The 57,671-nt window shown below is 54.4% G+C and carries 54 protein-coding genes and 1 pseudogene (1 of these 55 cut by a window edge); 26 read left to right on the plus strand and 29 right to left on the minus strand.

Annotated features, from left to right (window positions below):
- Positions 1 to 37: 37 nt before the first annotated feature.
- Together AMM48_RS06220 and AMM48_RS06225 are read right to left on the minus strand one after the other, a co-directional pair.
- Entirely contained in the window at positions 38 to 1,204 is a 1,167-nt protein-coding gene (locus tag AMM48_RS06220; protein ID WP_102783353.1) for an adenosylhomocysteinase, read from the minus strand.
- 132 nt (positions 1,205 to 1,336) lie between these two features.
- Positions 1,337 to 2,041: a glutathione S-transferase N-terminal domain-containing protein gene (locus AMM48_RS06225; protein ID WP_102783354.1), complete on the minus strand. Its 705-nt coding sequence runs from the start codon at positions 2,039 to 2,041 to the stop codon at positions 1,337 to 1,339.
- Positions 2,042 to 2,351: 310 nt separating this feature from the next.
- On the opposite strand from AMM48_RS06225, the gene AMM48_RS06230 reads away from it, so the two are divergent.
- The 7 genes from AMM48_RS06230 (at position 2,352) to rbsK (ending at position 8,774) form a co-directional block, all read left to right on the plus strand.
- On the plus strand, positions 2,352 to 2,546 hold the full coding sequence (locus AMM48_RS06230) for a twin transmembrane helix small protein (protein ID WP_102783355.1): 195 nt from the start codon (positions 2,352 to 2,354) through the stop codon (positions 2,544 to 2,546).
- Between the two features lie 53 nt (positions 2,547 to 2,599).
- Complete coding sequence (locus AMM48_RS06235; protein WP_102783356.1) at positions 2,600 to 3,178, plus strand: cob(I)yrinic acid a,c-diamide adenosyltransferase; 579 nt, start codon at positions 2,600 to 2,602, stop codon at positions 3,176 to 3,178.
- A 240-nt stretch (positions 3,179 to 3,418) separates the two neighbouring features.
- On the plus strand, positions 3,419 to 4,168 hold the full coding sequence (locus tag AMM48_RS06245; protein WP_028791341.1) for an electron transfer flavoprotein subunit beta/FixA family protein: 750 nt from the start codon (positions 3,419 to 3,421) through the stop codon (positions 4,166 to 4,168).
- A 15-nt stretch (positions 4,169 to 4,183) separates the two neighbouring features.
- Positions 4,184 to 5,119, plus strand: coding sequence for an FAD-binding protein (locus AMM48_RS06250; RefSeq protein ID WP_102783357.1), 936 nt, complete (start codon positions 4,184 to 4,186; stop codon positions 5,117 to 5,119).
- Positions 5,120 to 5,188: 69 nt separating this feature from the next.
- Entirely contained in the window at positions 5,189 to 6,076 is an 888-nt protein-coding gene (locus AMM48_RS06255) for a 3-hydroxybutyryl-CoA dehydrogenase (RefSeq protein WP_101298960.1), read from the plus strand.
- Positions 6,077 to 6,230: 154 nt separating this feature from the next.
- Positions 6,231 to 7,697, plus strand: a complete 1,467-nt coding sequence (gene xylB, locus AMM48_RS06260; RefSeq protein ID WP_102783358.1) for a xylulokinase — start codon at positions 6,231 to 6,233, stop codon at positions 7,695 to 7,697.
- Between the two features lie 153 nt (positions 7,698 to 7,850).
- The gene (gene rbsK / locus AMM48_RS06265; RefSeq protein ID WP_102783359.1) at positions 7,851 to 8,774 is read left to right on the plus strand and encodes a ribokinase; all 924 of its coding nucleotides are present in this window, start codon (positions 7,851 to 7,853) and stop codon (positions 8,772 to 8,774) included.
- A gap of 139 nt (positions 8,775 to 8,913) precedes the next feature.
- Here the strand turns inward: rbsK and AMM48_RS06270 are convergent, their stop codons facing one another.
- The gene (locus tag AMM48_RS06270; protein ID WP_102783360.1) at positions 8,914 to 9,474 is read right to left on the minus strand and encodes a TlpA disulfide reductase family protein; all 561 of its coding nucleotides are present in this window, start codon (positions 9,472 to 9,474) and stop codon (positions 8,914 to 8,916) included.
- Between the two features lie 33 nt (positions 9,475 to 9,507).
- Here AMM48_RS06270 and argH point away from each other — a divergent pair, with 33 nt between their 5' ends.
- The 4 genes from argH to AMM48_RS06285 all read left to right on the plus strand — a co-directional run bounded on the left by argH (position 9,508) and on the right by AMM48_RS06285 (position 15,225).
- A complete protein-coding gene (gene argH / locus AMM48_RS06275) occupies positions 9,508 to 10,923 on the plus strand; it encodes an argininosuccinate lyase (RefSeq protein WP_102783361.1) in 1,416 nt (471 codons plus the stop codon).
- Entirely contained in the window at positions 10,920 to 11,066 is a 147-nt protein-coding gene (locus AMM48_RS22280) for a lipoprotein (protein ID WP_022730965.1), read from the plus strand. The genes argH and AMM48_RS22280 overlap by 4 nt, the downstream gene beginning before the upstream one ends.
- The gene (gene lysA, locus AMM48_RS06280; protein WP_022730964.1) at positions 11,063 to 12,328 is read left to right on the plus strand and encodes a diaminopimelate decarboxylase; all 1,266 of its coding nucleotides are present in this window, start codon (positions 11,063 to 11,065) and stop codon (positions 12,326 to 12,328) included. The genes AMM48_RS22280 and lysA overlap by 4 nt, the downstream gene beginning before the upstream one ends.
- Positions 12,329 to 12,771: 443 nt before the next feature.
- Positions 12,772 to 15,225, plus strand: coding sequence for a DUF4175 family protein (locus AMM48_RS06285; RefSeq protein WP_102783362.1), 2,454 nt, complete (start codon positions 12,772 to 12,774; stop codon positions 15,223 to 15,225).
- 233 nt (positions 15,226 to 15,458) lie between these two features.
- On the opposite strand, the gene AMM48_RS06290 is transcribed toward AMM48_RS06285, so the two are convergent.
- Positions 15,459 to 16,295, minus strand: a complete 837-nt coding sequence (locus AMM48_RS06290; RefSeq protein WP_102783363.1) for a DUF3426 domain-containing protein — start codon at positions 16,293 to 16,295, stop codon at positions 15,459 to 15,461.
- 361 nt (positions 16,296 to 16,656) lie between these two features.
- Here AMM48_RS06290 and ftsE point away from each other — a divergent pair, with 361 nt between their 5' ends.
- The 4 genes from ftsE to AMM48_RS06310 all read left to right on the plus strand — a co-directional run bounded on the left by ftsE (position 16,657) and on the right by AMM48_RS06310 (position 20,044).
- On the plus strand, positions 16,657 to 17,334 hold the full coding sequence (ftsE, locus tag AMM48_RS06295; protein ID WP_101299962.1) for a cell division ATP-binding protein FtsE: 678 nt from the start codon (positions 16,657 to 16,659) through the stop codon (positions 17,332 to 17,334).
- A 90-nt stretch (positions 17,335 to 17,424) separates the two neighbouring features.
- Positions 17,425 to 18,327: a cell division protein gene (locus AMM48_RS06300; protein ID WP_102783364.1), complete on the plus strand. Its 903-nt coding sequence runs from the start codon at positions 17,425 to 17,427 to the stop codon at positions 18,325 to 18,327.
- Between the two features lie 184 nt (positions 18,328 to 18,511).
- Positions 18,512 to 19,168, plus strand: a complete 657-nt coding sequence (locus AMM48_RS06305) for a YdcF family protein (RefSeq protein WP_244271133.1) — start codon at positions 18,512 to 18,514, stop codon at positions 19,166 to 19,168.
- A gap of 84 nt (positions 19,169 to 19,252) precedes the next feature.
- Positions 19,253 to 20,044, plus strand: a complete 792-nt coding sequence (locus AMM48_RS06310; protein WP_102783366.1) for a 1-acyl-sn-glycerol-3-phosphate acyltransferase — start codon at positions 19,253 to 19,255, stop codon at positions 20,042 to 20,044.
- A gap of 84 nt (positions 20,045 to 20,128) precedes the next feature.
- On the opposite strand, the gene AMM48_RS06315 is transcribed toward AMM48_RS06310, so the two are convergent.
- The 6 genes from AMM48_RS06315 to AMM48_RS06340 form a co-directional block, all read right to left on the minus strand.
- Positions 20,129 to 21,097 (minus strand): DMT family transporter, encoded by a 969-nt coding sequence (locus AMM48_RS06315; protein ID WP_102783367.1) that lies wholly within the window; start codon positions 21,095 to 21,097, stop codon positions 20,129 to 20,131.
- Positions 21,097 to 21,657, minus strand: a complete 561-nt coding sequence (locus AMM48_RS06320) for a gamma-glutamylcyclotransferase (protein ID WP_022730956.1) — start codon at positions 21,655 to 21,657, stop codon at positions 21,097 to 21,099. The genes AMM48_RS06315 and AMM48_RS06320 overlap by 1 nt, the downstream gene beginning before the upstream one ends.
- 62 nt (positions 21,658 to 21,719) lie before the next feature.
- Complete coding sequence (locus AMM48_RS06325) at positions 21,720 to 22,601, minus strand: DMT family transporter (protein ID WP_101298936.1); 882 nt, start codon at positions 22,599 to 22,601, stop codon at positions 21,720 to 21,722.
- Positions 22,602 to 22,688: 87 nt separating this feature from the next.
- Positions 22,689 to 23,654 (minus strand): prephenate/arogenate dehydrogenase family protein, encoded by a 966-nt coding sequence (locus AMM48_RS06330; RefSeq protein ID WP_102783368.1) that lies wholly within the window; start codon positions 23,652 to 23,654, stop codon positions 22,689 to 22,691.
- 1 nt (position 23,655) lies between these two features.
- Positions 23,656 to 24,753, minus strand: coding sequence for a histidinol-phosphate transaminase (hisC, locus tag AMM48_RS06335; RefSeq protein ID WP_102783369.1), 1,098 nt, complete (start codon positions 24,751 to 24,753; stop codon positions 23,656 to 23,658).
- A gap of 52 nt (positions 24,754 to 24,805) precedes the next feature.
- Complete coding sequence (locus tag AMM48_RS06340; protein ID WP_022730952.1) at positions 24,806 to 25,699, minus strand: chorismate mutase; 894 nt, start codon at positions 25,697 to 25,699, stop codon at positions 24,806 to 24,808.
- 177 nt (positions 25,700 to 25,876) lie between these two features.
- Here AMM48_RS06340 and AMM48_RS06345 point away from each other — a divergent pair, with 177 nt between their 5' ends.
- From AMM48_RS06345 to AMM48_RS06360, 4 genes are all read left to right on the plus strand, one after another.
- A complete protein-coding gene (locus AMM48_RS06345) occupies positions 25,877 to 27,037 on the plus strand; it encodes a homoserine O-acetyltransferase (protein WP_102783370.1) in 1,161 nt (386 codons plus the stop codon).
- A 4-nt stretch (positions 27,038 to 27,041) separates the two neighbouring features.
- The gene (gene metW, locus AMM48_RS06350; protein WP_101298926.1) at positions 27,042 to 27,695 is read left to right on the plus strand and encodes a methionine biosynthesis protein MetW; all 654 of its coding nucleotides are present in this window, start codon (positions 27,042 to 27,044) and stop codon (positions 27,693 to 27,695) included.
- 119 nt (positions 27,696 to 27,814) lie between these two features.
- Positions 27,815 to 28,660, plus strand: coding sequence for a hypothetical protein (locus AMM48_RS06355; RefSeq protein ID WP_102783371.1), 846 nt, complete (start codon positions 27,815 to 27,817; stop codon positions 28,658 to 28,660).
- 13 nt (positions 28,661 to 28,673) lie between these two features.
- Positions 28,674 to 28,961 carry a hypothetical protein gene (locus AMM48_RS06360; protein ID WP_102783372.1) on the plus strand — a complete coding sequence of 96 codons (288 nt, stop codon included), beginning with the start codon at positions 28,674 to 28,676 and terminating at the stop codon, positions 28,959 to 28,961.
- Between the two features lie 9 nt (positions 28,962 to 28,970).
- On the opposite strand, the gene AMM48_RS06365 is transcribed toward AMM48_RS06360, so the two are convergent.
- Positions 28,971 to 29,426 carry a molybdenum cofactor biosynthesis protein MoaE gene (locus AMM48_RS06365; RefSeq protein WP_102783373.1) on the minus strand — a complete coding sequence of 152 codons (456 nt, stop codon included), beginning with the start codon at positions 29,424 to 29,426 and terminating at the stop codon, positions 28,971 to 28,973.
- A 28-nt stretch (positions 29,427 to 29,454) separates the two neighbouring features.
- Positions 29,455 to 30,006, minus strand: a complete 552-nt coding sequence (gene pgsA / locus AMM48_RS06370) for a CDP-diacylglycerol--glycerol-3-phosphate 3-phosphatidyltransferase (RefSeq protein ID WP_022730946.1) — start codon at positions 30,004 to 30,006, stop codon at positions 29,455 to 29,457.
- 242 nt (positions 30,007 to 30,248) lie between these two features.
- Here pgsA and AMM48_RS06375 point away from each other — a divergent pair, with 242 nt between their 5' ends.
- Genes AMM48_RS06375 through AMM48_RS06385 form a run of 3 tightly spaced genes read left to right on the plus strand, consistent with a single transcriptional unit; the run spans position 30,249 to position 32,087 of the window.
- Entirely contained in the window at positions 30,249 to 30,482 is a 234-nt protein-coding gene (locus tag AMM48_RS06375; RefSeq protein ID WP_102783374.1) for a type II toxin-antitoxin system ParD family antitoxin, read from the plus strand.
- Positions 30,475 to 30,783 carry a type II toxin-antitoxin system RelE/ParE family toxin gene (locus AMM48_RS06380; protein ID WP_102783375.1) on the plus strand — a complete coding sequence of 103 codons (309 nt, stop codon included), beginning with the start codon at positions 30,475 to 30,477 and terminating at the stop codon, positions 30,781 to 30,783. Before AMM48_RS06375 ends, AMM48_RS06380 begins: the two co-directional genes overlap by 8 nt.
- A gap of 59 nt (positions 30,784 to 30,842) precedes the next feature.
- On the plus strand, positions 30,843 to 32,087 hold the full coding sequence (locus tag AMM48_RS06385; protein WP_102783376.1) for a hypothetical protein: 1,245 nt from the start codon (positions 30,843 to 30,845) through the stop codon (positions 32,085 to 32,087).
- Between the two features lie 40 nt (positions 32,088 to 32,127).
- Here the strand turns inward: AMM48_RS06385 and uvrC are convergent.
- The 4 genes and pseudogenes from uvrC to AMM48_RS06405 all read right to left on the minus strand — a co-directional run.
- Positions 32,128 to 33,963, minus strand: a pseudogene (gene uvrC / locus AMM48_RS06390) (excinuclease ABC subunit UvrC); the annotation flags it as partial.
- Positions 33,964 to 34,504: 541 nt separating this feature from the next.
- On the minus strand, positions 34,505 to 34,990 hold the full coding sequence (folB, locus tag AMM48_RS06395; RefSeq protein ID WP_102783378.1) for a dihydroneopterin aldolase: 486 nt from the start codon (positions 34,988 to 34,990) through the stop codon (positions 34,505 to 34,507).
- Positions 34,991 to 35,047: 57 nt separating this feature from the next.
- Positions 35,048 to 35,818, minus strand: coding sequence for an SDR family oxidoreductase (locus tag AMM48_RS06400; RefSeq protein WP_102783379.1), 771 nt, complete (start codon positions 35,816 to 35,818; stop codon positions 35,048 to 35,050).
- A 94-nt stretch (positions 35,819 to 35,912) separates the two neighbouring features.
- Positions 35,913 to 36,875: a calcium/sodium antiporter gene (locus tag AMM48_RS06405; RefSeq protein WP_102783380.1), complete on the minus strand. Its 963-nt coding sequence runs from the start codon at positions 36,873 to 36,875 to the stop codon at positions 35,913 to 35,915.
- Positions 36,876 to 37,184: 309 nt separating this feature from the next.
- Here AMM48_RS06405 and AMM48_RS06410 point away from each other — a divergent pair, with 309 nt between their 5' ends.
- Entirely contained in the window at positions 37,185 to 38,966 is a 1,782-nt protein-coding gene (locus AMM48_RS06410) for a cation:proton antiporter (RefSeq protein ID WP_102783381.1), read from the plus strand.
- A 68-nt stretch (positions 38,967 to 39,034) separates the two neighbouring features.
- On the opposite strand, the gene phoB is transcribed toward AMM48_RS06410, so the two are convergent.
- The 6 genes from phoB to AMM48_RS06440 form a co-directional block, all read right to left on the minus strand.
- Positions 39,035 to 39,733 (minus strand): phosphate regulon transcriptional regulator PhoB, encoded by a 699-nt coding sequence (gene phoB, locus AMM48_RS06415; RefSeq protein WP_022730938.1) that lies wholly within the window; start codon positions 39,731 to 39,733, stop codon positions 39,035 to 39,037.
- Between the two features lie 17 nt (positions 39,734 to 39,750).
- Complete coding sequence (gene phoU / locus AMM48_RS06420) at positions 39,751 to 40,473, minus strand: phosphate signaling complex protein PhoU (RefSeq protein ID WP_102783382.1); 723 nt, start codon at positions 40,471 to 40,473, stop codon at positions 39,751 to 39,753.
- A gap of 23 nt (positions 40,474 to 40,496) precedes the next feature.
- Positions 40,497 to 41,300 (minus strand): phosphate ABC transporter ATP-binding protein PstB, encoded by an 804-nt coding sequence (gene pstB / locus AMM48_RS06425; RefSeq protein ID WP_028791331.1) that lies wholly within the window; start codon positions 41,298 to 41,300, stop codon positions 40,497 to 40,499.
- Between the two features lies 1 nt (position 41,301).
- Positions 41,302 to 42,651, minus strand: a complete 1,350-nt coding sequence (pstA, locus tag AMM48_RS06430) for a phosphate ABC transporter permease PstA (protein ID WP_102783383.1) — start codon at positions 42,649 to 42,651, stop codon at positions 41,302 to 41,304.
- The gene (pstC, locus tag AMM48_RS06435; protein WP_022730934.1) at positions 42,644 to 44,023 is read right to left on the minus strand and encodes a phosphate ABC transporter permease subunit PstC; all 1,380 of its coding nucleotides are present in this window, start codon (positions 44,021 to 44,023) and stop codon (positions 42,644 to 42,646) included. The genes pstA and pstC overlap by 8 nt, the downstream gene beginning before the upstream one ends.
- A gap of 135 nt (positions 44,024 to 44,158) precedes the next feature.
- Positions 44,159 to 45,190: a PstS family phosphate ABC transporter substrate-binding protein gene (locus AMM48_RS06440; RefSeq protein ID WP_022730933.1), complete on the minus strand. Its 1,032-nt coding sequence runs from the start codon at positions 45,188 to 45,190 to the stop codon at positions 44,159 to 44,161.
- A gap of 419 nt (positions 45,191 to 45,609) precedes the next feature.
- Here AMM48_RS06440 and AMM48_RS06445 point away from each other — a divergent pair, with 419 nt between their 5' ends.
- Positions 45,610 to 45,909 carry a hypothetical protein gene (locus tag AMM48_RS06445; RefSeq protein WP_102783384.1) on the plus strand — a complete coding sequence of 100 codons (300 nt, stop codon included), beginning with the start codon at positions 45,610 to 45,612 and terminating at the stop codon, positions 45,907 to 45,909.
- Between the two features lie 120 nt (positions 45,910 to 46,029).
- On the opposite strand, the gene glcF is transcribed toward AMM48_RS06445, so the two are convergent.
- The 4 genes from glcF to pyc form a co-directional block, all read right to left on the minus strand.
- On the minus strand, positions 46,030 to 47,349 hold the full coding sequence (gene glcF, locus AMM48_RS06450; RefSeq protein ID WP_102783385.1) for a glycolate oxidase subunit GlcF: 1,320 nt from the start codon (positions 47,347 to 47,349) through the stop codon (positions 46,030 to 46,032).
- A complete protein-coding gene (gene glcE, locus AMM48_RS06455) occupies positions 47,349 to 48,590 on the minus strand; it encodes a glycolate oxidase subunit GlcE (protein WP_102783386.1) in 1,242 nt (413 codons plus the stop codon). The genes glcF and glcE overlap by 1 nt, the downstream gene beginning before the upstream one ends.
- Before the next feature lie 94 nt (positions 48,591 to 48,684).
- Complete coding sequence (locus tag AMM48_RS06460; RefSeq protein WP_102783387.1) at positions 48,685 to 50,169, minus strand: FAD-linked oxidase C-terminal domain-containing protein; 1,485 nt, start codon at positions 50,167 to 50,169, stop codon at positions 48,685 to 48,687.
- 16 nt (positions 50,170 to 50,185) lie between these two features.
- Positions 50,186 to 53,653, minus strand: a complete 3,468-nt coding sequence (gene pyc, locus AMM48_RS06465; protein ID WP_102783388.1) for a pyruvate carboxylase — start codon at positions 53,651 to 53,653, stop codon at positions 50,186 to 50,188.
- Between the two features lie 432 nt (positions 53,654 to 54,085).
- Between pyc and AMM48_RS06475 the strand changes: the two genes are divergently transcribed.
- Together AMM48_RS06475 and AMM48_RS06480 are read left to right on the plus strand one after the other, a co-directional pair.
- On the plus strand, positions 54,086 to 55,489 hold the full coding sequence (locus tag AMM48_RS06475; protein WP_102783390.1) for a cache domain-containing protein: 1,404 nt from the start codon (positions 54,086 to 54,088) through the stop codon (positions 55,487 to 55,489).
- 53 nt (positions 55,490 to 55,542) lie between these two features.
- Complete coding sequence (locus tag AMM48_RS06480) at positions 55,543 to 56,208, plus strand: response regulator transcription factor (protein ID WP_102783391.1); 666 nt, start codon at positions 55,543 to 55,545, stop codon at positions 56,206 to 56,208.
- A gap of 34 nt (positions 56,209 to 56,242) precedes the next feature.
- Here AMM48_RS06480 and AMM48_RS06485 read toward each other — a convergent pair whose 3' ends face one another.
- The 3 genes from AMM48_RS06485 to AMM48_RS06495 all read right to left on the minus strand — a co-directional run.
- On the minus strand, positions 56,243 to 56,977 hold the full coding sequence (locus AMM48_RS06485) for a hypothetical protein (protein ID WP_181951552.1): 735 nt from the start codon (positions 56,975 to 56,977) through the stop codon (positions 56,243 to 56,245).
- A 62-nt stretch (positions 56,978 to 57,039) separates the two neighbouring features.
- The gene (locus AMM48_RS06490) at positions 57,040 to 57,399 is read right to left on the minus strand and encodes a TraR/DksA C4-type zinc finger protein (RefSeq protein ID WP_022730923.1); all 360 of its coding nucleotides are present in this window, start codon (positions 57,397 to 57,399) and stop codon (positions 57,040 to 57,042) included.
- Positions 57,400 to 57,510: 111 nt separating this feature from the next.
- Positions 57,511 to 57,671, minus strand: the 3' portion of a protein-coding gene (locus AMM48_RS06495) for a hypothetical protein (RefSeq protein ID WP_102783392.1). The gene runs 1,054 nt beyond the window's last position; 161 of the gene's 1,215 nt are visible here — the last part of the coding sequence; its start codon lies off the right edge, out of view; it ends in the stop codon at positions 57,511 to 57,513.

Below are 57,671 nucleotides of genomic sequence, written 5' to 3' on the forward strand. Positions count from 1 at the left end.
TCGCCGGGGTGTTTTGCGTTCTGCTGGTCATCAGAAATTAGCTGTGTGAATGCAGGATCGCTTCGGCAATTTCACGTTCGATTTCGCCCGGATACGCATAGAACCCCGGCTTGAATGATGCCGCCCCACCCGATGCAAGCCAGTCAATGCCGCGAATAAGGATGGCGGAAAACGGATCAAACAGATCCTTGCCCGATCCGCCCATGCCCGGTGCCAGGTTCAACAAACTACCGCGATTAAGAAGATACACCTCGCGGTTGTTATCAAGCTCGAACCGTTCGATATAGCGACGCATTTTGGTCTGTTTCTGGGTATCGAGCCACGCGACATCAATCTCGGTATTGGAATGCCCGACATTGACCAGAACCGCCCCACGGCGGGCCATTTTGATCTGTTTTTCGCCCAGAATGCCCGAAAGCCCCGTCGCGGTAACAATGATCGCACTTTCTTTTAAGCCATCTTCAAGCGCCACGACCCGGCATCCGTGATGCTGGGCTTCAAGGGCGCGCACCGGATCACGTTCGGCAACTGATACCACCGCGCCAAGATTACGCGCACGTTCGGCAACACCGCGCCCAACCGGACCAAACCCGATCACCAGAACCGACCGGCCATATAGGGCCAAGCCCGTCACATTGGAAAACACCGGCCACATTTCCTGTGCCACATGATGGCGGTTATGCAGGCGGTCCTTGATCGCTATATCGTTCCAGTTAAACACCGGGAAGGCATACCGAAGCTTCTCCACCCGGTGAACGCCGGTGGTCGTCGCCTCAAGCGCGCCGTCGACCTTCTGGCCCTTTTGAACAAACGCCTCGATCAACTCCCCGCCCATATCCGCAACAATGTCGGCGGGCTCGGACGACAGGATATCGATGCTTTTGGCATATTCATCCGGGGTCATGCCTGAAAACGCATGGACCTCAACCCCGTTGGCGGCCAGATAGGCCGCGGCAACATCATCGGTGCTATCGGGATTGCACGCCCCGACCTTGACCTTGGCCCCGGCTTTGACAAACGGCAAAAGTGTCGGGATGGTATCTTCCAGAACATGCTGGAAACTGACGATGGTTTTGTCGCGCAAATCACGTTTGGCGACATAATTTCCGTATTTTGCCGTTACTGGGCAGATAACTTCCCGCCAGGCAAGGGTTTCGTCGGTGATCTGCGTGGCAAGGGAAGGGTCTTTAATGCGACTGGTCATATGGGCTGGTCTCTTAACGTCGTGGGGGCGAATCATCTGGCCGGACGTTAATGCCAGCCTGACCGAATGGAAAGCATTTCTGACCATTCGGTCAAACTTCAATTTAAACCACGATTGGCATAGGCTGCTGATCTATGGACGTGGCGGGATATCAAGCCCGCGCTGAACCGCAGGCCGTGCCAATCCGCGTTCGAGCCAGATCGGAACATTGACCAATTTGTCAAATTCCACAAGCTCACCGGCGCCATAAAACCCGATCAGGTTCCGCACCCAGCCAAGTGTTGCGATGTCGGCAATGGTATAATCATCGCCCATGATCCAGTCACGCCCGGCAAGGCGGGTTTCAAGCACACCCAGCAACCGTTTTGACTCATTCACATAGCGATCGCGCGGACGTTTATCCTCAAAATCCTTACCGGCAAATTTGTGGAAGAACCCAAGCTGCCCAAAGATCGGGCCAAGCCCGGCCATCTGGAAATAAACCCATTGCAGGGTTTCGATGCGCCTTGCCGGATCAGCAGGCAAAAACTTGCCGGTTTTCTCGGCCAGATATTGCAAAATCGCCCCGGACTCAAACAAGCCAAGCGGCTTGCCGCCCGGACCATCGGGATCAACAATTGCCGGAATTTTGCCGTTCGGGTTCAAGGACAGAAATTCCGGCGTCCAGGTTTCATCCTCACCGATCTTGATGGTATGGGCTTCATAGGCAAGGCCCGTTTCCTCAAGCATGATCGAAACCTTGACCCCATTCGGGGTCGGAAACGAGTAAAGCTGCAAGATATCGGGATTTTTGGCGGGCCAGCGTTTGGTAATATCGAATGCGGAAAGGTCGGACATTGGAACGTCATCCTTTTCATAGCGGTGTGATCTAACAAAAAAATTCGGCTTTCAGGCTCCTTCTGCAAGCAAGGCCGAACATCATATCCCTGTGATTTAGGCAGAATGTTTCCAAATGCCAGACGTTTTGCCAGAACCTTTTGGTCCACTTTCGTGTTTCTGGCTCTTGCCCCGGCGGGCGGTTTGGCGCAGCATGTCGCCGCCTGTAAGATAACTGTGATGATTTAACGTCGGGTCACGCCGCCGCCAAGATCATTGCACAACAAGGTTTTCGACACACATCACAGGTGGAAACGAGGGAAAAACATCAATGGCTGCATTTCTTCAGATTGGCGCGTTGCTCGCGATGGCGGCTGTGGCGGTCGTGCTGGTTTTGGGCATCATTTCCATGGCACGCGGCAACGATGCGCGAAAATCCAATAAATTGATGCAGCTGCGCGTCCTGCTTCAGGCGGGTGCCCTTTTGCTTCTGTTTCTTCTGTCCTTCATGGCGCTTGGAAAATAGCGCAGCCTCGCGCCTTATTCCTTCTTCCATCCCCTGCATAAAATGGACGGCACATGGTTCAACTGACACGCATCTACACGAAATCCGGTGACAAGGGCAAAACCGCACTTGGCAACGGGTCGCGCGTTGCCAAAAACGATATTCGCGTCACCGCCTATGGCACGGTGGATGAAACCAATGCCGTGATCGGGGTTGCCCGTCTGCATTCCGCTGATAACGCCGATGTGGATGCCATGCTGGCCCGCATTCAGAACGATCTTTTTGATCTGGGGGCGGATCTGTGCACGCCGGACGACGGCAGCAACGACAACCCTGATCAGCCAGCCCTTCGCATCACCGCCAAACAGACCGAACGCCTGGAAGCCGAGATTGATCAGATCAATGAAAACCTTGATCCGTTAAAATCGTTTGTGTTGCCCGGCGGATCGGCACTTTCCGCACAGCTTCATGTGGCGCGCACGGTATCGCGCCGCGCCGAACGGCTGATTGTTGAACTGGCGGGAATCGAGTCTATCAATCCCGAAGCCGTGCGCTATATCAACCGCCTGTCGGACCATATGTTTGTTCTGGCCCGCCACGCCAACAATGGTGGCAAGGATGATATTCTGTGGCAGCCCGGCCTGACGCGGTAACAAAAAGCAAACACCCCCTGTTCAAGCCGGGCTCAGTCCCGTATCAAGACAGTCAAGGGCGAGAAAAATTCAGTAAAGAAGTTGTCGTTAACGTTAACCTCTTTACGTAAATTGACAACCCGTAATGCACTGCCTATTGTGCATCGCGGGGAAAACATTACCATGCGGGGTTCGCCGCAATCTGCCATGGCAGAGCGCAGCAAACCCATAGTTTTGACAACAAAAACGAACAGGTCTGTCATGAAGGTTCTTGTCGCCGTTAAGCGCGTTGTGGATTACAACGTCAAGATCCGTGTCAAACAGGACCAGTCTGGCGTTGAATTGAACAACGTCAAAATGTCCATGAACCCGTTTGACGAAATCGCCGTTGAAGAGGCTGTCCGCCTCAAGGAAGCTGGCACTGCCACCGAAGTGGTTGCGGTGTCGCTTGGCGTAAAACAGTGTCAGGAAACAATCCGCACTGCTCTTGCCATGGGTGCCGATCGCGGCATTCTGGTCGAAACCGATGATGAGCTGCAGCCGCTTGCCGTTGCCAAACTGCTCAAGGAAGTCGTCGCCAAAGAAAGCCCGGATCTGGTAATCTTGGGCAAACAGGCGATTGACGATGACGCCAACCAGACAGGTCAGATGCTGGCCGCTCTTCTGGATTGGTCGCAGGGCACGTTTGCATCCAAGGTTGTCGTTGCCGATGGCAAACTTGATGTCACGCGTGAGATTGATGGTGGTCTTGAGACCATCAAAATTGATCTTCCGGCAATTGTTACCACCGACTTGCGCCTCAATGAGCCGCGCTACGCGTCGCTGCCAAACATCATGAAAGCCAAGAAAAAGCCGCTTGATACCCTCACCCCGGCCGATCTTGGTGTGGATACGGCACCCCGCCTGAAAACCCTGAAAGTGTCGGAACCGCCGTCACGTCAGGCAGGCGTCAAAGTTGCTGACGTTGCAGAGCTTGTCGACAAGCTGCGCAACGAAGCAAAAGTCATATAAGCGGGGGTCATCCAAATGAGCATTCTTGTTATTGCCGAACACGACAATACCGAACTGAAGGGTGGCACGCTGAATGCGGTTGCCGCCGCACAGAAAATCGGTGGCGACATCACCATTCTTGTTGCTGGCGAAAACTGCCGTTCTGTTGCCGATGCGAGCGCCAAGGTTGACGGTGTCGCCAAGGTTCTGGTGGCCGATAATGCCGCCTATGGCCACTTCCTGGCAGAAAACATTGCCGGTCTTGTCAATGGACTGGCGGGCGATTACGGCCACATTCTGGTGTCGTCCTCGACCTCGGGCAAAAACTTCATGCCCCGCGTTGCGGCCCTGCAGGACGTGGCACAGATTTCTGACATCACCGATGTCGAAAGTGCCGATACCTTTGTCCGTCCGATTTATGCCGGTAATGCCATGGCAACCGTGCAGTCATCAGACGCGCTGAAACTGATCACGGTTCGTACCACGGGCTTTGATCCGGTTGCTGCCGAAGGCGGTTCTGCCACCATCGAAGACGTCACAACGGTTGTCGATGCCGGTAAATCAAGCTTCGTCGGTCAGGAACTGACCGAGTCGGAACGTCCCGAACTGTCGGCTGCCAGTGTGGTTATTTCCGGTGGTCGCGGTATGGGGTCAGGTGAAAACTTCCACCTGATCGAACCGATTGCCGACAAACTGGGCGCTGCCATTGGCGCATCACGCGCTGCAGTTGATGCCGGATACGCGCCCAATGACTGGCAGGTTGGCCAAACCGGCAAAGTTGTTGCACCGCAGCTATACATTGCTGTAGGCATTTCTGGTGCTATTCAGCACCTTGCCGGCATGAAGGACAGTAAGGTCATTGTAGCGATCAATAAGGACGAAGAAGCACCGATCTTCTCGGTTGCCGATTACGGCCTTGTCGCTGACCTGTTCGAGGCCCTTCCCGCTCTGGCGAGTGAACTCGACAAATAAACTGATCCCATTTAGGGTCAAAACAGTCGATTGTATTGTTTTGACCCTAAGGGGACGAGTGGGGAACAAATGGCTTCGTTGGAAGATATTAAAACCATTGGCGTAATCGGTGCCGGACAAATGGGCAATGGCATTGCCCATGTTGTCGCACTTGCCGGTTACGACGTCCGACTTCTCGACATCTCGCAAGACGCCCTCGAAAAGGCGTTTGTCGCGATGGGCAAGAACATGGATCGTCAGGTCAAGAAAGAGCTGATTACCGCAGCGCAAAAAGATGACGCGCTCAAGCGCGTCTCAACCGGAACGGAATATACGTTCCTGTCTGACTGCGATCTGGTAATCGAAGCCGCAACCGAAAATGAAGAAATCAAGAAACAGATCTTCAAGGCACTTTGCCCGGTTCTTGGCCCCGAAGCGATCATCGCAACAAACACATCTTCGATCTCTGTAACGCGTCTGGCGTCCTACACAGACCGCCCGTCGAAGTTCATGGGCATGCATTTCATGAACCCGGTGCCGCTGATGAAGCTGGTCGAACTGATCCGTGGCATTGCCACCGATGAGGTCACCTATCGCACCATTCATGAACTGACCAAAAAACTGGGCAAAGACACGGCAAGTGCCGAAGATTTCCCGGCGTTCATCGTCAACCGCATCCTGCTGCCGATGATCAACGAAGCAATCTACACCCTCTATGAAGGTGTCGGGAACGTTCAATCGATCGATACCGCTTTGCGCCTTGGTGCAAACCATCCGATGGGCCCGCTGCAACTGGCCGATTTCATCGGTCTGGATACCTGTCTTTCGATCATGCATGTCCTGCATGATGGCTTGGCCGATACCAAGTATCGCCCCTGCCCGCTTCTGGTTAAATATGTCGAAGCTGGCTGGCTTGGCCGCAAGGCTGGACGTGGTTTCTACGATTACAGCGGTGACGAACCCGTCCCAACCCGATAAGGGTCTTAATCGTCACAAGATTAAAGCCGCTGCACATTTGCAGCGGCTTTTTTGTTGCATTACAACTGGCAAACGTCTCGAATGCAGTCAAAGCATACCCGCGCTGGTAAAAGAGTCGGGCAAAGAGAAAAAGACGTCTGGAGGCAGTCCGAAAATGTTTCTCGGTATTGATGTCGGTACATCTGCGGTCAAGGCACTGCTGATTGATGACAACTCGGTCACGATTGCCGAGGCTGATGTCCCATTGTCGGTGTCCAACCCGCACCCGTTCTGGAGCGAGCAAAACCCGACCGACTGGTGGGATGCCACATGCCAGTCGATTGATAAGCTCAAATCCGAAAATCCGGTCGCCCTTGCCGCGACCCGTGCCATTGGCCTTTCCGGTCAGATGCATGGTGCGACCCTGCTTGATGCCAATGACGCCCCGTTGCGCCCGGCCATCCTGTGGAACGACGGACGGGCAAAGCGTGAATGTGACGAGCTTGATGCTGCCCTGCCCGACCTTGGCCAAACTGCCGGGGTTGCGACCATGCCGGGCATGACCGCCCCCAAACTGATCTGGCTGCAAAAGCACGAACCGGATGTCTTTGCCAAAATCAAAACCGTTCTTCTGCCCAAGGATTTCATCCGCCTGTGCCTGACCGGTGAAAAAGTCACCGAAATGTCAGATGCCGCAGGCACCTTGTGGCTCGACGAAGAAAGTCGCTGCTGGAACCCCGCTGCGGTTGCCGCAAGCGGCCTTTCAATGGATCAACTGCCCAAACTGGTCGAAGGCAGTGACGTCACAGGAACAATCCGCGGTGAACTCGCGGCACGCTGGAACATGAAACCCGGTGTGATTGTTGCTGGTGGGGGTGGCGATGCCGCAACCGGGGGCATCGGTGTCGGGGCCGTGCGCCATGGGGACGGCTTTATCTCCCTGGGCACATCGTCACAGATTTTCGTCGCTTCGGACAAATACCGCCCGCGCCCTGAAGAACTGCTGCACAGCTTTGCCCATGCCATCCCCGCCCAGTGGTTTCAGATGGCGGTCCTTCTCAATGGGGCAAGTTGCCTGTCGTGGGCGGCCAACCTTCTGGGTGAAAAGGATATCTCGGCCCTTTTGGCGCGCACGGAACATCAGCACCGCGCACCCTCAGATGTGATTTTCCTGCCCTATCTCAACGGCGAACGCACCCCGCATAATGATCCCTATGCGCGCGGCGTGTTCTTTGGCCTTGGCAGTGACACCACCCGTGAAATGATGGTTCAGTCCGTTCTCGAAGGTGTCGCCTTCGCGCTGAGCGATGCGCAATCACGTCTGCATGCCGCGGGCACTCATTGTGACCTGCCCGGTGTGATTGGCGGCGGCGCACGCAGCCGATACTGGATACAGTTGATCGCCAATATCATGGGAACGCCGCTTGCCCGTTACGAAGGTGCCACCAAGGGACCGGCATTTGGCGCGGCACGTCTGGGGCGACTGGCCCTGACCAAGGAGGCGGTCGAAGACGTCTGCCAGAAACCGGCAATCGACGAAGTGATCGAACCTGATATGGCCCACTACAGCACCTATCAGCCCCGATTTGCCAAATTCAAACGCATTTATTCCGCCCTGCGTGAGGAATTCACCCCTACGTAAACGCCCGCCACCAAAATCAAACCATTCCCGCACACTATTTGGCGCATGCCCCATCGCCTGCAAAAACAGAGAATTCATTAGCAGGTTCTTTAAAGCACTGAAATGCGCCCAATATTAAACGGATGGATTGATATTTTTCTATTTGGATAAAACATGACCATTGCAGTTGTTGGAAGTTCCAATGTCGATTTTTCCGCCCGTGTAACCACCCTGCCCGTGCCCGGCCAAACCGTCCTTGCCAAGGCATACACAACCGGCCCCGGTGGCAAAGGCTGTAATCAGGCGATGGCCGTCTCACGCCTTGGGGTTCCGCCGATCTTCATTTCCAAAATTGGCGATGACCTTCTGGGACGTGACCTTTTGGCAACGCTCAAGGCCGAAGGTCTTGATACCAACAATCTGATCGTCGCCTCAGACGCACAAACCGGAACGGCGCTGATTTCAATCGAAGACAGCGGTGAAAACATGATCACGGTCGCAGGCGGTGCGAACATGATGATGACCCGTGCTGACCTTCACGACAAACGCCATGTCTTGCGTGACTGCAAATATTTGCTGTTGCAGCTTGAATGTCCGGTGGTCGCGGTTGATTGCGCCATGAAATACGCCCGCGAAGGCAGTGCCAAAATCATGCTTGATCCGGCCCCCGTACCTGATCGCGTGGTGTTGCGCGATCTGATGGTGCTAACCGATATCGTCACGCCGAACACCACTGAATGCCATGCCATGACCGGAATTATGCCCGACGACATGGCAACCGCACGTCACGCGGCCAAAATCCTGCACGACATGGGTCCGGAAACCGTGATCATTAAAATGGGCGGCAAGGGTGCATTTTATTCTGCCAACGGTCAAACCGGACTGGTGCCGCCATTTGACGTGTCACCGGTTGATACGGTGGCGGCCGGGGATTGCTTTAACGCGGGTCTGGCCGTTGCGCTTCACGGTGGACAAAGCCTGCCTGATGCGGTTCGGTTTGCCTGTGCGACCGGGGCTCTGGCAACAACCCGCCCCGGTGCCGCCGATGCCGCCCCGACACTTAGCCAAGTCATGTCAATGCTTGAAGAAAACAGTTAGCAGCACGGCCTTATGGGTTTTGCGTTCGTGATGATCTGAACCTGACCCGGCGATACCGGCGTTATGATACGTTTGTTTTTTCGTATCATAACGCTCTTCCAGATGTTGGGAATACTGGTTGTGCGGGATTGATCAAACCTTACGACGCCTGATCGATCAGGCGGTTGAAATACGCGACAACCTCTGGCGCGTCCCATTTGGCGATGCCTTCTAATTTGCCAATCAGTTCACCATTCGCATCGATCACAAAGCTGGTTGGTAACCCGCGTGCGCCCATGGCGCGTGCGGTCGCCCCTTTGGGGTCCAAAAGCACGTCCAAATGTTCGATTCTATTGTTTTCAAAAAATTTGGAAACGTCGTCCGCCCCGCCACGGTCCTGACTAAGCGCCAAAATCCGCATTGGCTTATCCGCCATTTCCGCAGCCAGACCATCGAGTTCCGGCATTTCCTTGACACACGGCACGCACCAAGTCGCCCACAAATTAACCAAAACAACCTTTCCTTTCAGGCTGTTAAGGGTCGCGACCTCGCCATTTTCATCGACAAATGTCGCGTTTTCAAGCAACGCACTGCCATTTTCCGGAACGGTCATTTTTGAAAGTTCTTGCGGGAATTGCGGTTCTGCAAAGGCAGGGGTTGCATAAATGCCCGATATGGCGACAATCACGCCAAGTTTTACGAATTGAAGCAAAGCCTTCACAATTCCCACCTTTTCCAAATACTGCGGATCACGATGACCGACCAAAACGCCACCGACCAGAAAAACGCCAATTCCCTATGGGGCGGCCGCTTCGAAGCAGGCCCGTCTGCCATCATGGAAGAAATCAATGCCTCCATCGGCTTTGACAAACGTCTTTATGCCCAGGATATCCAGGGTTCAAAGGCCCATTGTGCGATGCTGGTCAAGCAGAACATCATCCCTGCCGAAGATGGCGACAAAATCACCAATGGTCTAGACCAGATTCTTCAAGAAATCGAGAGCGGGAATTTCAAATTCTCAGCCGCCCTTGAAGATATCCATATGAATGTCGAAAGCCGCCTGCGTGAATTGATCGGCCCGGCGGCCGGTCGCCTGCATACTGCGCGCTCGCGCAATGATCAGGTCGCAACCGATTTCAAACTGTGGGTCCGCGATGTTGCCTTGGCCGATCTTGAAGTCGGCCTTAAGGGCCTTCAGGAAGCCTTGATCATGCAGGCTGGCACGCACGCCGAAACCATCATGCCGGGCTTCACCCACCTTCAGGCGGCCCAGCCGGTGACCTTTGGCCACCATCTTCTGGCCTATGTCGAAATGTTTGGTCGTGACCGTGGGCGCGTTGCCGATTGCCGTGTACGGGTCAATGAAAACCCGCTGGGCTCAGCCGCCCTTGCCGGTACGCCCTACCCGATTGACCGCCACATGACCGCAAGTACGCTTGGCTTTGACCGCCCGACGGCAAACTCGCTCGATGCGGTATCGGATCGTGATTTCGCGCTGGAATATCTCAATGCCGCGTCAATCACCGCCATGCATCTGTCGCGTCTGGCCGAGGAAATGGTCATCTGGTGTTCGGCACAGTTCAAATTTATCGGTATGTCCGACAAGTTTTCGACCGGCTCCTCGATCATGCCGCAAAAACGCAACCCGGATGCCGCCGAACTGATCCGATCCAAAATCGGGCGTATTGTTGGCTGCTATAATTCCCTGATGCTGTCGATGAAGGGATTGCCGCTGGCTTATTCCAAGGACATGCAGGAAGACAAGGAACCGGTGTTTGAGGCCCACGACCATCTTGGTCTGTGTGTGGCCGCCATGACCGGTATGATTGCCGACATGAAAGTCTTCACCGACAACATGCGTGCGGCCGCCGGGGCGGGCTATACCACCGCAACCGATCTTGCCGACTGGCTGGTTGCTGAACTTGGCATGCCGTTCCGCGATGCCCACCATGTGGTCGGGGCCACCGTCAAACTGGCCGAAACCAAGGGCTGTGACCTTGATCAGTTGTCGCTTGACGAATTGCAGGGGATCGAGCCGAAAATCACCAATGCGGTGTATGATGTGCTGACCGTCGAAGCATCGGTCGCTGCGCGTCAAAGCTTTGGCGGCACGGCCCCGGTTCGTGTGACCGAATCCGTTGCTGCGGCAAAGGAAAGGTTCCTCAAATGAACAACGCCTTGCTTAAACGCGGCACCATTGTCGCACTTGCTGTAATGCTCGGACTGTCGGTTGCGGCCTGTGGTAAAAAAGGCCCGCTTGAACCGCCAACCGACAAAGGTCAAGAATATCCAAGGGACTATCCGGCCAAATGAACCATTTTGAATATATCGACGGCGTCCTTCACGCAGAAGGCGTCGCCCTCCCGGAGCTGGCTGAAAAAGTCGGTACCCCGTTCTTTTGCTATTCCACAGCAACGCTTGAACGCCACTACAAGGTTTATGCTGACGCATTTTCCGGTCTGGATGCGACCGTTTGCTATGCGATCAAGGCAAACTCCAATCAGGCTGTCTTAAAAACGCTGGGCAAGCTGGGTGCGGGTGCCGACGTTGTATCTGTTGGTGAAATGCGCCGCGCCCTGCGGGCCGGTATCGCACCGGGCAAAGTTATCTTTTCGGGTGTCGGCAAGGCCGAAGACGAAATGCGCGAAGCCCTTGAGGCCGACATTGCCCAGATCAATGTCGAAAGCATTCCCGAACTGATCGAACTGAACCGGGTTGCCCTTGATATGGGTAAAAAGGCCCGCATTGCATTGCGCATCAATCCGCATGTCGATGCCAAAACCCATGAAAAGATCGCCACCGGAAAAGCCGAAAACAAATTTGGCATCGACTGGACCCGCGCGATTGAGGTTTACCGCGATGCGGCCGCCATGGACGGCATTGAGGTAACCGGCATTGCCATGCATATCGGATCGCAACTGACCGACCTGACCCCCTTCCGCGAGGCCTTTACCCGCCTTGCCAGTCTGGTCGAACAACTGCGTGCTGAGGGCATCGAAATCCGCAATCTGGATCTTGGTGGCGGTCTTGGCATTGCCTATCAGGGCGAAACACCGCCCCTGCCCGATGCTTATGGCCAGATGGTGCGTGAAACCGTCTCGCACCTTGGTTGTCACATCACGCTTGAGCCGGGCCGTCTGATTGCCGGCAATGCAGGCATCATGGTGTCGCGCGTCATGTACATCAAAGACGGCGAAGCAAAACGTTTTGTCATCCTTGATGCCGCGATGAACGATTTGATCCGCCCGACGCTGTATAACGCCTATCACGAAATCATCCCGGTCGATGAACAGGGTGAAAACGACAAACAGGCAACGGTTGATATTGTCGGCCCGATTTGTGAAACCGGCGATACCTTTGGCAAGGATCGCAAACTGCCCGATAACCTCAAGGCCGGTGATCTTGTCGCCGTGATGTCGGCGGGTGCCTATGGTGCAGTGATGTCATCGACGTACAACACCCGTGCGCTGACCCCCGAAGTGCTGGTCAAGGGCGACGAATTTGCCATTGTCCGCCCGCGTCAGGAAATCGACGAACTGATCAATATGGACCGCATTCCGGGCTGGCTTGATTAGGGTCTGAACCGAATTGAATGCTTGAAATGGTCGCGAGGAATTTGTGCGGATATCAGGAGCATTACCGCAGCAAGGCTCGCTGCCTTGCAAGGTGATGCGACGTAATAGCCCGTGCAAATTCCTCCGATCCGAAGGACAATCAGGACACTCTGCGACCTGCTGCGTCAATCCCCTTGCCCGGGGCACCACCCCGCGCGGCGGAGATTTCCTTGCATATCTTGCTTGTTCTGATGCCATTTTAAACATTAAATTGGGTTCAGACCCTAAAGTAAACGCGACCATCCAATGTTATTTTAAAGGCGGCCCTCATCTCAGGGTCGCCTTTTTATTTGCCGCCACACCCGCGCAATAACTTGACCAAAGTCCGCAAAGCCCCAAACTCTAGAAGGAGTGAACTCGCGGTACACCATAGCCACTGACTGGCACAAAGGACCCTTCATCGCATGTCGCTGATACCGCCGCATCCTGCAATGGAAAATCATGTGCGCCGAACGCGCATGGTTTTGTTGTGGGAAAAGGTATGGCCCTGCGTGATCCCGGCCTTTGGCCTGATCGTCCTTGTCGTTGGCCTGACCTTAACCGGCACGTTTGAATTTTTGCCCCCGACGGGGCACATCATTTTGCTGTCGATATTGTCTGTTGCCATGATGGTCGCCGTCACTGTGCCGTGGCGGAATTTTCGCTGGCCAACCCGACGCGATATCCTGCACCGGCTGGAGCGCGAAAACGGGCTTGAAAACAATCCGCTGCAAAGTCTTGACGACCACATATCCGAGACCGAAGATCCGCTCACAAGCTATCTCTGGCAAAAGCAACTCGGCCTGCATGAAGCCGCCATCGTAAAATTGCGTCTGCCGCGCCCGATCCCCGCGATCAGCCGGATTGACCGTTACGGCATCGTCGCCATTCCGGTTTTGCTGCTGTTTGTTGGCATCATGGCTGGTCACAACTCCGTTTCTGAACGGTTTTCCAAGGCCTTTAGTCCCCTGCAACGCTTGGGTGCGGCTGATTTCACGGCAACTTTGTGGGTCACCCCGCCCCCCTATACCGGGCAAGTCCCCCGGGTCTTGCAGATTTCCGAAACCGGGGCAAACGCCGCCAATCAATCCGCAACAGGAACCGGAACAGATGACCCACAAGACCAGACCACTGGGGGGCCCTCCAACGGGGAGGTGATTAATTTTCAGGTCCCCGCCGGATCGACCCTTGATGGCACGATCTCAAGCATCTGGGAACCAACCCTGACTGCGCCTGATGGGGAACGGCCGATCGCCGAAAGCAACGACAACAGCTATGTCCTGTCGACCGCAATCAATCAGTCTGGCACATGGCGGATTTCGGTCTGGGGCAATGACCGCATGACACTGAACATCAATCTGGTGGCCGACACCGCCCCGACACTTGGCTTTGTCAGCCCGCCATCGGTCACCCGGCGCGATCATCTGCGCCTTGATTACGTTGCCAATGATGATTACGGCATGGCGGAACTTGATCTTGTCATCACCCCTGCCCCCACCGACGGTATGGATGATCAATTCGGTCCGATTGATGCCATCACACGCGATCTCAAGGGCGAAGAACCCACCCATAGCAGCACACCAACTCGCATCGAAGGCCCGCGCTTCATTGATCTGGTTGCCCACCCGTGGGCAGGATTGCCGGTCAATATTCAAATGCACGCGCGCGACAATTCCGGACAAACCGCCCAAAGCGACATGCGATCAATTGTGCTGCCCGAACGCGAATTTACCCATCCGGTTGCGCAAAAGCTGATTGCGATCCGGCGCACACTGTTGCGCCATCCCGACCGCGCACTTGAAATGCAGCAGGCCCTCTTGCCTGTCCTCTATGCGCCGCAGGCCTTTAATGGTCAGATCGGCGTCTTTTTGGCCCTGTCGGTGGCTGAAAATCGGTTATCGGCCAACCTTGACGACCGCACCGTGCATCAGAATGTCGCCGGGCTTTTGTGGCACATCGCCGAGGAAATCGAACGCGGCAGCTATGGCATTGCCGAACGCAACCTGATGGAAGCCGAAGAACGTCTGTTGCAGGCCCTTGCTGATCCCGACGTGACCGAAACCGAAATCGCCCGTCTGATCGAAGAATACCGCAATGCCTTAAATGAATATCTTGCCGCACTGACCCGCGAAGCAACACCCGCCTCGGACGATCAATCCCAGGCAAGTGCCACCCTCGAACAGCAAGACTTATCGCGGATCATTGATCAGATTGATGCCCTGATGCGCGCAGGCGCACGTGATGACGCCCGCCAGTTGATTGACCGGCTGCGCGAACTTGTCGAAAACATGCAAGTCACCACCGGCGAAGGCGGCATGGACATCACCTCGTCTTTGCGCGAAATGCTTGATGGCATGCGCGATCTGTCCCGCCGCCAGCAAGACATCATGAACGAGGGGGACAACCCGGCCAACGCCAACGGCCCCGGCCCGCGCGCCAATGAACAACAAGGCCTTGCCGATGACGCCGGTGATATCATGAACAGTCCGGGCATTGGGCAGTTTGGCGACATCAGCGGCATGAATTCGGTGATTGAGGCCATGCGCCGGGCTGCCGAGGCCCTTGGCCGCAACCGGTCGCACGAAGCCCTGAAATACCAGCGCGAAGCCATGGAAAACTTGCAACAGGGCATTGGCGAAATCAGCCGCGCGCTCGAAGGGCTCAGCCAAATTGCCCCGATGCTCGAAGACCTGCAAGGGAATGGCCGTCGCGATCCCCTGGGGCGCCCGGTTGGTGGGGATGGCACAACCACCATTCCCAATGTCGATACCCTCGAACGTGCATGGCGCATCATGCAGGAACTGCGCCGGCGGTCGGGCGACCCTGACCGTCCGCAGATCGAACAGGAATACATCGACCGCCTGCTCAAACGGTTCTAGGAAGCGTTAGTCCCGTCACGCGCACCTGACGCACCTGACGCACCTCATGGAACGCCTTTAAACGGCCCTGACGGCATTTTAACAACATCTATGCCGTCGCACATCCTGCGAAACCCAAACCACCCCTGCGTGCCGATATGGCGCAATGACGCGCCGTCGCGTTTCCCACAAAAACAAAAGGCAGCGACTGAACGCTGCCTTTTGCATCAACTGGTTTTACCACCCCGAAAGGTTTAAGGTTCGGCGGCCTCACGCGGGTCAAGGAACGTGACCTGCAAACGGGTTGCCGTCGGGTTCGGACGCCGGATCTTGGTTTCAACCGTAATGCTTTCACCCGCAGGCAGCATTTGCTGCTCCATCGGCATTTCCGCACCGGCCTGAGCCTTGGTCTCATCATAGATCAGCGGCATCTTCTTGCGCTGAACCACACGATCAAGCGGATCAAGAAGCTCAATCAGAAGATACGGCAACACAACCGGCTCTTCGACGATGTTCACGATCTCGGCGCGCACGACCAAAACATCGACGCCGTCTTCGTCTTCGCGGGTCGGTGGCAATTCACGAATATCAAGACCGTCGCCAACATGGGGCACATCAAGGCCAACCATGTCATAGACCTTGGCAATCGGCGGCCAAAGGTTGATCAGGATGTCCTTGGCAAAGTAACCACCCGCACCAATCCCACCAATCAGCAGCAAAAACACGATCCAGCCAACAATCCCTTTTTTCTTTTTGGGGGCCGGTTTCGGATTGTTGCGAATCAGCTGTTCGGGGATAGGGGGCGGATCGGGAATTTTGTCCGCATCTTCAAATCCGGGGTCAACACCCCCGCCGCCCATTCGATCAGCATTGAAATCAGCGCCCAGCGCCCCTTCCTGATTAAATGGTGCAGGCAAATCGCTGTCCGATTGTGCTGCTGGTGCAGGTGCGGGTTCCGGCTTCTTGGCCCCCGGAGGGTCCTGATGCCAGCTATTGCCGCAGCTCTTACAGCGCACAGTTCGGCCCTTTGGGCCGATGGCCTCCGTTTTAACGGAGTATTTCTTGGAACAATCTGGGCAAGTTATGATCATTGCAAACCTGGCATCTCGATGTCAGCGGAACCAAACACGGGGATGGCCTTTAACATACTCATGGCCAACGGTCCCCCGATATCGTCGGCAGAGAATAACACTATATGTAAATAGCGGCGATTTAACAGACTGTTAAGCAGAGATAACAGAAGCTGCCTCAATTTGGGTGTCTAAACATTGCGTAAAGCCACTGATCGTGGCATCCGAAACAGATAGAAAATTGTGCGTCGCGGGTAGGTATGGTGTCGATATTGGAATGCCAAGGCATTTCGCCAACCCCAACGACGTTAAGAGAAATTCTTGTGATTTGCCATGGCAATCGCCTGTGCAAACCGTCATTCGATCAAGTGGAGCGCCGATTTTGACCGAAGTTGTCAGTTTCAGGAACGTCGGAGTCCGGTACGAATCCGGACCGGAAATTTTGCGCGACCTGAACTTTAGCCTCCAACGCGGCAGCTTTCATTTTTTGACCGGCGCGTCGGGTGCCGGCAAATCGACCTTGATGCGTCTTTTGTATCTGGCACTGCGTCAGACTCGGGGCGAAATAAATATTTTTGGCCGCGACAATATCCGCATTCCGCGCGATGAACTGCCCGCGATCCGGCGAAGAATCGGCGTGGTGTTTCAGGATTTCCGCCTGATCAATCACCTCAGCACATTTGAAAATGTGGCCCTGCCCTTGCGCGTTGCTGGTGTCGAAGACCTGCAAATTCGCAAAAATGTCACCGAACTTCTCGAATGGGTCGGTCTGGGCGATCATATCAATGCGCAGCCATCGCGCCTGTCGGGTGGGCAGCAACAGCGCGTGGCAATTGCGCGCGCCGTCATCGGGCGCCCGGCCCTTCTTCTGGCCGATGAGCCGACCGGCAACGTCGATGACCGCATTGCCATGCGGTTGCTCTATTTGTTTGAAGAACTCAACAAACTGGGCACCACTGTGCTGATTGCCACCCATAACCGGCAACTCGTGCGGCGCTTTGGCCATACCCAATGGCTGCTCGAAGGTGCGACACTGCATGACGTGACCCAATCGGGTTAAGCTAATTCTAAAATACGGGCTAAAATACTGGGTTAAAATACCGGGCTAAGATATCGACGCCACCTCGATCAACAGGACCAACAGACGATTATGGCTTTTCGCTCACATCCGTCACATCTGCCGCTCGAAGCCGATTCTTCATCGCGCTTCCTGCCCTGCATCGTCGCCCTGATGGTGGCCCTGCTGACCTTTTCGATGGTCGGCCTTGGTGCTCTGCACGATAGCGTTGGCCAATGGTCCGGGCAGATCGAAGGCAGCCTGTCGATACAGGTCCCGCCAACCGAACTGGCAAAACGCAGCCCTGAACAACGCGAAGCCGCCCTGCAAAAAACCGTCGACACCATCATTGATGAATTGGCAAGCCTGCCCGGCATCGCCAGGATCGAAGAACTCAGCCCCGAAACCATGGCCGCCCTGCTTGAACCCTGGCTTGGCCCTGATGAGGTCGTGAGCGAACTTCCCATTCCGCGCATCATCGAAATCACCCCGGAAACCGGCTTTAATTTTGATGCCCTCGAACGCCAGCTTGGTGAAATTGCGCCTGAGGCCGTGCTGGATGATCACCGCATCTGGATCGAACGCATTGCCGATGTCGCCTTTTCGGTCGAACTTGCCTTGACCGTTCTGATCGTTGTTCTGTTTGGTGCGACCATGCTGTCGATTGTCTTTGCCACCAAATCAGGGTTTTCGATCCATCATAAAATCATCGAACTTTTGCACCTGATTGGTGCACAGGATGATTATATCGCCCGACAATTTGGCCGCCACAGCCAACGGCTGGCGTTTTTTGGCGCCTTGGTCGGGCTTTTGATATCACTGGCGGTCTCTGCTTTTATTGCCTGGCTTGGCCTGCGCGCCGGCTGGCCGATCCCGTCGCTGGTTTTCAGTCCAGTATTCATTGCCCTTATCGTTGCCATTCCGTTTATTGTCGCATTGGTTGCTTATCTTACGGCAACCCGTACTGTGCTGCGTGTCTTACGCCAAATGTTATAATTCTGCGCGCAAGCGATGTTGTCACCAGACGCGCTCCTTCGTATAGTCTGATCACGCTTCCCTTTTGGGATCATGGCCTTAGGAGATCCGCACTCATGTCCGCACGCCCCACATCAGGCACGCCCAAATGAACAAACCACCGCTTAGCGTGCAACTCCGGCGCCGGTCTCGAAGGTTCCGTTTTTTGCTCTCCACCCTGATCGTTCTCGGTCTGGTGTGGCTTGCCGGATTTGTCTGGTATGTCGAGTCCATCCCCACCACGGTCGACAACCCCGATCAGCGCACCGATGCCATTGTGGTTCTGACCGGCGGCAGTGAACGCCTGTCGGAAGGGCGCCGCCTGCTCGCACGTGGGTTGGCAAAAAAACTTTTCATTTCCGGGGTTTATCGCGGCGTTGAAGTCGATGAATTGCTGTCGGTCGGAAAATCCGACCCGCGTTTGATTGCCTGTTGCGTTGTGCTGGGACATGTCGCGGAAAACACCCGTGGCAATGCCATGGAAACCGCTGTCTGGGTCAACGAACAGGGCTACAAAAGCCTTCGTATTGTCACCGCGAACTATCACATGCGCCGATCCCTTCTGGAATTCAAAAGCCTGATGCCCGGTGTCGATATCATCGCCAACCCCGTCTTCCCCGATACGGTCCGCATCGAAAACTGGTGGCGGTATCCCGGCAGCACGACCCTGATCGCCAGCGAATTTAACAAGTACCTTTTCGCCAGCCTGCGCAACTCGATATTACACTGGCTGCCCGGTGGCAATCACCCGTCGTTGCAAACACCAGGTGCCACCGAACCCGATCAGAACGACTATTCCGCATCGAATAACAAAACCGGCTAAGGCGGATCAACAATCGCCATTTTACGATTGCCGTAATACTGTTACAAAGCACCAGATACATAAGCGTTTGAAGGATTTTTCTGAATGAGAGCCCTGCGCGCGTTACTTTTTAACGTGTTGTTTTTTGGCGGAACAGCCCTGCTGTGCATCAGCATGATCCCCTTGATGGTCTGTGGCCGCAAAGCCAGCCAGTTTGTCGGCCATGCATGGTGTGTGCTGACCCAGTTTGCCCTGAACCATTCAGTAGGTATGTACAAACGCATCACCGGGCTTGAAAATCTGCCCGATGGCCCCTGCATTCTGGTCGCAAAGCATCAATCGGCTTGGGAAACTCTGACCTTTCACACTGTGGTGCCCGATCCGGCCTATATCCTCAAAAAGGAACTGATCAAAATCCCGCTGGTCGGGCAGTTTCTGCACCTCTCAGGTCAGATCGCGGTTGATCGTTCCGCCGGGGGATCTGCGCTTAAGGATATGATCAAGGGGGCGTCACAGGCGCTCAAAGAAAACCGTCAGGTGATCATTTTCCCCGAAGGCACGCGCACCCCACCCGGATCAAGCCGCCCCTATCATCCGGGCGTTTACGCGCTGTATAAGGCCTTCCCGGACATCAAGGTTATTCCGGTCGCGGTCAATTCCGGCATGTTCTGGGGCAAGGATAGCTTCATGAAATATGGTGGCCGCGTCACCATGGAACTGATGACCCCGATTGAACATGGTCTGGACCGCAAGACCTTCATGAAAGAAATCAAAACCCGCATCGACACCCGCACCCGCGAACTTGAAACCGAGGCACAGCGCGAATTTAACCTGCCGATGCTGACCTCTGCCGACATCGCCGCCGAAGAAGAGGCCAATCAGGAAAAAACCTCCTGATCCGAAAGGTCGGTTGTCAGATCGATGAAATAACAAAGGCCGGGATTGCACAGCGCATCCCGGCCTTTTGTATGTCTTTTTGCCTTAGGATACGGCGCGTTTTTTCTTGGTCGCCTGCCAGATGCCAAAGGCAATCAAAGCAATCCCGCCCAGATGATAAAGGTGCAATTCTTCCCCCAGAAAGACAATCGCAAGCCCACTGGCAAACACCGGGATCAGATACATAAAGACACCCGCCGTCGCCGGACCAACAATCGACACCCCCCTGTTCCAGAAAAGATATCCAAAGAAGGCTGGCCCCGCACCGATATAGAAAATCTTCATCATGTCGGGCCACGCCGGATCAAGATGGGTAAAGAACGGCTCGCCGTTCACCACAAGCGACCAGACATAAAGCGGGGTTAAAAACACCAGACCAATCAGGGCCGACACAAACACAAGGCTCAGCGGATGAACTCCCTTTGGCGCACGTTTAAGCAACATCGAATAGGCCGCCCAAACCATGGCCGATACCATGGCAAACACGTCGCCCGAGACAAAGCTCATCTCGGTAAAGACCGAAAAATCGGCCTTCGCAATAATCGTTGCCGTACCAACACCGGCCACCAACACCCCGACCCACTGACTTAACGTGGGCTTGTTTGCGGTTAAGACCGCAGCAAAGATCAGAACCCACACAGGGGCGGTTGCATTGAGCAAACCGGTATTGACCGCCGTTGTATTATAGGCCGCAAGATAGATGATGATCGAAAACAGGAAGACACCGGTAAAGCCGATCAGAAACATCGACATCTTGTGCTGCGCCATCAGTCGCAAATCGCGCCCAAGGTATCTGGCACAGAACGGAAACAGCATCACAGCCGCCACAACCCAGCGCCAGAATGCCAATGCTTCAAACGGCACTGTCGCATTCACCCCGCGCGCCACAACATGGTTTGATCCCCACATCATCGCACAGATCACCAGCATCAAATAAGCCAGCGGCAGCGGGGTTTGATCCCCCTGTGTCACACTCGGCGCGTTCGATACATTCGACGCATTCGCGTGGCTCATCAGATGCCCGCCCCCATATTAATCTCGCCGTATTCGCGGCGCACCAGATCCATCAAATCATGCAACGGCGGATCGACAATCCCCATTTGATCCAGATGCAACACCGTGTTTTCCAGATATTCCAGATTGGGACCCACATTGCCATGTGCCGCCACAATGATCTCAACCGCGGTGCGCACCGGAAGGTTCCCGGCATATTGTTCATGGGTCGGATCGGCAACATAGGTATGTGCGATCACTGTGCGTCCATCAGAAAGTTCGACTTCGACATCGGCAGGAATATAGGTGTTGGTCACAAGCTCGCGCTCGTCCAGATACCCTTTCACGATCCCCCAGTTTTCCGGTGTGATGCGAAAGGCATTACCCACACATTCCCCGCCCTTGTTCAGGCCAAGAACAAGCCCCGGATTTTCCGGCGTGCCACGATAGTGATGGGAATAGATACAGAACGACCGATGGTAACCGGGCAGCTTGGCACGCGCTTTTTCCGCGAACTCAAACCCCGGCCGCCACAACAGCGAACCATATCCAAAGACCCATCTATCCTGGGCGTCCGTCACGATATCCTCCAAAAGTCTTCTATGTTCGGGTTCGCGCATGCCATGAAGCGCGGATCAGGACCCTAACGCTTGATCATCACCAATGCCACCCCGAGTGCGGCAACCCCGAACCCGACAAATCCCAAAAGACCAAGCTGTTCATCAAACAGAAGCCACGCAAACATCGCAGCCGTCGGCGGGACAAGGTAAAACATGCTGGCAACGCGGGTGGCTTCCCCCTGTTTGATCAAAACCATCAACAACATGATGGCCCCAATCGACAACACCAGAACAAGCCACGCCATCGCCAGAATGAAGTCCATGCTCCATTCAACCGTCAACGGCTCCTTGATAAGCGCAATCACCCCGACAACAAGACTGGCCGCAACATATTGAACGACTGTGCCACTCAAAAGATCCATACCAGTGCAAAAGCGCTTTTGATAAAGGGTGCCCGCCGTCATGGCGAGCAGTGCAACCACTGCCAGCCCGATACCAAATGCGGTAATGCCAACCCCGTCACCGATTTTGGGCACCAGCACAAGCGCCACCCCGACAAGGCCAAGCACCAGACCGCCCCATTGGCGCAGCGACACCCGCTCACCCAAAATCGCCCCGACAACCGATGCGGTGACAACCGGCTGCAACCCGACAATCAGGGCCGCCAGCCCGGCTGGAAGGCCGGTATCAATCGCCCAGAACACCCCGCCAAGATACAGCCCGTGGACCAGCGCGCCCGTGGTCCCGATATGGACCGCCTCGCGCCAGGTTTTCGGCCATTTTGCCCCCATAAGGATGACAACCGGCACCATCAAAACCAGCACAATGACAAATCGGACAAACAGGAAAACGAACGGATCGGCATATGGCAGGCCGAATTTCGCACCGACAAAGCCCGTGCTCCACAGGAACACAAACACAAACGGCATGAACCGTGCGAATGCCGGGTGGCTGGTGGCAGACATGACTATCCCCTTGGTCCGGCTGATGATGCAATTTGGGGCACATCATCAAACCGACTGGTGACCTGCACAACACAGGCCATCCGTTATTTATTCATCCGTCTTTTTCTTGCCCGTCTCGTCGCTTTGGCGTGCTTCACCTTCGGCCGAGAAATTAGCAAAATACTGCCCGGCATCGACAATGCCGCGCCGGATTTCACGGGTGCGCGAAAACAGCTCAAACAGCTTGTCCCCCTCGCCCCAGCGAATGGCACGTTGCAACGCCATCAGGTCTTCCTGAAAACGTCCCAGAACATCCAGAACCGCCTCGCGATTGTTCAAAAACACATCGCGCCACATGGTCGGGTCGGACGCGGCAATACGGGTAAAGTCCCGAAAACCGGTCGCGGAAAACTTGATTACTTCCTGACGCAGCGCATCTTCAAGGTCGGTCGCTGTCCCGACAATCGTGTAGGCAATCAGATGGGGCAGATGCGATGTAATCCCCAGAATGCGGTCATGATGGTCCGCATCCATGCGTTCCACATACATCCCGCACGCTTCCCAAAGGGCAGTAACCTTGTCAGCGGCATCTTCGCTTTCACCGGGAACCGGCGTTAAGATGCACCAGCGTTCTTCAAACAGTTCCGGAAAACCGGAATCCGGGCCGGAATGTTCGGTCCCGGCCAACGGGTGACCGGGAACAAAATGCACGCCTTCGTCAAGTTGCGGGGCAATGTCACGGATCACAGATTGTTTGACCGACCCGACGTCCGAAACAATCGCCCCCTTCTTCAAGGCCCCTGAAAGCTGTGCGCCAATCGCCTCGTTGGCGCCAAGCGGTGCGCACAGCATCACCAGATCAGCATCGCCAACCGCGTCCTTGATGTCGCAATAGGCTTCATCGGCAAGACCCAGTTCAAGCACCCGGTCGCGGGTCGCCTCGGACCGCACAGCACAGGTAATCTTGTTGGCAAGGCCATCACGCTTGATACGGCGTGCCATGGACGAGCCGATCAGGCCCATACCGACAAAGGCGACAGTGTTAAACAACGGTTGGGATGCAGTTTTGGTCATTTTAAGCGTTCACAAAATCCTTGATGGTCTGAAGGCAGATATCCATTTCTTCCTTCGTGCCAATTGAAACACGCAACATCTGCGGCAGGCCATAGGCACCGATTTTGCGCGGGATCACGCCGCGCGCCATCATGAAATCATTGGCGGCATCTGTATTTTTGCCATCCTCTGTCGGGAATTCGATCATGACAAAGTTGCCATAGCTCGGATGTGCGGTCAGACCGCTAATCGCGTTGATCTCATCGCGGAACCACGCCAGCGTCTCGGCATTGTGGCGCACGCAATCATTGACGAAGTCATCATCGTCAAGAGCGGCAACACCGGCTTCCTGCGTTGGCAGGGAAACGTTGAACGGGTTGCGCAAACGCTGCAGCACATCGGCAATCTCGACCGGGGCATAGCACCAGCCAAGGCGAATACCACCAAGACCATAAATCTTGGAAAATGTCCGGGTCATCACCGTGTTGTTGCCAGAACGGACAAGTTCTTCACCGGCTGAGTAATCTTCCTGACCGGTCATAAACTCGGCATAGGCCGCATCCACCACCAGAACGATGTCTTCGCGCAAACCATCGCGCAGACGCTTCATTTCCGCATCCGTGATGTAGGTTCCCGTCGGGTTGTTCGGATTGGCAACAAAGACAATCTTGGTTTTGTCCGTCACGGCGGCCAGCAACGAATCAACACTGGTCGTCATGTTGGTTTCAGCTGCCGCGACCGGCACTGCACCAACACCCTTGGCGGTAATCGGATACATCAGGAAACCATGCTGGGAATACAGCACTTCGTCGCCCGGTCCGGCATAGGCCCGGATCAAAAGGGTCAAAAGCTCGTCTGACCCGGCACCACAGACCAGTTGATCCATTTCAAGATCATATTTCTCAGCCAGCTTTTTGCGCAGCAAGTCACATCCGCCGTCCGGATAACGATGCAGACGATCGGCTGTATTGCGCAGCGCTTCCATGGCTTTGGGGCTCGGGCCAAGCGCGCCTTCGTTTGACGACAGCTTGATCACGCGCTGCGTGCTGTTGGCACTGGATTTACCACCCTGATAGGGCGCAATTTCAAGAATACCGGGGCGTGGGGTGGGCGCAGACATTACGTATATTCTCCCAAAGGACGTGGTGGCTTATCCAAACCACCACTGAATTTTAACTCAGTGCGTCTTCCGAAATCGGCACGGCATAGGCGCCGACCACACGCAGGCTTTCGGGATTAAGTCCCTGCTGTGCCAGTGTGGCTTGAAACGCATCGGCGCGATTACAAAAGAATCCCGGCACATCAACAAGAACAAAACGCCGATCCGACGCCATTTCGTCAGAAAAGCCAAGGATTGCTGAACCGTCGATCCCATCCGCAATTTTTTTGCGCACCGTATCCATCGAAATCTCTTTTGACAGGCTTACCACGAACAGCGTTCGGTCATCACCACTGTCTTCAAGATCAATTGCCGCCAGAACAAAACCCTCGGTCTGCTCCCCGCGCCCAACCGGGCATCCGCCAAACGGCAGCTTGGAGACAACCCTGACTGCACTTTGTTCGGTCAAAAGCGTCCACCACGGCATCGGCTCACCAAATTCGGGTTTGGGGAACACACCGACTGCCGCCCGACCGTCTTCAAGTGCCCCATATGCTTCGCGTGGGGTCTCAAATTCGACAATCTCGTTGAGGCACCCGAAATTCAGCCGTGCCAGTTCCCAGCAATCCTGACCTTCTGCATTGCGGCAAAGTGCAACGGTATAAGGTGCTTCAAGCCGCGTACCGGCCGCGATCATTTCGCGCCAGATTTGAATAAGTGCTGTTTTGGGAAAGGCACCGTCATGACGTTCGACAAGGGTGCGCATAATACGCGCTTCGCGCGCCGGACGATAAGGCACCTTTACCTTGCCACCCGCCGCAATCACACGGTCCTTATAGGCGCCAACCGCCTGCACAACCTTGGTCCGGCGAATGATCAACGCTTGCAGCGCTTGATCAATATCATCGATCTCGCCACGCAGCCCATCAAGGTCAAGATTTGCCAAATTTTCGTTGTCTAACGCCATAATCCACTCATCTTTTGAACGGCGCACAGTATTAGGACAGGGCCGCAGAAATGCAAAGAAAAGATTGACTAAACCTTGGCGTATTCCTAGCTAGAACAGACTGATTTCCTTCATCGTAAGGATTAAAGTCATACCTTGCCGACAAGGATGACACCAACCAAAGGAAAATCGACGTCCATGCCAACCACCGCCAGCAAAGATAAGCGCGCACCGCTTCCCGGCCATCACATGGTGTTGGGGGAAACCGATAAGTTGCGCCTTGATAGCGGTGTTGAATTTGGGCCCTTCACAATTGCCTATCAGACCTATGGTGAACTGAACGCCGATAAATCCAATGCCATTCTGGTCTGCCATGCCCTGACCGGCGATCAATATGTTGCCGATGAAGTTCACCCGATTACGGGCAAGGACGGCTGGTGGCTTGAAATCGTTGGTCCCGGCAAAATCATTGATACCGAGAAATATTTCGTCATTTGCTCCAACGTCATTGGCGGTTGCCTTGGCAGTACCGGGCCAAAGGACACCAATCCGGAAACCGGCAAGCCGTGGGGCCTTGATTTCCCGGTGATCACCATTGCCGATATGGTGCGCGCCCAGACCATGCTGATTGACGCACTTGGCATCGACAGCCTATTTGCCGTCATTGGCGGCTCAATGGGCGGCATGCAGGTGCTCGAATGGTGCAAAAGCTACCCCGAGCGGGTGTTTGCCGCCGCCCCGATTGCGACCTCATTCCGCCATTCGGCGCAAAACATCGCCTTTCATGAAGTTGGCCGTCAGGCGGTCATGGCCGATCCCGACTGGTGCGGGGGCAATTATTTGCTTGAAGACAAAAAACCCGCCCGCGGTTTGGCCGTGGCGCGCATGACAGCGCACATCACCTATTTGTCGCAGCCTGCCCTGCACCGTAAATTTGGCCGCAAACTACAAAATCGCGGGTCCATCACCTATAGCTTCGATCACGATTTTCAGGTCGAAAGCTATTTGCGCCATCAAGGCAAAAGCTTCGTCGACCGGTTTGACGCCAACAGTTATCTCTATATCACGCGTGCGATGGATTACTTTGACCTGTCGATTGACTACGACGGGCGGCTGGCCGATGCCTTTAAAGGCAGTAAAACGCGGTTCTGCATTGTGTCGTTTTCAAGCGACTGGTGCTTTACCACCGCCGAAAGCCGCCAGTTGGCCCACGCGCTCAATGCCGCGTCGTGCAATGTCAGCTGTGTCGAAATCGAAAGCGATAAGGGCCATGACGCCTTCTTGCTCGATGAACCTGATTTCCACATGGTTCTCGGCGGTTTCATCGACGGTGCCGCCGAAATCCGGGGGCTGAAATAACGCCATGAACAATCCTCATACAAATATAAATAGTGCTGCAATCCCGCTGCACAGCGACCGCATTCGTGTTGATCTGCAATTAATTGCCGACATGGTCGAACCGGGCACGCGTGTTCTTGATATCGGGTGCAGCGACGGTGAACTTCTGGGCTATCTGACGCGGACCAAAAAAGTTGATGGCCGCGGGCTGGAACTGTCAAACGAAGGGGTGCGTAATTGCGTCGCCCAAGGATTGCCGGTGATGCAGGGCGATGCGGATCGCGATCTTGGTGATTATCCCGACGGCGCCTTTGATTACGCCATTCTCAGCCAGACGCTACAGGCCACCCATCGCCCCAAAGAAGTGCTGTCGGAACTGCTGCGCATCGGTAATAAGGCGATTGTCTCCTTCCCGAATTTCGGTCATTGGCGCGCACGGTTTGATCTGATGTTTCGCGGGCGGATGCCGCAAAACCCCAACTTGCCGATCATGTGGTATGAAACCCCCAACATCCATTTTTGCACCGTGCGCGACTTTGTCGGCATGTGCGATGACATGGGGGTCAAGATCGAACGCTCCATGGTGCTCAATGAAAGCGGCTCGAAAGTCAGCATCGATAGCCATTCGCGCTTTGCCAATTTCTTTGGCAATCAGGCATTATTCATGCTGAGCAAATAATACGGGTGATTAATCACTTTTTTTGACTAATCAGTTTTGTGTTTCTGGCTGTCACAAACCGCCAATTTCCCCGTCTGAGTCCTGTCGCCGCCACGGCACATTTTTCAGACGGGGCCCACATGACAGCTTCAAAATTCTCCCAGATCTGCCGCACGACATTGATCGTCGCCACCCTCAGTTTACTGGCCGCCTGTTCGCAAAAGGCGGAAACGCTGAAACTGTCGGTCACCCAGTTTGGCACTGCCACCCAAGCCGCCTTTGACAGTTATGGCACCGCCTATGACGCGCAGTTTACCTCGTTTTCCAAGGCCCCATCGGCACAGCGCGATGAATTCGTCACCAACATGACCGACTTCACCGGCACGGTATCGGCATCGAACATTGATGTCCTGATCGATCCGGACGGGGCCAAAATTGATCCAAGTGTTGCACGACAATGGCAAGACACGCTGTCGGGTTTACGTACGCAATATCAGCAGTTTGTCGCGATTTTCGATAATATCGAAGCCGGGTCAGCACTGGGCGCATCCGCCGTCACACAGTCGGGCCCGATCCTTGAAAAACTGCGCGGGCAACTTGCCACCATCACCGGTGATTTCACCAAAAATCCACCCCAGTTGCTGGCCAAGCGCAGCACGCTGATCGCAAAGCTCAATGCCATCCGTGCTGATAAGACCGACGATCAGGACGCCCACACGCTGCGCTATCAGTTGTGGTGGCAAGATTGGCAGGCTTTGACCGAGGCCGAAAAACAGATGCAAACCGACACCCTGCGCAAGTTTGTTAGCGCTAACACCCTTGGAAACCGCCTGCAAAACCAGATCGACAATTATGCCCGCCTGGATGTCGCATCGCTTTTAAGTGCGGTTGAACAGGGCATTTCACTGGTCGGTGACATCAACAAAATGAGCCCGCAGGAATTGATCACGCAGGGCACAGCCTTGGCGCAAACTGCAACCAATTAGGGGGAAATCAACCATGCCCAATCTCGACAAACTGATCGCACAATCGAAAAAAGCCTATGTCGAAATCGCAACCGCCTATGACGCGGCCGATATCAATCAGAAAATCGTGCTGTCAGAAAGTGTGCAAAAGGCGCAATCGACACTGGTGGCCCTACAAACCGCCAACCTTGCGCAATCTGTGACCGTCACTGACGCCGATCTGGCGGAAATGAGCAGGCTGCGCGCCAAGATCAACAATGCCGCCGAACTGCAATCGGCCATCGAAGGCATTATAAGTCTGGTCAGCAAGTTTCTGGTTTAAGGGGGAGAGTTAGCTGTTCCAACGGTCCGCATCGGCATCGTCTGATGCCTTTGCGCTGACCCATTTTTCGCCGTTCTGGGTTTCTTCGCGTTTCCAGAACGGTGCCCGGGTTTTGAGGAAATCCATCACGAAATCGCAGGCCTCAAACGCGTCCCTGCGATGTGCCGACAGGGCAATCACCAGAACAATGCGTTCGCCGGGTTCCATCCGGCCAAACCGGTGCACGATGCGAATGCCATCAAGTTTCCAGCGATTGCCGGCTTCATCGGCGATTTTTTCAAGTTCGCGTTCGGTCATGCCGGGATAATGATCAAGGGTGAGTGCGGACACGGTGTCGCCACCATGAATATCACGCACCAACCCGACGAAACTGACCGCCGCCCCGATGTCTGTACGACCGTCGGTCAGGGCCGCAAGTTCGGCCCCCGGATCAAAATCATCTTGCTGAACGGAAACACGCGTCATGGCGACCTGCCTTTAATCCAGTCTCGTGTTAGTCGAGATGCTTAAGCCCGGTCCGCAGATAAAGATATCCGGTCTGAACCGTCACAATACCGGCAATCCACAGCAGGATATCCCCAATCAGGACCGACGGGATCATGTCAGGCGACGCATCGCCGACCAGAAGGAACCCGATGGCCAGAATCTGGGCAGTGGTTTTCCATTTGGCCAGAACCGTGACCGGCAGCGGCACCTTGAGCTCGGCCAAATGTTCGCGCAGGCCCGATACCATGATTTCGCGGCACATGATGATCACGGCCGGCAGCACAGAAAACCCGGCAATCCGTTCAAACGACACCATCATCATCAAGGCAGCTGCCACCAGCAACTTATCGGCAATCGGATCAAGGAACCGACCCAGCGGGGATACCACATTCATGCTGCGCGCCAGATACCCGTCGAAGAAATCGGTGATACCGGCGAAGGCAAACAACACAAAGCCCAACCAGTTGCCCAACGGGCCATCAATGTAAAATGATGCCACCAATGCCGGGATCACAACGATGCGCGACAAAGTCAGCAGATTGGGGATCTGGTTTTTCATGAACAGGCCTGTTTGCAGGTATTTATGGCGATGACTTCCGGTTCTAAGGCTTCTGCACTCCCCGAAGACGGGCAATTATTAAAGGCTTGGCGCCGGGATCACAAGGGGCGTCTTAAATTGCAATAAAACAGAAGCACTACGGCCTGCCCAATCACGTGTATTTGAACCGGCGCAGAATCAGCCATGGACCAAAATGACAATATTTGGCATATTTTGCCATCCGCTAAAAATGGAGTGTCCCGATGGCAACGATGAATGTCTCCCTGCCCGATCCCATGCGCGAATGGGTCGAAACCCAGATTGAAAGTGGCGAGTACGCCAGTTCCAGCGACTATGTCCGCGATCTGATCCGACAGGACCAACGCAAACAGAAGCTGCTTCAACGCGCCCTGACAGAAGGCGTGAACAGCGGACAAAGCCCACGCACGGTTGAAGACATCATGGACGCGGCCCACAAGAAATTGACGGATGGCTGAATACGTCCTGTCCAACAAGGCCGACGCCGACCTTGAAGGAATTTATATCTATTCCTATGAAACATTCGGAGCGCAACAGGCAGAGGGTTATTTCCTGTCATTGCGTGATTGCCTGAACAATCTTGCCGCATCCCCGCATATCGGACGTGATGCGGGGATGCTTCATCCCGGTATGCACAGCCATCATCATGGGCGCCATATGATCTATTACCTGATTGAAGAGAGCGGCATTTTCGTTGTCCGCGTCCTACATGATGCTATGGATAAAGAGCGGCATATGAGCGATGTGGAAAAACCCTAAGTATTTTAGTTCGCCCTTTTTGCATTGCTCAAACACCTTTCATTGCAACACAATGTCCGATGCATGCAGCAAATGAACCCGTCCCCCTTGGGAAAACAGAAATCGAGTTTACACAGAATGGGATCCTTGTAAGGGGTGAAGCACATGTATATCTGCGCCTCCTTCCAAAGCCCTGCTTGATTATTGAATGCGATGTCCCAACCCTCACTGACTTCCAGGTGGGGCATAACACATCAGTTCTCCTCATTGATAATGCCATCAATCTGAGGGTTATACTGCTTCAGGAGAAGGGAAAAAACGGCCAAAGCAAGCTGTTTTTTACGCCGGCTCGCGAGCCATGTACAGTGTTGGAAAAAGCTGATGAGCAGCTAGAAACTGTAACCTTCCAAATTCTAAATTTTGTGAAGTTCCATGGCAATCAACGACAAAAAATTGAGTTTGATGGCTGGGTAATCAGAATATCCCCCACACCGGGTTTTAGTGAAATCGAAAAAACACTCAAAGCTCGAGGTGGATATGCTGTCACGCATCAAGGCAAGCTTAGACAGTTAAATGGAAACACTTTTCCGATAGAAGATGCACAGCACATCCTTGAAAAACTACAACTGTACTTGTCATTTATTCGTGGTGCTTATTGTAGCCCCATCTCTCCAGTAGGTACCAATCGTCACGGCGAAGAAGTATGGAAACAATGGGGTACTCGTACAGTGGAACCGTGGGGATGGACACCATCCTTTTTTGATACTGTCCCATCAATTCCCCTATCAGAAATCTTTCCCGGCTTCTGGTCTGCTCTGGACAAAGACCCTGACCGAAAAAACGCAGTTCAAATCGCATTGCAGTGGTATTTGCGCAGTAACCGAAACAACGGCGACGTACATGGGGGACTATTTTTGTCCCAATCAGCACTGGAACGACTGGCAGACCTCTACAAGTTTAACAAGCCATCACGCAGCGACAAGAACATTAGAGATTTCCTCAGGACATTGAAGATTGATACGGAAATCCCATCCCCATTGAAAAGGCTTCAGAGTCTCGTCTGTAAACACCCAAATCCCTACGACGCATCAGATGGACCTTACGTTATTACGCGAGTTCGCAATAACCTTATCCATCCTGATCACAAATGGGGGAATCTTGCCGGTGACTTTGAATATCAAGCTTGGAATTTGGCGCAATGGTATGTCGAATTGGCTTTGCTTGCCATTTTTCGTTTCAACGGACAGTACGGCAACCGGCTTATACCCGCGCGACCAGTTTATATGGTTGAATCTGTTCCATGGGCAGCGGAACAAAAGGACTAGCTTCGTTCACCAAAAATGACTCTTTTGCTTAACGGCCAGCTCAATTTTCACCGTGGAAATGATCATAAATCTTTCGGGCCAAGGCCGCACTGATGCCGCCGACCGCTTCAAGGTCTGAAAGGCCCGCATCGGCGACACCGCGCGCAGACCCGAAATGGTGGAGCAGTGCCTTTTTACGGGCACCACCAACACCGGGCACCGAATCGAGCACACTTTTGCCGATTTGTTTGGCGCGTTTCGCACGGTGGGTGCCAATGGCCCAGCGGTGGGCTTCGTCGCGCAGGCGCTGGATGAAGTAAAGGACCGGGTCTTTCATATCAAGACGCACCGGGGCCCTGCCCGGAATGTGCAGCACTTCCTTACCAGCATTACGGTCAACACCCTTGGCAACCCCGACCAGCATGACATCCTCGATGCCGAGGTCTTCAAGCACGGCCTTGGCAACGCCAAGCTGCCCCAAGCCGCCATCAATCAGGCACAGGTCCGGCCATGTGCCGTTTTCGCGGTCCGGGTCATCCTTTTGTGCACGCGCAAAGCGGCGGGTCAGGACTTCGCGCATCATGGCAAAGTCATCGCCAGGTGCAATGTCGCCCTTGATGTTGAATTTCCGATAGGCGTTTTTAATGAAACCTTCTGGCCCGGCCGCAATCATGCCGCCGACCATGTTCGTACCCTGGGTATGGCTGTTATCGTACACTTCGATCCGTTCGGGCGTGTTTTCCAGATCCAGTTTATCGGCCAAATCTTCAAGCAATTTACGCTGGGTCGCACTTTCAGCCATGCGCCGCCCCAAGGCATCCTTGGCATTGGTCAGGGCATGTTCGACCAGCTTGCGCTTACCGCCGCGCTTGGGCACGAGCAATTCGATCTTGCGATCATTGTTCACACCAAGGGCGGTTTGCACCAATTCCTGACCTTCAATCTCGTGCGACAGGAAAATCTGTTTGGGGGCGGGTTTATCGGCATAGAACTGCCCGACAAAGGCCGACAGGATTTCGGGAATTTCAGCCGACTGTTCATGGCGCGGGAAGTACGACCGGTTGCCATAGTTCGAGCCGGATCGGAAAAAGAACACCTGAACGCAGCTTTGCCCGCCTTCGTGATGCAGGGCAATGACGTCGGCCTCTTCGACACCTTCGAGGTTGATGTCCTGATGCGATCTGATTTGGCTGAGTGCACGGATACGGTCGCGGTACATGGCCGCCTGTTCAAAATCCATCTTTTCCGACGCGGCAAGCATGTCAGATTCAAGCTGCTTGACGATATTCTGGCTGCGGCCCGTCAGAAAGTCGCGGCAGATATCAACAAGCCCGTCATAGTCCGGCTTGGAAATCCGGTCCACACATGGGGCCGAGCAGCGTTTGATTTGATAGAGCAAACAGGGGCGCGACCGATTGGAAAACACCGCATCGGTACAGGAGCGCAGCAAAAAGGCGCGCTGCAAATGGTTGATGGTGTTATTAACCGCCCATGCGGAGGCAAACGGGCCAAAGCAACTGCCGTCCTTGGCGCGCGCCCCGCGGTGTTTCACGATGCGCGGATAGTCATGGAGCTCGGTGATCAGGATATAGGGGAAGCTTTTGTCGTCGCGCAGCAGGATGTTGTAGCGCGGCTTGAGTTTCTTGATCAGGTTGGATTCAAGAAGAAGCGCCTCGGCCTCGGTATGGGTGGTGATGATTTCCATCCGCACCGTCTGGGCGATCATCCGGGCGATGCGCAGCGGCACCTGCATGATACGGGTATAGGACACCACCCGTTTTTTAAGGTTCTTGGCCTTGCCGACGTAAAGAACGCGATCCTTGTCATCAAGCATGCGGTAAACGCCCGCCGATCCCGGCATGGTTTTAAGCGCATTCTTGATCGCCTCGACACCCCGTGCGGCCCCACCTTCGAGCGTGTCACCATCAAGCGACAATCCGATTTCCCGTTTCGGGGCGTCATCCCCGCCGGGCATGTCGGAGGAAACAGGTGGCTTCATCAAGGGTCTCCGAAGTCAGGAAAATACATCCAAAGTTGTGACGGCTGTCACAGTTCGTCAGGCGTTTCGAACATAGCCGAAAAGATTAACATCGCAACAGGCACAGAGGGAATCGCCCCGGAAAAAAGATGTCCACCAAGACTGTGGATAACTATGTGGGTAATGCGGGGGCTATTGTCTGCACCCCTTGAGAGTCTTAACGTTCTATGAAGTGCCCAAATATTGGGCAAATCAACTAAGTATTTGTTTTAAAACAATAAAAAAACTGTCAACCTGAAATCATTCGGTAATAGAGTCGTAAAAAATGAATATTTCCCTTTGATTCCAACCTGCCAAATGCTTGTGCATAAGGACAAACACGATTCGCCCTAGAGGAATCACAGAGTCCCATGGTCGCAGTTTGTGAAAAAGTAAATTTTTTGCCTGATCGGGACGATAATCAACGGGTGATATTGTGCCGTTCGATTTCGACACCGACCGCGCTGACGTCTTCAAAGACGTCGAGCTTTTCAACCCGAACGATCACCTTGCGCACGCGTCTGTCGGCAAGACACATGTCGGCCAGTTTTTCCCCAAGTGTTTCCACAAGGTTCACATGACCATCCTGACAAATACGTCGGGTACCAACGACAAGATCTTCGTAGCTCAGAACGGTGGAAATATCATCATTCTGCACCCCGTCGCCTTCGAGTACTGCCAGATCAAGGTTGATCCGCACACGTTGGGGGGCTTCCTTTTCGTGATCATAGACCCCGATCGAGGTATGCATCACCATATCGCGCACAAAGACGCGGCGCAGGCTGACCGCCAAGTCTGTATCGGGCACGTCTGTGCCCGGCAAGTCCGTTTGGCGGAGGTCCGTATGGGACAAATCCGCAAAGGGCAACGTGGTAATCTTGGCGTCCTGTTTGAGGCCTGCGGTCATATTTCCGGTCTTCCTTGTGCTGCTATCTGCGGCCAGATGTCAGATCCGCATCCGACATCATTCTTCTGGCGTGTCATCGTCGCCACTGGGCGCCCAATCAAGATGCTGCCCGCCGTCAAGGGCTAACATTTGCCCGGTGATGGCCGGCGCGGCAAGGAAAAATCGAACCGCGTCGCAAATCTCTTGCGGGTTTGTCCCAACTTTCAGGGGTGTTTTCGCACATTGCTGATCGAAAACTTCCTGTGTTTGTCGGGTGCTAGGCAATGCCGGGCCCGGTCCGATGGCATTGACACGTATTTTTGGTGCCAAGGCCAGTGCCATGGTCTGGGTCAAGGTCCAAAGACCTGCTTTAGACAGGGTATAGGTCATGAAATGCGGATTAAGATTCCACACCCGTTGATCAATCATATTGATGATCAGGCCCTGACAATCGTCTGGCAGGCGTTTGGCAAATTGCTGACTTAGGACAAAGGGTGCGCGCAGGTTGGCTTCCATATGAAGGTCCCATCCTTCGCGCGTTGCACTTTTGACGTCATCATATTCAAAGGTCGATGCGTTATTGATCAGAATGCCAATCGGACCAAGGGCGGCCTTGGCTTCGCGCAGGATGCGATGGGTATCATCCTCGTTGGAAAGATCAGCAGAGATCACGCAGGTGCGTCGCCCAAGGGCGCGGATTTCATCGGCCAGATGTTCGGCATCTTTGCGCGAATGATGGCAATGCAGCGCAATGTCATAGCCGTTGTTCGCCAGATCAAGTGCGAGTGCGCGACCAATGCGTTTGGCGGCCCCGGTAATCAATACTGTTTTTGGCACATGATCCGTCATTCTGGCATCGCCCCGTTATGTCACATCAAACTTCATGGCATCGTTATTTTGCATCAGATGTTTTTGGGGGCCAATACCGCACCCCACCCATCTTTTACGCCGCGACCAGCTGGAAGACATAGACAAAATAGGCGATCACGAAAACCACACCGGCACTGCGCGACAGTTTGCGGAACGCAAAAGTCACCAGCAAAAGCGCAACCGTCACCGCCAGCATGATCCAAAGGTCAGACGCCAGGATTTGAGCCGGAACCGGTATCGGCGTGATCAGCGAAACGCCGCCAATGATCACCAGAAGGTTCAACAGGTTTGAGCCAAACACATTGCCAAGCGCAACATCGGAATGTCCGCGGAATGCGGCAACCATGGAGGCGGCAAGTTCGGGCAAGGATGTGCCAAAAGCCACAAGGGTTAGGCCAATTACCGCCTCGGAGACACCAAACTCACGGGCGACCGTCACACCACCATCGACCAGCCATTCCGCGCCAAACATCAAGGCGACAATCCCGATCACGGTTGCAATGATCGGCTTGAACCAGCCTGAGGGCACCTCGCCGACTTCATCGACCTCTTCTTCGTGCAGGTTACTGGCGTGGCTAGGCATGTTTTTGTCGTGCTTATAGGTGAAGTACCAGATCGCGACCAACACACACAGCATCACCGCCCCGGCCCAGCGTTCAATCACGCCAAACATGCACAGCCCGATAAACAAGAGCGTGCCCAGCAACATCGCCCCACCATCGCGCACAACCGTTACACGGCCTGCTGCAATAGGTTTAAGCAAGGCCACGGCCCCCAGGATCAGCAATATATTGGCGATATTTGATCCAACCACATTCCCCATCGCGATATCGGCAGTACCTTTGAGCGATGCGTTCAGCGATACAACAAATTCCGGCGCGGACGTGCCCGCCGCCACGATGGTCAAGCCGACAATAACCTTGGACACCCCCATCAAAAGGGCAAGGCCAACAGCCCCCCGAACGATGAATTCGCCACCCGCGGTCAAAAGGACAAGACCGGCGATAATCTGAATATAAGGGATCAACTGTTCCAAGATGTGTTTGCTCGTATTGATTATATCGTTAATTCAGGCCCAACCGGTAATTCAGGCCCATCCAATTCAGGCCCATCTGGGCCCGCGGAACATGGCATTCCGCAAGATGAATGGCAAGTCATCAGGACATGACAATTGTCACAACAATCACGTCCCCATGCATCAAAGCCATCAATGTCACGCATTCTGCTGTTGTGCGGGGGCTGCCGCCTGTCGATCAGATTTCCATGAGACGGGCGGGGTTATTTTCGTTATTCTAGTATTCTTGGTAATTTCAAATATTTAACCGCGTGTTGGGCCAATCAAACCATGCATCACGGCGTTCTGTTCGAGTTATTCCTGATCCTGACGGCGGCGGTGATCGCCGTGCCGCTTGCCCATAGGTTGCGGGCAAATTCCATCATCGGATTTCTGATTGGCGGTTTTTGCATCGGCCCGTTCGGGTTCGGACTGATCAATGAGCGTCAGGACATTGCGACGGTTGCCGAACTTGGCGTTGTGTTTTTGTTGTTCATGATCGGGCTTGAGCTGTCGCGCGAACGTCTGCGCGTGATTGGCGGGCGGTTTGCCGTGCTTGGCCTGTTCCAAATTGGCGTCTCGATGGCGGTGCTGTTTGCCGGGTTGGCCGTCCTTGGCTTTAGCGTGCCCAGTGCCGTGGTGATTGCCGGCGCGTTGGCCTTATCATCGACCGCGATCATTTTAAAACAGCTTTCCGACGATAGGCAGCTCCATACAAAGTTTGGGAGGGCCGCCCTTGCCATTTTGCTGATACAGGATGTGGCGGTTGGTCCGTTCCTGATCATGGTGCAGGCCGCAGGGGATGCTGGAACCGAAACCAGCCCATGGGTCAGCATTCTGACCGGGATTGGGGCGGTTTGTGTTTTATTGCTGGTCGGGCGCTATTTGTTGCCGCGCCTGTTTCGCTATATCGCGCTTCTTAAGAACCCGGAACTGTTTGCCATTGGCACATTGTTTGTTGTTCTGGCCGCCAGCACGCTGACCGAAGTTGCCGGACTTTCGATGGCACTTGGCGCCTTTATCGCCGGTGTGATGCTGGCTGAGACCGAATTTCGCCATCAGATTGAGGCCGACATCACCCCGTTTCGCGGTGTTTTCCTGTCGCTGTTTTTCATGTCGGTGGGCATGTCGGTCAATGCCGATATTGTGTTTACCCAGTTTGGCACCATTGTCATTTGGCTGATTGCGCTGATTGGCACGAAAACGGGCCTTCTGTTTGTTCTGGCATTGATGGCCCGCTTTGAAAAAGGGTCGGCGTTGCGTGTTGGCATGAGTTTGGCCGCCGGCGGCGAGTTTGCCTTTGTCATGCTGGCACTGGCCGCACAAAATGGCGCGATTGCGCCAGATCTTGTCGCGGTGATGATCCCGGTGGTTGCCCTTTCGATGGCGTTGACCCCGACATTGATGACCATCGGGCAACGCATTGAAGAAAAGCTCCATCCCAAAGAAGACGACCAGCTTGGCCCGATTGAAGCCGAAACCGAGGGGCTCCAGCAGCATGTTCTGGTCATCGGGTGCGGACGTGTTGGTCGGGTTTTGGCGAGATTGTTAAAAACCCGCAACATTCCCTATGTGGTTCTTGATAGCGATGCACTACAGGTTTCACGCGGGCGGGCCGAAGGATTACCGGTGTATTTTGCCGATGGGTCACGACCGGAAACATTCCGGGCTGCGCACACAGACGAAGCAAAAATTGCGGTCGTTGCATTGGGAAACCCGCATGCGACCGAAAAAGCCGTTGCCCTGCTCCGTCATTACTATCCGCATTTGAAAATCTTTGCCCGCGCACAGGACATTACCCATATCGGGCCGCTGTCGCGCAGTGGGGCGGATGCGGCCATTCCCGAGGTGCTTGAAACCGGGTTGCGGCTTTCAGATCATGTGTTGGCGGCCTGCGATGTGCCGCAAGAAGAAATTGATGCCGAAATCGCCAAGTTCCGACGTGCTGACATGTTGCTGATGAATGAGCTGGCCCCGCGTACGCAGCGCCGCAAGGCCGAAGCGGCAGGCTCGGCTAAGCCTGCGTCTGGCTCTGGCCCCAAAACACCAAAAGCCAAAAAAGACGGCAAATAAACCAAAACCCCCACGCAAAACGCGATGGGGGTTTCTATCTTCAGGTCGCCAAAACAGGTTTGGGTGAACTACGCAGCGGTTTCTGAGTCCAGTGCATAGCCCGCCGCACGCACGGTGCGGATGATGTCGCGGGTCCCTTTGACGTCATTAAGCGCCTTACGCAGACGGCGGATATGGACATCAACTGTGCGGGTTTCGACATAAATGTTCGGGCCCCAGACCGCGTTAAGCAGTTGTTCGCGTGAGAAAACCCGGCCCGGATGCTCAAGGAAATAGCGCAGCAGACGGAATTCCGTCGGACCCAGATGGATGGCCTTGCCATTGCGGCTGACACGGTGGGCGGCGAGATCCATTTCGATATCGGAATAGATCAACTGCCCTTGTGGTTGCGCCGGACCGGACCGGCGCAACAGCGCACGAATACGGGCCAGCAATTCGCCAATGGCAAACGGCTTGGTGACATAATCATCGGCCCCGGTATCAAGGCCGCGAATGCGATCGCCTTCTTCACCGCGCGCGGTCACCATGATCACCGGCACATCGCGGCTTTCAGGTTTACGGCGGATCTGACGGCAGACCTCAATCCCCGACATGACCGGCAACATCCAGTCCAAAAGAACCAGATCAACATGGGTTTCGGCCATGATTTTCAACGCTTCGTCACCGTCCCCGGCTTCGACAACCTGCATCCCCTCGCGTTCGAGGTTGTAGCGCAACATGGTCACGATTGCGGCTTCGTCCTCGACGATTAGAACCGTTGGGTCCATCTTCCTATGCTCCAGTGTCACTCATTCGGTTCGACAACAGCAAAGTTTGCTGCATCGTTTTTTGGCCGACCATCTGTCGGCAGGTCTTCGCCTTTGATCCGATAGTAAATCGTCTCGGCGATATTGGTCGCATGGTCGCCAATCCGTTCAATGTTTTTGGCAATGAACAGCATGTGCGTCGATGCGGTAATGTTACGCGGGTCTTCCATCATGTAGGTCAGCAATTCGCGGAACAGCGAATTGTACATGTCATCGACTTCCTGATCGCGGGCCCAGACACGCTGTGCCTTTTCCGCATCGCCTTCGATATAGGCGTCAAGAACGTCCTTGATGATTTCCTGTGCCAGACGCGCCATGTTCGGGATGACCTGAACCGGGCGGATCGGCGGGATCTGATTAAGGACCTGGGCGCGCTTGGCGATGTTTTTCGCAAGATCGCCAATTCGTTCCAGATCGTTTGACAGCTTCAGGGTTGTCACCACCTGACGCAGATCGTCTGCCATCGGCTGACGCAGGGCCAGCAGACGGACAGCAAAATCCTGAACTTCCTGTTCAAGCATATCAATACGATGATCGGAAATAATGACCTTTTCAGCCAGTTCCGAATCGCGTTTGACAATGGAGCGGATTGCAGAGATCAGCTGGCTTTCCGCAAGCCCGCCCATCTGCGAGATGATGTTGTTCAGACGGGTCAGTTCCTCGTCGAACGAACTCACGATATGTGTTTTGTCGTCAGCCATTTAAATCGCTCTCCTGCGGGCGCTTAACCGAAGCGGCCGGTGATGTAACCCTTGGTGCGTTCGTCTTTTGGGTTGGTGAAAATCTGATCGGTTTCCCCAACTTCAACCAACTTTCCAAGATGGAAGAAAGCCGTGCGTTGCGACACACGTGCAGCCTGCTGCATGGAGTGGGTCACAATCACGATCGTGTAGTTCGAACGCAATTCATCAATCAATTCTTCGACCTTGGCAGTCGCAATCGGATCAAGTGCCGAGCACGGCTCATCCATCAGGATGACTTCCGGGCTGACGGCAACCGCGCGTGCAATGCACAGGCGCTGTTGCTGACCACCGGAAAGTCCGGTTGCCGGCGACTGAAGACGATCTTTGACTTCCTTAAGCAAGCCCGCACGTTCGAGCGAGGTCATGACGATTTGATCAAGCTCATCGCGCGAATTGACCAACCCATGGATCCGCGGGCCATAGGCCACATTGTCATAGATGGTTTTCGGGAACGGGTTTGGTTTCTGAAACACCATCCCGATGCGCGCGCGCAGCTGAACAACGTCGATGCGTTTGTCATAGATGTCGCGGCCATCAAGGGTGACTTCGCCTTTGATGGTAACACCGTCAATCGTATCGTTCATGCGGTTCATGCAGCGCAGGAACGTTGATTTACCACAGCCCGACGGGCCGATCAGAGCGGTGACCTGACGTTCGACGATATCAAGATTGACATCAAACAGCGCCTGATTGTCGCCATAGGAAAGATTAAGGTCACGTGCCGTCATTTTTGGGCTTGCGACGGACGGCTGTGCCGTCATTGCGCTTTGAGATACAACAGCCATTTTACCACTTCCGTTCAAATTTCTTGCGCAGATACACGGCAAATCCGTTCATCAGAACCAGGAAAGCCAGCAACACCATAATCGCCGCCGAGGTTTTCTCGACAAAGGCACGTTCCGGGCTATCGGCCCAGAGATAGATTTGCACCGGCAGAACCGTGGCCGGGTCCAGCGCCCCGCCCGGGATATCGACAATAAAAGCAACCATGCCGATCATCAAAAGCGGTGCGGTTTCACCAAGAGCCTGCGCCATGCCAATGATCGTCCCGGTCAGGATGCCCGGCATTGCCAATGGCAACACATGATGGGTGACAGTCTGAACCGGGGAAGCACCAAGGCCAAGGGCGGCCTGACGGATAGACGGCGGCACCGCCTTGATCGCGGCACGCGAGGCAATAATAATCGTCGGCAATGTCATCAGCGCCAGCGTCAAGCCACCGACAACCGGGGCGGAACGCGGCAGATGCATGACATTGAGGTAAACCTCAAGACCGAGCAAACCAAACACAATCGACGGCACGGCAGCGAGGTTGTTGATATTGACCTCGACAATCGTGGTGAAGCGATTTTTCGGTGCGAATTCTTCCAAATAAACCGCCGCAAACACCCCGATCGGGAAGGAAAGGGCCAAGGTCACCATCAGGGTATAGAGCGAGCCAACAGCCGCCCCCCAGATGCCTGCCAGTTCCGGTTCACGGGAATCGCCATTGGTAAAGAAACGGCTGTGGAACTGTTTTTCCACCGCACCGTCCGATTTCAAGCTGTCGTACCAGGCGATTTCCTCGTCATTGAGACGACGGCTGCCTTCGTCAACATCGGCACTGATGTAGCCTTTGTTGAGCATGTCAAAATCATCGCCGGAAATCAGCCAGACCTTACGGGTTTGACCGATCAGACCGGGGTTTTCCATCACACGTTCGCGCAGGTCATAAGATGCCCCGCCCGAAACAATTGCGTATAGATCACGTTTTGCCTGACGCGATGTGACGTCGGGGAACCGGTCACGCAGGGCCTGTTTGATCAGGCCGTCAAAGTTGGCCTTGCCGATCACCGCAGGATCACCGGTGCCGTCAGGATCAATCTCGGCGGCGTCAAAGGTCACTTCAAGCTGGACATAGGTCTGGAAAAAGGCGGTGTAGCCTTTGGACCCAATCGACCCGGCCAGAACAAACAATGCCAGAAGCGCAAGCGCGATTGCGCTCAGGCCATAAATTTTAAAGCGGCGTTCTGCGGCGTAACGTTTTTTGATGTTACGGGCAATTTTCGGGCTGTCCCAGTCAACCGGCTTGTGCAGATTGTCCGAGATTACCTTGGCCGCGGCTCTATCTTCCATAAGAGATGCCATATCAGTCATATTTCTCGCGATACTTCTGAACAACCTTAAGGGCAAATACGTTCAAGCCCAAGGTGACAAGGAAAAGAACCAGCCCCAACGCAAAGGCCGACAGGGTTTTTGCACTGTCAAACTCCTGATCGCCGACCAACAGTGTGACGATCTGAACCGTTACCGTGGTTACCGCCTGTAGCGGGTTGACCGTCATGTTCGCGGCAAGCCCTGCGGCCATCACCACAATCATGGTTTCACCAATCGCACGCGACACCGCCAGAAGAACCGCACCAACAATACCGGGCAAGGCTGCGGGGAAAATCACGTGACGGATGGTTTCCGATTTTGTCGCACCAAGCCCATATGACCCATCGCGAAGCGATTGTGGCACCTGCGACATCACGTCATCAGACAGCGAGGAGACGAACGGAATGATCATGACGCCCATCACAAGACCGGCAGCAAGCGCACTTTCCGAACTGACATCCAGACCAAGGATCGCGCCATTGTCGCGCAGGAACGGGGCAACGGTCAGGGCAGCAAAGAAGCCATAGACAACCGTCGGAACGCCTGCGAGAATTTCAAGGGCTGGTTTGGCCACCGCACGGAATTTCGAGGAAGCATATTCACCCATGTAAATGGCCGAAAACAGACCAACCGGTACTGCCACCGCCATCGCAATCAGGGTAATCAGCAACGTCCCGACAAACAGCGGGATGGCGCCAAAGGCCCCGTCCGATGCAACCTGATCCGCACGGATCGCGGTTTGCGGGCTCCATTCAAGGCCGAACAGAAACTCAAGCGGGCTGACTTTGCTAAAGAAATGTATCGCTTCGAACATAAGCGAAAAGACAATTCCCACCGTTGAGAGGATCGCAATCGCCGAACAGGTGATCATGATCCAGCGTGAAATACGCTCAACGTTGTTGCGTGCACGCATGTCGGGATCAATCTTGCGATAGGACAACGCAATCCCGGTCGTGGCAACCGCAAGCATCACAACAACCAGTGCCGCATTGGCAATGGTTTGCAAATTTGCCAGACGCCGCCCGGCGTCAATGATTTCGGGCGAGACGGACAAATGTTGTCCGTTGCCCTCTGCAATCAGTGAAATGCTGTTAAGGGCAAGCGAGAGCTGCCCGGTGTTGCTCGTGATTTCGGCTGGTAGATCCGAGACAATCATCGCTTCGATGATCGATCCCTGAAAAACATACCAGACAACCACCAGCAACAATGCAGGAAGACCACACCACAAAGCGACATACATGCCGTAATGGGCGGGCAAGGAATGAAGGTTACTGTACCGACCGCCCGAAAGGGCAATCGCCCGCTGACGCCCGAAATAAAAGGACAGCGCACAAAGTGCGGCAACCGCGAGCAACAGGAAAGACAGGGACATTACTTTAAATCCGTTTGCCAGGTGGGCCTGCAGAAATCACATCGAAAGGCCAATAGGACAAAAACAATAAATTAATCAAGCCTGGAAACAAAGAAACCGATGGCGACCCATGCCGCCACCGGTTGAAGTATCACGTTACATGCTCAGCGGCGAAAGATTCATCGCAGCGTTACGAACTGTTTCACGCTCTTTTGCATCCATCGGGATCAGACCACGATCAGCAAGGTAACCTTCGTCACCCCAAGCTTTGTCCGCGGTGAACTCAGCCAGGTATTCTTCAATACCCGGGATGGTGCCGACGTGTGCGTTCTTTACGTAGAAGTAAAGCGAACGCGAAACCGGGTAATCACCAGCAGAGATTGCTTCGAAGGTCGGTGATACGCCATTGATCATCGAACCCTGAAGTTTGTCGCCATTCTGGTCGAGGAAGGAGAAACCAAAGATGCCAAGTGCGTCTTTGTTGGCTTCAAGCTTCTGAACGATCAGGTTGTCGTTTTCGCCAGCTTCAACGTAGGCACCGTCTTCACGAACGCCAGCGCAAACAGCTTTGTGCTGATCAGAGTTGCTCTCTTTAAGAGCAGCAATGGCTGGGAATTCGTCGCAAGCTTCTTCAAGTACCAGCTCGGTGAAAGCATCACGGGTACCGGAGGTCGGCGGCGGGCCGAGAACTTCGATTTTAACGTCCGGCAGGCTCGGATCGATTTCCGACCAAGTGGTGTAGAAGTTATCTACAAGCGACTTGCCGTCTTTGGACGGAACGATTTTAGCAAGAGCAAGGAAGATCTGCTCTTTGGTCAGGTCAAGTTCAGGTGCTTCGTTGGAGTTCGACAGAACAATACCGTCATAGCCAACTTTAACTTCGGTGATTTCCGAAATGCCGTTAGCAGCACATTTTTCAACTTCGGACTTCTTGATGCGACGCGAAGCATTGGTGATGTCGGGATGCTGTTCGCCAACACCGGCACAGAACAGCTTCAAACCACCGCCAGAACCGGTTGATTCAATAACCGGAGTCTTGAAAGAGGTGGTTTTACCGAATTCTTCAGCAACTGCGGTTGCGAAAGGAAACACGGTGGACGAACCAACGATACGAATCTGGTCACGTGCCTGGGCAGCGCCAGCAAAGGCAACGCTCATCAGCGCCGCAACAGCAAGAGTCTTCTTCATGGTATATTCCCCAATGGTTGTTCCACTTCGGAACGGTGCAACGATCTGCGAGCCGGACTCTACCGCTGGGTGCTTACGGTATTGTGTCGCTTTTATTAAGCTTATGTGACAACGCATTTTGGATGCAAAAATACTGAATTTTATACAATTAAATCAATTGATTAGATTGATCTCGATTTGGGTTTTTGCCGCGTTGATTCCACGTTTTCACGCCCCAAACGAGCCAAACACGAATTTTCGTTACAAAAACTGTAACAGAGCAATCGCAGCCCGATGGTTTTCCATCCCCTGTCGCGGCAACGCGGGCGTTAATTCCGAGCTATGACTTTACATATTGCGCATTCCACGCAAGTCTTAGTTAGAAGGTAACAAGATCGTAGTGCATCGAATGTGCGCGTGACAAACACAGGAGAAGAAACATGAGCAGTGCTTCACTCGACGAAATTCAGGAACTGATCCAGAAGCTGTCGGGGGAACTCGGCGACATGTCCGAAGCCGCGTCGCGCCATATCGATGAATTGCATATGGCGGTAAATAACGTCGCATCGCACGTTCTGGCAATTGAAGCGATTCTCGCCCTTGTCGTGCAAAAGGTCGATATTGATGATGCTGCCGCGTTGCAGTGGATTCGTGACAAGACCGCCGCATTCGCCGAGGATAGCTCCGAAGGGTCGGCTGCCGAAGGCATCGCGCAAAGCCTGCTGGGTAAAGAATCCTGACAAAACTGCGCTTTTAAGTCGATCAGGCCAATGCATTACGGCGACGCCCCCTAAAAAGAAAGTCGGCTCCCTGTTAAGGGTGAGCCGACTTCTTTATGTGTACAGCAGGAAAGACCGAAGCTAGTTGGCACCTTGAAGCGAAGGTGCTTTTAACTTCGACGGCCTTGGGCCACCAGCGGCCCAGTCAAGCAACTGGACGGTATGAACGACTTTCAGATCATCTGTTTCGATCTGGATCATGCAGCCAATATTGCCCGTCGCGACAAGGTCCGGGTTGGTATTGCGAATGTTCCCGCGTTTGCGTTCCTGCAACTGACCGGCAATTTCAGGCTGTAGCAGGTTATAAACCCCGGCCGATCCACAGCACAGATGCCCTTCGGCAATCTCAGCCACGTCAAATCCGGCCATTTTCAAAAGGTCGCGCGGCGGGCGGGTGATTTTCTGGCCATGTTGCATCGAACAGGCGGAATGATAGGCCACGCGCGGATTGCCATGATCAGCCTTGGCAAAGACATCTGCATCAACATCAAGCTCGGCAAGATATTCGGTGATATCGCGCGCAAGGGATGAGATTGTTTTGGCCTTTTGGGCATATGCCGGGTCATTCGCAAGCATATGGCCATAATCCTTGACTGTCGTGCCACAGCCAGATGCCGTGATGACCACCGCATCAAGTCCGTCACCGGCCAGCTCGGCAGTCCAGGCATCAATATTGCCCTTGGCCTGATGATGGGATTTTTCTTCCTTACCCATGTGATGGACAAGTGAGCCGCAACAGCCCGCACCCTTGGCAACCACGACCTCAATCCCAAGGCGGGTGAGGAGACGCACCGTCGCCTCGTTGATTTCGGTTTCAAGAACCTGTTGCGCACAGCCCGTCAGGATTGCCACCCGGCCTTTGCGTTTGCCAATTGCCGGGATGATTTGCGGCTTATCGACCCAGCTGGGGGTCGGAAGGGAACGTGCGCCCATCTTGACCATGCCCTTAAGACGGCCGGGCATCAGTTTGGCAAACGGGGCGGCAAATTTTGCGCCGATCATCGACAGGCGAAACAGGGTCGGGCTGGGCACGACAATCGCCAACATTTTACGCAGAAGCTTATCACCCAAGGGCCGGTCATAGGTTTCTTCGATGTGGGCACGGGCATTATCGATCAAGTGCATATAATCGACACCCGACGGACAGGTCGTCGTGCACGACAGGCACGACAAACAGCGATCAAGGTGCTTTACTACCCGGTCGGTCGCCGGTTGATCGTTTTCGAGCATATCCTTGATCAGATAGATCCGCCCACGCGGACTATCGAGTTCATCGCCAAGGGTCACAAAGGTCGGACAGGTCGCCGTACAGAACCCGCAATGCACACATTTGCGCAGGATCTGCTCACTTTCGGCGATCATCGGGTTTTCAAGCTGGGCGGCGGTGAAATTGGTTTGCATTATGCACCCTCCCCGTTTGCGCTCGGCGGGGAAAGTCGCCCCGGATTAAGGATACCTTCCGGGTCAAAGTTCTGTCTGAGCTTTGCATTGATCCGGGCCAAGGCCGCATTTTCCGGATGGAAAACGGCGATACCTTCGCGAATTTCGGCCGGGGCACGCACAAGAACCGCCTGCCCGTCAGAAGCCCCGGCAATATCGCGCACCTGCTGTGCCATCGCATCTGATCCTGTGATCTGCAGCCAGATCAGGCCACCGGCCCAATCCATCATGACCCGGCCCCCGGTGACATCCATCAAACGTTCGGCGACCGCACCGCCCGATGCAGGTGGCACCGAAACCCGCCATAACAGGCTGACGTCGCCAACGGGGACAAAGGGCTTCACATCTGCCACACAGTGCCAAAGATGCTGGCTGTAACTTTCGGCCAACGGGCGAGTTTCGCCGTATTGCGCCAGCAGTTTACACAGCGCTTCTGACCGCCATGAGACCGAGGGTGCGGGCCCTTCTATGCGTACGACAACCAGACCACTTCCCATTTCCTGCGCCACATCGAGTGATTTCACATCATCTGATGAAATCCATGCGGCAGCCGATACTTCGTTTTCGCTACCCAGTGCGGCCGTCATGACCTTGCCTGCAATTTTGGGATCATCACAGGCAACAAGGATGCTGGCCGATTGTTCATCGCACGGCATGACTTTCAAGTTCACCGTATGCATGACGCCCAATGTGCCAAACGATCCCGACATCAGTTTTGATAAATCAAAGCCGGTGACATTTTTCATCACCCGGCCCCCGGATTTAAAATCCTCGGCCCGGCCCGAAACGGCTTCGAACCCCAACAAATGGTCACGGGCGGCCCCGACCTTAATCCGGCGTGGTCCAGCCATATTGGTTGCCACAAGGCCACCAATGGTTCCGGCGTCGGGCACAACATCATCGCCCAATAGGGCTGGGAAATTTCCGGGCTCAAAGTGAAATTGCTGATTTTTCTCGGCCAAGGCGGCCTTTATTTCGGCCAACGGCGTGCCTACACGGGCAGAAATCACCAGTTCTTCCGGCTCATAAAACAGAATGCCTGACAGTTTGGAGCAATCGAGAACCGTGTCGGCCAAAACAGCATGGCCAAAGGCGCGTTTGCTGCCTGATCCGATGATTTCAAGCGGGGTCTTGGACCCAAGCGCCCAGCCAACCGCGTCACGCAGTTGATCAGGCGTGGTGGGGGAAAGTACATCCACCATAATTATCTCTCTTCCTCTCCTGAGCTGTGCCAATCGGATTTGCGGGAACCGGTTGGCCAGCCTTTGTTTTGTCGTTGGTCTTGTTTTGTCGTGTCTAAAAGCGCGGGATGGTCGGGAATTTGTCGGCAACCGCCTTGGCATGCAGGGTTTTAAGTTCTCCGCAGCCATGCAAGGTCGGGAAGACCTTGCCGGGGTTGAGCAACTGGTCCTCATCGAACGCCATTTTGATGCGTTCCTGATGCTTCATGTCGTCGCTGGTGAACATTTCGCCCATCAGGTCGCGCTTTTCGACGCCGATGCCATGTTCACCGGATAAAACGCCGCCGACCTCGACACAGAGTTTCAGGATGTCACCGCCAAAGGCCTCTGCGCGTTCAAGATCGCCCGGTTTGTTGGCATCAAACATGATCAGGGGGTGCAAATTGCCGTCGCCTGCATGAAACACGTTTGCCACGCCAAGCCCGTGACGCTGCGAGAGAACCTGCATGCCGGCCAAAACCTCGGCCAGACGGACACGCGGGATGGTGCCATCCATGCACATATAGTCCGGAGAAATGCGACCAATCGCCGGAAAGGCATTTTTGCGCCCCGACCAGAACAGAAGACGTTCTTCTTCGCTTTCGGAAATGCGCGAATACACCGCACTGAAATCCTTGGCAATCTTGCCAACCCGTTCGATCAGATAATCGACCTCAACCTGTGGGCCATCAAGTTCGACCAGAAGCAGGGCTTCGACATCGAGGGGATATCCGGCATGGACAAAATCCTCGGTCGCCTTGATCGCCGGGGCATCCATCATTTCAAGTCCACCGGGAATGATCCCGGCCGCAATAATCGCAGCAACGCATTTTCCGCCTTCTTCAGACGAATTAAAGCCCAGAAGCAAGGCGCGCGCCGTTTCAGGTTTGCGCAAAATACGGACCGTCACCTCGGTCACAATGCCAAGCAACCCTTCGGATCCGGTGATAATGCCCAAAAGGTCGTAGCCGGTCTGGTCAAGCCCCTTACCGCCGACACGCAGGATTTCACCTTCGATCGTGACCATTTCAACGCCAAGTACGTTATTGGTCGTAAGCCCGTATTTAAGCGAATGCACCCCGCCGGAATTTTCGGCAATGTTGCCGCCAATCGAACAGGCGATCTGGCTGGACGGATCAGGCGCGTAATAGAACCCCTTGTGTTCGACCGCGCGCGTGATGCCAAGGTTGGTGACACCGGGCTGCACAACAGCCGCCCGGTTGTCCCAATCAATGTTGAGCACGCGGTTGAATTTCATCATACTAATCGTAATCGCATCGGCCATCGGCAAGGCCCCGCCCGAAAGGCCGGTGCCCGCACCGCGCGGCACAACGCGGATTTTATGGGTATGACAATATTTCAGAATGGCTGCGACCTGCCCGGTGTTTTCGGGCAGGACCACAATCATCGGCAATTGCCGATAGGCCATCAAACCATCGCATTCATAGGGCCTGAGCTGATCCTCATCGACAATCACACCACCGGGCGAGGGAATAATATCCCTCATGGCGGCAATAATATCCTTGCGACGTGCAAGCGTGTGTTGATCAGGCTCAGGCATCCTAAGCATCGGTGGTTTACTCCGTTAGTTCGATCAGCAAGTCCTTGCTGTCGACCTGTGTACCGGCAGGCGCGTGGATGGTTGCCACCGTGCCGTCCTTTTCCGCATGAACTGCGGTTTCCATTTTCATGGCTTCGAGCGAGCACATCACATCACCAGCCTTGACCTTCTGGCCTTCGGCGACATGCACCTCGACCACCAGCCCCGGCATTGGGGCTGCTATGTGAAGTTTGTTGCCGTCTTCGGCCTTGGGTCGAACCTTGCCCGTGGCGGCAAGGGTTTTGTCGGCGACCTTGACCGTTCGGGGTTGACCGTTGAGTTCGAAGAACACCGTGCGCTGACCTTCGTCGTCACCGCCCTCGGACGTTGTCAGATAGCGAATGACAAGCGTCTTGCCCTTTTCCAGATCAACCGAGATTTCATCGTTCTGGTTCATCCCGTAGAAAAAGACCGGGGTTGGCAGCACCGACACATCGGCGTTGTGGCTGCGGTGTTCGGCGTAATCAAGGAACACCTTGGGATACATCACATAGGATGCAACCTCCGCATCGCTGATGTTGCGATGGGTTTTCTTTTCGATCTCCTTGCGGGTTGCTTCGAAATCAATCGGTGGCAATGACTTGCCCGGACGATCCGAAAGGGCTTCGCCGCCTTTGAGAACCTTACGCTGCAAGGCTGGCGGGAAGCCGCCGACCGGCTGACCGATTTCACCACGGAAGAAGGAAATCACGCTATCGGGGAAGGTAATGTCCTTTTTCGGATCAAGAACGTCTTCCTCGCTTAAGCCCGATGTCACCATCATCAGCGCCATATCACCCACAACCTTGGAGCTTGGCGTGACCTTGACGACATCGCCAAACATCTTGTTGACCGCCGCATAGGCCTTGGAAACTTCGGGCCAGCGATCATCAAGGCCCAGGGCACGTGCCTGTTGGCGCAAATTGGTGTATTGGCCACCCGGCATTTCATGGACGTAAACGTCCGACGTGCCGCTTCGAATGTCACTTTCAAATCCGGCGTAGTAGCGACGGATTTGTTCCCAATAGGTCGAAACTTCCTTAAGGGCCTCGGTATTGAGGCCCGGATCGCGGGGCTGACCGATATAGTTGTTGGCGATGGAGCCAAGGTTTGGCTGGGATGTCAGACCAGACATCGAATCCATGGCGGCATCAACCGCATCGACCCCGGCATCAATGGCGGCAATCACCGTGGCGGCTGAAATGCCGCTGGTGTCATGGGTGTGGAAATGGATCGGGATATTGACCGTGTCTTTAAGCGCCTTGACCAGTTCGGTCGCCGCGGCCGGACGCAGCACACCGGCCATGTCCTTAAGCCCCAGAATATGGGCACCGGATTTTTCCAGCTCGCGCGCCATACTGACATAGTAATCAAGGTTATATTTCGGGCGGCTTTTGTCGTAGATGTCACCCGTATAACAAATGGTCGCTTCGCAGAGTTTATCGGTTTTAAGCACCGATTCCATCGCGACCTTCATGTTTTCAACCCAGTTCAGGCTATCAAACACCCGGAAGACATCCATGCCGTGTTCAGCGGCCTGCTTAACGAAGTAATCCACCGCATTATCGGGATAGTTCGTATAGCCCACCGCGTTTGAGGCGCGCAAAAGCATTTGTGTGAGGATATTGGGAACCCGTTCACGCAGCTTGACCAGACGGTCCCATGGGTCTTCGTTGAGGAACCGCATGGCGACATCAAACGTCGCCCCACCCCAGCATTCGAGCGAAAATAGTTCAGGCAGGCCATGCGCATAATAGGGTGCGATTGCCAGCATGTCGTATGTGCGCATGCGGGTCGCCAACAGTGACTGATGGGCATCGCGCATGGTGGTATCGGTGATCAGAACGCGGTCCTGATCCTTCATCCAGCGGGAGAAACCTTCTGGTCCCAATTGATCAAGTTTTTGCTTCGTACCGGGACGAATTTCATCCAGATCAATTGATTTTGGCATCACCGGATCATGCAGATTGGTCGGGACAACCCGGCCTTCGACCTCTGGATTGCCATTGACCGCGACTTCGCCGATGAAGCGCAGAAGACGCGTTGCACGGTCGCGACGACGCACGAATTTAAACAGGTCGGGCGTTTCATCAATGAAGCGCGTGGTATATTCACCAGCCCGGAATTTCGGGTGATTGATCAGGTTTTCAAGGAACGCCAGGTTTGTGGCAACACCGCGAATACGGAATTCACGCAATGCGCGGTCCATACGGTCCACAGCTTCGCGCGGGGTACTGCCCCATGCGGTGACCTTTTCAAGCATGCTGTCATAAAACGGCGTAATCACCGCACCGGAATAGGCCGTGCCGCCATCCAGACGAATGCCAAAGCCGTTAGCACCGCGATACACCTTGATGATCCCGTAATCGGGGACAAAGTTGTTTTCGGGGTTTTCGGTGGTGATACGGCACTGAAGCGCATGATCGCGTAGCTTGATTTTGTCCTGCCACGGAATGCCGGTTTCTGATGGGAAGCCGATCCGACCGCCTTGCGCAATCAGGATTTGCGCCTTAACCAGATCAAAGCCGGTGACACATTCGGTCACGGTGTGTTCGACCTGAATGCGGGGATTGACCTCGATAAAATAGAATTTGGATGTATCTACATCCATCAGGAATTCGACCGTCCCGGCATTCACATAGTTGGCGGCCTTGCCCAAGCGGATGGCGGCATCGCAGATTTCCTTGCGCTGCGCGTCATCGAGATAGGGGGCCGGCGCGCGTTCGACCACTTTTTGATTGCGGCGCTGAACCGAACAATCACGTTCATACAGATGAACAAGTGTGCCGTGGTTATCGCCCAGAAGCTGTACCTCAACATGGCGGGCGCGGCGGATCAGTTTTTCAAAATACACTTCGCCATTGCCAAAGGCGGCCTCGGCTTCGCGGCGTGCACCGAGCACCTGATTGGACAGATCCTTGCCATTTTCAATGACGCGCATACCGCGTCCACCGCCACCCCAGCTTGCCTTGAGCATCAGCGGGTAGCCGAGCTTCTCGGCAATTTTGGTGACTTCGGCCATGTCTTCGGGCAAGGCCGCGGATGCAGGCATGACCGGCACATCGGCGGATTCGGCCAGATTACGCGCCGATACCTTGTTGCCCAGAAGGCGCATCACATCAGAATCAGGGCCGATAAACTGAATTCCGGCCTCGGCACAGGCATCGGCGAATTCGGGGTTTTCCGATAGGAAACCATAGCCCGGATGGATGGCATCAACATCGGCATCGCGCGCAACGCGCAGGATATCCTCGATATCGAGATAGGCGCGAATGGGCTTGTTGCCCTTGCCAACGGTATAGCTTTCATCCGCCTTGAAACGGTGAAGGGCAAAACGGTCTTCGTCGGAAAAAATCGCAACCGTACGAATACCAAGTTCATTTGCAGCGCGCAAAACACGAATGGCGATTTCGCCGCGATTGGCGACGAGAAGTTTACGGATACGTTTTGGTGCTGAACGGTTCATGTACACCGGGCTCCTACCAGATTTTTATGGCAGGAACGGCCTGTGCGCGCCTGCCAAAACCAAGTGAACGCCACGATATGGTCCCGGAATGCGTTGCGGTGCGGGATGCCTGCAACGCCATACCTAATGTGGCGGATCAGGATGCGTGCACCGATAAAACGCGTGCAGTGCATCCAAAGTTTTTGGCGCCCGGTGGGCAGGCGACGTTTATGATATATGCGCATTGCCCACCCCCTGTCAAAGCTTGATCCGTGAAATTGGTAATACCAATTTTGATAAATACAGGCCAGCAGGTTTTCACCATGTGGAAAATGCGCTGTAGTCCGCGCATATCCTCATAGTTGAGAACCCGTGATCTTGCAGGGACTTTTGTGACAAATATGCTATTGTCCGGCCTTCGAAACCTTCCTCGCTGCCAAAACGGTCACGCCCATGCCGAAGCTTAATCTTCGACTAAAGTTTCTTTTGCTGTCCATTCTGCCGCTTGTCCTGGCCGCCAGTGCGATTTCATGGCTGGTGTTTGCCCAGGCCGAACGGCTGGCCGAAGCCGAAATCAGAACGTTTGAGCGCAACATCCTCAAAGCCCGCAAGGATGAGCTCAAAAGCTATCTGGAACTGGCCATGGCATCGATTGACCATATCTATTCGGTGGCAAGCCCGCTTGATGCGGTGTCCAAGGAACGGGTCAAGGCGATCATTGAAGATCTGTCTTATGGCGAGGACGGCTATTTCTTTATTTATGACCGCGATGGTACCGCCCTTGTTGATCCGCCGCAACCCTGGCGGCTGGGCCGGACGTACTGGAATTTGCGCGATATCAACGGCAATTCGGTTATTCAGGGATTGATTTTCAATGCCGAAAAAGGTGGCGACTTCATGCGCCACGTTTGGGAAAAACCATCGACAGGCGAACCGACGGAAAAGATATCCTATTCGCTGATGCTTGAAAAATGGGGCTGGATGATCGGCACGGGGATTTATATCGACGATATTTCCGAACAGGTCGCCGAAATTGAATCCGAGGTTTCCACCCACATTCGCGAAACCACCATTTCCATCATTGGCGTTACTATTCTTGCGGTGTTGCTGGTCGGCATCTCGGGCACGGTTGTCACCCTTTCGGAACGCAAACTGGCCGATTCCAAGCTTAAGGAACTGACCCACCGGGTGGTGGATGTGCAGGAACAGGAGCGTTTGCGCGTTTCGCGTGAGTTGCATGACGGGATCAGCCAAATTCTGGTGTCGGTGAAATATTCGGTCGAAACCGCAATTGCGCGCATTGGGTCCCAATCAAGCCCGGCGGTCGAACCGATGGAAAAGGCGGCCAAACGCCTTCAGGATGCCATTCACGAAGTGCGGCGCATCTCACGTGATTTGCGCCCGGCTGTTTTGGATGACCTTGGCCTTAAACCCGCTATTGAAAGCATGTGTGCCGAACTTCAAGACCGGTCGGGCATGCGGATTGAAGTCAAATGCGACACCATCGACAACCAACTCGACATCGCCAAGAAAACCACGCTGTACCGTGTTTTGCAGGAAACGCTGACCAACATTGTTCGCCACGCCGATGCAACGGTTGTGACAATTTCGATCAAGCGTGAAGGCCAAAGCGTTGTGATGCGGATTGGCGATAACGGGGTCGGGTTTGAAACCAACCGCTATATCCGCAACCGCGACCCGCGGGCTGGCATTGGTTTGCGCAACATGCGCGAACGCATGGAATTTCATGGCGGCGGGCTCAGCGTGCGTTCTGAAGTCGATGACGGCACAAGGATCACGGCATTTATTCCGGCAAGTGCACATAATGAGCTACCCGACAAGACAATCAGCAGTTAATCTAACAATTACTTCGCCAGAACACCTCAGCGACAGGAAGTAAGTTTCGACCTATGAACAATGCCAACCTTACCTATTCAGCCGAGCGCCCCATGCGCGTTCTTTTGTGCGATGACCACGCGCTTGTGATGGATGGCATCCGGTCGCGACTGGAATGCTTTGAGCATATCAACATCGTTGGCGAAGCAAGCAACGGTGTCGAGGCGCTAGCACTGGCACGTGAGCTGCAACCCGACATCGTTTTGATGGATATTTCGATGCCTGTGATGAACGGTCTGGAGGCCGCGGAAAAGTTCCGCGAAACCATGCCTGATACGAAGGTCGTCATTCTATCGATGCATGAAAATCCGGAATATCTGCGCACAGCACAGGAAGCCGGAGCACGGGGCTTTATCCTTAAAGACGTGTCGTCAAACGACATGGTGCGTGCGATTGAAACCATCGCCAATGGCGGGGAAGCCTATAGTTCAACCTTTGAACGGATCACGTCGGGCGAGGGCAGCAACAGCGATGGTCTGCCGTTAACAACCCGCGAACGTACGGTGTTGCGGCTTCTGGCGAAGGGTGCGAGCAACAAGCATGTCGCGCGCGAACTTGATATCAGCGTGCGCACAGTTGAAACCCACCGCCGGAACATCAAACGCAAACTTGATATCGACAGTTCCGCCGGGTTGGTCCGCTATGCGATTGAAAAAGGTCTGGTCACGCTCGAAGGCTAAACTTTGACTTACCCTTGCAACTGCCAAGTATTGCCTAGCGCGCAGCGCGGGGCAGAACCGTCTGGAATGCCGAGTTTGGCCCGCATGCCATTGCCAGCTTGTCATATTGTTCGGGGGTATCGATGCGTTTGTGATCTTCGCGGCGACTGCGATCAATGTCGTTAAGGCGCCGTTTGAATTCACGGCCATATTCCGACAGCAACCTTTTGATCGACCGTGCAACATTTTCCCCCGACATCGGCGGCATTGCGGCAACCGTACGGGTGATATCACCCACCATATCGTCAAGAGACGCCTGAATATCGGCTTCCATCCCCTGATTGATTTTAACGTGTTCGCCTTCGTGGGCGTAAACGACATTATATTCGCAGCTTCCGCGTTCAAGTTCGGACGCGACATAGACAAGATGTTTGACGACCTCGACCCGCGGATTAACCGTTACCGGGGTTAAGCAATAGCGCCCAAAGCGGGCTTCGCGGGGTTCAAGACGCATGTTAAACGACGCGCGCATTTCATATTCGGTCAGTCCGGTCACAAGATACCGCGGACTGCCGCCTGCCCGACTGTTAAGCCAACGGACCGAACGATGCCGGTCCAGCATCGGGTCCATCTGAATAAACTCAAGAGTCGTTGACGGCGTCTGCACCGGCCCACAGCCATTGGTTTGGGCAGCCGTGCTTTTGGAAAGTGCCAAAAGTGCAAACACCACACTTGCCACGACCATTACGGCAAGCACGTTCAGTCGGTTATGTTGCCCAAAAGCCGGCAAATGGCTTCTCCCACTTCACTTATTTTAGGGGAAGGCCCCATTATGCCAATCATGTCGTCCGATCAGACATGGCTGACCCTATCCGCACACTCAACACACAACGGCGTGGTCGGGTCAAATTCCAGACGTTTGAGTTCAATATCGTCACCGCAGTTATGACAATGGCCATATTGATCCTGATCCATTCGGGTCAGTGTTTTTTCAATCCGGGTCAGTTCGGCGGCGCGACGGCGTTCCTGTTCAAGATGCATTTGCTGATTTTGTAATGCGTCCATGCGTGACAGACGCCCGACCGCCTGTTGATCAAGCTCGACGGGCTTACGGTAATCTTCTGAATGGCTGGAATGTGCCAACAGCTCTGCGCGTCGGGTTTCAAGCCGTGTGCGCAGCTCAGCAAGATCAATGTCTTTACGATCTGTCATCGCGAACCTCGTAATGTGTTGTTGTTCTTCTTTTCTTATATGGGGTGGGTCATCGGTCTTTCGCCAACCCCTTTGTGCAGATTTAAAGCCATTACCGGGGATCACTCATATTCAGGTGCAATTTCCGCAGGCATCAACAAGCTTTTCCAATGCAGCCTTGGCTTCGGCATCATCCAGGCCTTCGGATTTGATTTTCTTCTGGATTTTGCAACAAAGTGCGGGTCCATCGGCAAACGGTTTGTCCGTCCAGAACGGTTTGGCTGTTGCGAAAT

Source organism: Thalassospira sp. GB04J01 (genome assembly GCF_000751115.1).
Taxonomy (GTDB): Bacteria; Pseudomonadota; Alphaproteobacteria; order Rhodospirillales; family Thalassospiraceae; genus Thalassospira; species Thalassospira lucentensis.

Coding starts and splice junctions, on each gene's coding strand:
- AMM48_RS06400 (WP_102783379.1), bottom strand. CDS start 35,818: ATGACGGATCATGTGCCAAAAACAGTATTGATTACCGGGGCCGCCAAA.
- pgsA (WP_022730946.1), bottom strand. CDS start 30,006: ATGAAAAACCAGATCCCCAATCTGCTGACTTTGTCGCGCATCGTTGTG.
- AMM48_RS06220 (WP_102783353.1), bottom strand. CDS start 1,204: ATGACCAGTCGCATTAAAGACCCTTCCCTTGCCACGCAGATCACCGAC.
- AMM48_RS06300 (WP_102783364.1), top strand. CDS start 17,425: ATGGCTTTTCGCTCACATCCGTCACATCTGCCGCTCGAAGCCGATTCT.
- hisC (WP_102783369.1), bottom strand. CDS start 24,753: ATGTCTGCGCCCACCCCACGCCCCGGTATTCTTGAAATTGCGCCCTAT.
- xylB (WP_102783358.1), top strand. CDS start 6,231: ATGTTTCTCGGTATTGATGTCGGTACATCTGCGGTCAAGGCACTGCTG.
- AMM48_RS06340 (WP_022730952.1), bottom strand. CDS start 25,699: ATGGCGTTAGACAACGAAAATTTGGCAAATCTTGACCTTGATGGGCTG.
- pstB (WP_028791331.1), bottom strand. CDS start 41,300: ATGGCTGTTGTATCTCAAAGCGCAATGACGGCACAGCCGTCCGTCGCA.
- AMM48_RS06360 (WP_102783372.1), top strand. CDS start 28,674: ATGCCCAATCTCGACAAACTGATCGCACAATCGAAAAAAGCCTATGTC.
- folB (WP_102783378.1), bottom strand. CDS start 34,990: ATGACCGCAGGCCTCAAACAGGACGCCAAGATTACCACGTTGCCCTTT.
- AMM48_RS06475 (WP_102783390.1), top strand. CDS start 54,086: ATGCCGAAGCTTAATCTTCGACTAAAGTTTCTTTTGCTGTCCATTCTG.
- glcE (WP_102783386.1), bottom strand. CDS start 48,590: ATGGTGGATGTACTTTCCCCCACCACGCCTGATCAACTGCGTGACGCG.
- phoU (WP_102783382.1), bottom strand. CDS start 40,473: ATGGCTGACGACAAAACACATATCGTGAGTTCGTTCGACGAGGAACTG.
- AMM48_RS06315 (WP_102783367.1), bottom strand. CDS start 21,097: ATGAGCCACGCGAATGCGTCGAATGTATCGAACGCGCCGAGTGTGACA.
- AMM48_RS06345 (WP_102783370.1), top strand. CDS start 25,877: ATGCCAACCACCGCCAGCAAAGATAAGCGCGCACCGCTTCCCGGCCAT.
- AMM48_RS06230 (WP_102783355.1), top strand. CDS start 2,352: ATGGCTGCATTTCTTCAGATTGGCGCGTTGCTCGCGATGGCGGCTGTG.
- AMM48_RS06440 (WP_022730933.1), bottom strand. CDS start 45,190: ATGAAGAAGACTCTTGCTGTTGCGGCGCTGATGAGCGTTGCCTTTGCT.
- AMM48_RS22280 (WP_022730965.1), top strand. CDS start 10,920: ATGAACAACGCCTTGCTTAAACGCGGCACCATTGTCGCACTTGCTGTA.
- metW (WP_101298926.1), top strand. CDS start 27,042: ATGAACAATCCTCATACAAATATAAATAGTGCTGCAATCCCGCTGCAC.
- AMM48_RS06480 (WP_102783391.1), top strand. CDS start 55,543: ATGAACAATGCCAACCTTACCTATTCAGCCGAGCGCCCCATGCGCGTT.
- AMM48_RS06365 (WP_102783373.1), bottom strand. CDS start 29,426: ATGACGCGTGTTTCCGTTCAGCAAGATGATTTTGATCCGGGGGCCGAA.
- glcF (WP_102783385.1), bottom strand. CDS start 47,349: ATGCAAACCAATTTCACCGCCGCCCAGCTTGAAAACCCGATGATCGCC.
- argH (WP_102783361.1), top strand. CDS start 9,508: ATGACCGACCAAAACGCCACCGACCAGAAAAACGCCAATTCCCTATGG.
- AMM48_RS06380 (WP_102783375.1), top strand. CDS start 30,475: ATGGCTGAATACGTCCTGTCCAACAAGGCCGACGCCGACCTTGAAGGA.
- AMM48_RS06285 (WP_102783362.1), top strand. CDS start 12,772: ATGTCGCTGATACCGCCGCATCCTGCAATGGAAAATCATGTGCGCCGA.
- rbsK (WP_102783359.1), top strand. CDS start 7,851: ATGACCATTGCAGTTGTTGGAAGTTCCAATGTCGATTTTTCCGCCCGT.
- phoB (WP_022730938.1), bottom strand. CDS start 39,733: ATGGACCCAACGGTTCTAATCGTCGAGGACGAAGCCGCAATCGTGACC.
- pyc (WP_102783388.1), bottom strand. CDS start 53,653: ATGAACCGTTCAGCACCAAAACGTATCCGTAAACTTCTCGTCGCCAAT.
- AMM48_RS06410 (WP_102783381.1), top strand. CDS start 37,185: ATGCATCACGGCGTTCTGTTCGAGTTATTCCTGATCCTGACGGCGGCG.
- AMM48_RS06290 (WP_102783363.1), bottom strand. CDS start 16,295: ATGATCATAACTTGCCCAGATTGTTCCAAGAAATACTCCGTTAAAACG.
- AMM48_RS06490 (WP_022730923.1), bottom strand. CDS start 57,399: ATGACAGATCGTAAAGACATTGATCTTGCTGAGCTGCGCACACGGCTT.
- AMM48_RS06330 (WP_102783368.1), bottom strand. CDS start 23,654: ATGACCAAAACTGCATCCCAACCGTTGTTTAACACTGTCGCCTTTGTC.
- pstA (WP_102783383.1), bottom strand. CDS start 42,651: ATGACTGATATGGCATCTCTTATGGAAGATAGAGCCGCGGCCAAGGTA.
- lysA (WP_022730964.1), top strand. CDS start 11,063: ATGAACCATTTTGAATATATCGACGGCGTCCTTCACGCAGAAGGCGTC.
- AMM48_RS06250 (WP_102783357.1), top strand. CDS start 4,184: ATGAGCATTCTTGTTATTGCCGAACACGACAATACCGAACTGAAGGGT.
- AMM48_RS06375 (WP_102783374.1), top strand. CDS start 30,249: ATGGCAACGATGAATGTCTCCCTGCCCGATCCCATGCGCGAATGGGTC.
- AMM48_RS06255 (WP_101298960.1), top strand. CDS start 5,189: ATGGCTTCGTTGGAAGATATTAAAACCATTGGCGTAATCGGTGCCGGA.
- AMM48_RS06445 (WP_102783384.1), top strand. CDS start 45,610: ATGAGCAGTGCTTCACTCGACGAAATTCAGGAACTGATCCAGAAGCTG.
- AMM48_RS06325 (WP_101298936.1), bottom strand. CDS start 22,601: ATGTCTGCCACCAGCCACCCGGCATTCGCACGGTTCATGCCGTTTGTG.
- AMM48_RS06385 (WP_102783376.1), top strand. CDS start 30,843: ATGCATGCAGCAAATGAACCCGTCCCCCTTGGGAAAACAGAAATCGAG.
- AMM48_RS06245 (WP_028791341.1), top strand. CDS start 3,419: ATGAAGGTTCTTGTCGCCGTTAAGCGCGTTGTGGATTACAACGTCAAG.
- AMM48_RS06225 (WP_102783354.1), bottom strand. CDS start 2,041: ATGTCCGACCTTTCCGCATTCGATATTACCAAACGCTGGCCCGCCAAA.
- pstC (WP_022730934.1), bottom strand. CDS start 44,023: ATGTCCCTGTCTTTCCTGTTGCTCGCGGTTGCCGCACTTTGTGCGCTG.
- AMM48_RS06355 (WP_102783371.1), top strand. CDS start 27,815: ATGACAGCTTCAAAATTCTCCCAGATCTGCCGCACGACATTGATCGTC.
- AMM48_RS06310 (WP_102783366.1), top strand. CDS start 19,253: ATGAGAGCCCTGCGCGCGTTACTTTTTAACGTGTTGTTTTTTGGCGGA.
- AMM48_RS06235 (WP_102783356.1), top strand. CDS start 2,600: ATGGTTCAACTGACACGCATCTACACGAAATCCGGTGACAAGGGCAAA.
- AMM48_RS06460 (WP_102783387.1), bottom strand. CDS start 50,169: ATGCCTGAGCCTGATCAACACACGCTTGCACGTCGCAAGGATATTATT.